Annotated in this window: 36 protein-coding genes; 12 read left to right on the top strand and 24 right to left on the bottom strand. The window is 62.4% G+C overall.

Annotated elements, in window-relative coordinates; translation table 11 throughout:
* Positions 1-427: NAD(P)-binding domain-containing protein (locus CIC12_RS05645; RefSeq protein ID WP_168662965.1), on the bottom strand; the 427-nt coding region annotated here is incomplete at its 3' end.
* A gap of 215 nt (positions 428-642) precedes the next feature.
* Between CIC12_RS05645 and CIC12_RS05650 the strand changes: the two genes are divergently transcribed.
* Entirely contained in the window at positions 643-849 is a 207-nt protein-coding gene (locus CIC12_RS05650) for a dodecin (RefSeq protein WP_168662968.1), read from the top strand.
* 225 nt (positions 850-1,074) lie between these two features.
* Here the strand turns inward: CIC12_RS05650 and CIC12_RS05655 are convergent, their stop codons facing one another.
* From CIC12_RS05655 to CIC12_RS05670, 4 genes are all read right to left on the bottom strand, one after another.
* Positions 1,075-2,169 (bottom strand): BMP family ABC transporter substrate-binding protein, encoded by a 1,095-nt coding sequence (locus CIC12_RS05655; protein ID WP_168662970.1) that lies wholly within the window; start codon positions 2,167-2,169, stop codon positions 1,075-1,077.
* Positions 2,170-2,227: 58 nt separating this feature from the next.
* Complete coding sequence (locus tag CIC12_RS05660; RefSeq protein ID WP_168662972.1) at positions 2,228-3,157, bottom strand: ABC transporter permease; 930 nt, start codon at positions 3,155-3,157, stop codon at positions 2,228-2,230.
* Between the two features lie 18 nt (positions 3,158-3,175).
* Positions 3,176-4,291, bottom strand: coding sequence for an ABC transporter permease (locus CIC12_RS05665; RefSeq protein ID WP_168662974.1), 1,116 nt, complete (start codon positions 4,289-4,291; stop codon positions 3,176-3,178).
* Positions 4,292-4,372: 81 nt separating this feature from the next.
* Positions 4,373-5,974 carry an ABC transporter ATP-binding protein gene (locus CIC12_RS05670; RefSeq protein WP_168662976.1) on the bottom strand — a complete coding sequence of 534 codons (1,602 nt, stop codon included), beginning with the start codon at positions 5,972-5,974 and terminating at the stop codon, positions 4,373-4,375.
* A 250-nt stretch (positions 5,975-6,224) separates the two neighbouring features.
* Between CIC12_RS05670 and CIC12_RS05675 the strand changes: the two genes are divergently transcribed.
* On the top strand, positions 6,225-7,157 hold the full coding sequence (locus CIC12_RS05675; RefSeq protein ID WP_006051768.1) for a LysR substrate-binding domain-containing protein: 933 nt from the start codon (positions 6,225-6,227) through the stop codon (positions 7,155-7,157).
* A gap of 83 nt (positions 7,158-7,240) precedes the next feature.
* Here the strand turns inward: CIC12_RS05675 and CIC12_RS05680 are convergent, their stop codons facing one another.
* On the bottom strand, positions 7,241-8,638 hold the full coding sequence (locus CIC12_RS05680) for an 8-oxoguanine deaminase (RefSeq protein WP_168662978.1): 1,398 nt from the start codon (positions 8,636-8,638) through the stop codon (positions 7,241-7,243).
* A 516-nt stretch (positions 8,639-9,154) separates the two neighbouring features.
* Here CIC12_RS05680 and uraH point away from each other — a divergent pair.
* The 4 genes from uraH (at position 9,155) to CIC12_RS05700 (ending at position 12,881) form a co-directional block, all read left to right on the top strand.
* Positions 9,155-9,508 (top strand): hydroxyisourate hydrolase, encoded by a 354-nt coding sequence (gene uraH, locus CIC12_RS05685; protein WP_121317819.1) that lies wholly within the window; start codon positions 9,155-9,157, stop codon positions 9,506-9,508.
* A 296-nt stretch (positions 9,509-9,804) separates the two neighbouring features.
* Complete coding sequence (locus CIC12_RS05690; protein WP_168662980.1) at positions 9,805-10,998, top strand: urate hydroxylase PuuD; 1,194 nt, start codon at positions 9,805-9,807, stop codon at positions 10,996-10,998.
* Positions 10,999-11,268: 270 nt separating this feature from the next.
* Positions 11,269-11,535 (top strand): helix-turn-helix transcriptional regulator, encoded by a 267-nt coding sequence (locus CIC12_RS05695; RefSeq protein ID WP_168662982.1) that lies wholly within the window; start codon positions 11,269-11,271, stop codon positions 11,533-11,535.
* Positions 11,532-12,881, top strand: coding sequence for a type II toxin-antitoxin system HipA family toxin (locus tag CIC12_RS05700; RefSeq protein ID WP_168662984.1), 1,350 nt, complete (start codon positions 11,532-11,534; stop codon positions 12,879-12,881). The genes CIC12_RS05695 and CIC12_RS05700 overlap by 4 nt, the downstream gene beginning before the upstream one ends.
* Positions 12,882-12,988: 107 nt before the next feature.
* Here CIC12_RS05700 and CIC12_RS05705 read toward each other — a convergent pair whose 3' ends face one another.
* From CIC12_RS05705 to CIC12_RS05760, 12 genes are all read right to left on the bottom strand, one after another.
* Positions 12,989-13,501, bottom strand: coding sequence for an ureidoglycolate lyase (locus CIC12_RS05705; RefSeq protein ID WP_168662986.1), 513 nt, complete (start codon positions 13,499-13,501; stop codon positions 12,989-12,991).
* Positions 13,498-14,511, bottom strand: a complete 1,014-nt coding sequence (alc, locus tag CIC12_RS05710) for an allantoicase (RefSeq protein ID WP_168662988.1) — start codon at positions 14,509-14,511, stop codon at positions 13,498-13,500. The genes CIC12_RS05705 and alc overlap by 4 nt, the downstream gene beginning before the upstream one ends.
* Positions 14,512-14,592: 81 nt before the next feature.
* Complete coding sequence (gene uraD, locus CIC12_RS05715) at positions 14,593-15,114, bottom strand: 2-oxo-4-hydroxy-4-carboxy-5-ureidoimidazoline decarboxylase (RefSeq protein WP_168662990.1); 522 nt, start codon at positions 15,112-15,114, stop codon at positions 14,593-14,595.
* On the bottom strand, positions 15,111-16,061 hold the full coding sequence (gene puuE, locus CIC12_RS05720; RefSeq protein ID WP_168662992.1) for an allantoinase PuuE: 951 nt from the start codon (positions 16,059-16,061) through the stop codon (positions 15,111-15,113). Before puuE ends, uraD begins: the two co-directional genes overlap by 4 nt.
* 227 nt (positions 16,062-16,288) lie before the next feature.
* Positions 16,289-17,119, bottom strand: a complete 831-nt coding sequence (locus CIC12_RS05725; protein WP_168662994.1) for an aspartate/glutamate racemase family protein — start codon at positions 17,117-17,119, stop codon at positions 16,289-16,291.
* A 52-nt stretch (positions 17,120-17,171) separates the two neighbouring features.
* Positions 17,172-18,653 (bottom strand): NCS1 family nucleobase:cation symporter-1, encoded by a 1,482-nt coding sequence (locus tag CIC12_RS05730; protein WP_168662996.1) that lies wholly within the window; start codon positions 18,651-18,653, stop codon positions 17,172-17,174.
* 378 nt (positions 18,654-19,031) lie between these two features.
* Positions 19,032-19,769 (bottom strand): GntR family transcriptional regulator, encoded by a 738-nt coding sequence (locus tag CIC12_RS05735; RefSeq protein ID WP_168662998.1) that lies wholly within the window; start codon positions 19,767-19,769, stop codon positions 19,032-19,034.
* A gap of 325 nt (positions 19,770-20,094) precedes the next feature.
* Complete coding sequence (gene ldcA, locus CIC12_RS05740; protein ID WP_168663000.1) at positions 20,095-21,021, bottom strand: muramoyltetrapeptide carboxypeptidase; 927 nt, start codon at positions 21,019-21,021, stop codon at positions 20,095-20,097.
* A 27-nt stretch (positions 21,022-21,048) separates the two neighbouring features.
* On the bottom strand, positions 21,049-21,600 hold the full coding sequence (tadA, locus tag CIC12_RS05745; RefSeq protein ID WP_168663030.1) for a tRNA adenosine(34) deaminase TadA: 552 nt from the start codon (positions 21,598-21,600) through the stop codon (positions 21,049-21,051).
* Positions 21,601-21,806: 206 nt separating this feature from the next.
* Positions 21,807-22,208, bottom strand: a complete 402-nt coding sequence (locus CIC12_RS05750) for a DnaJ family domain-containing protein (protein WP_168663002.1) — start codon at positions 22,206-22,208, stop codon at positions 21,807-21,809.
* 364 nt (positions 22,209-22,572) lie between these two features.
* Entirely contained in the window at positions 22,573-23,178 is a 606-nt protein-coding gene (locus tag CIC12_RS05755; RefSeq protein WP_168663004.1) for a 2'-5' RNA ligase family protein, read from the bottom strand.
* Positions 23,179-23,726: 548 nt separating this feature from the next.
* Positions 23,727-26,132 carry a glucose/quinate/shikimate family membrane-bound PQQ-dependent dehydrogenase gene (locus tag CIC12_RS05760; RefSeq protein ID WP_168663006.1) on the bottom strand — a complete coding sequence of 802 codons (2,406 nt, stop codon included), beginning with the start codon at positions 26,130-26,132 and terminating at the stop codon, positions 23,727-23,729.
* A 150-nt stretch (positions 26,133-26,282) separates the two neighbouring features.
* On the opposite strand from CIC12_RS05760, the gene CIC12_RS05765 reads away from it, so the two are divergent.
* Positions 26,283-26,438 carry a hypothetical protein gene (locus CIC12_RS05765; RefSeq protein WP_238812391.1) on the top strand — a complete coding sequence of 52 codons (156 nt, stop codon included), beginning with the start codon at positions 26,283-26,285 and terminating at the stop codon, positions 26,436-26,438.
* Positions 26,439-26,847: 409 nt separating this feature from the next.
* Here CIC12_RS05765 and CIC12_RS05770 read toward each other — a convergent pair whose 3' ends face one another.
* The 3 genes from CIC12_RS05770 to CIC12_RS05780 all read right to left on the bottom strand — a co-directional run bounded on the left by CIC12_RS05770 (position 26,848) and on the right by CIC12_RS05780 (position 32,476).
* On the bottom strand, positions 26,848-29,625 hold the full coding sequence (locus tag CIC12_RS05770; protein WP_168663010.1) for a LuxR C-terminal-related transcriptional regulator: 2,778 nt from the start codon (positions 29,623-29,625) through the stop codon (positions 26,848-26,850).
* A gap of 1,093 nt (positions 29,626-30,718) precedes the next feature.
* A complete protein-coding gene (locus CIC12_RS05775) occupies positions 30,719-31,162 on the bottom strand; it encodes a response regulator transcription factor (protein WP_168663012.1) in 444 nt (147 codons plus the stop codon).
* Between the two features lie 855 nt (positions 31,163-32,017).
* Positions 32,018-32,476, bottom strand: coding sequence for a hypothetical protein (locus tag CIC12_RS05780; protein ID WP_168663014.1), 459 nt, complete (start codon positions 32,474-32,476; stop codon positions 32,018-32,020).
* A gap of 270 nt (positions 32,477-32,746) precedes the next feature.
* Here CIC12_RS05780 and CIC12_RS05785 point away from each other — a divergent pair, with 270 nt between their 5' ends.
* Entirely contained in the window at positions 32,747-33,550 is an 804-nt protein-coding gene (locus CIC12_RS05785) for an EAL domain-containing protein (RefSeq protein ID WP_168663016.1), read from the top strand.
* A 462-nt stretch (positions 33,551-34,012) separates the two neighbouring features.
* On the opposite strand, the gene CIC12_RS05790 is transcribed toward CIC12_RS05785, so the two are convergent.
* From CIC12_RS05790 to CIC12_RS05800, 3 genes are read right to left on the bottom strand one after another with little or no spacing between them, the layout of a single operon-like run.
* Positions 34,013-34,573 (bottom strand): RBBP9/YdeN family alpha/beta hydrolase, encoded by a 561-nt coding sequence (locus CIC12_RS05790; RefSeq protein ID WP_446727988.1) that lies wholly within the window; start codon positions 34,571-34,573, stop codon positions 34,013-34,015.
* 18 nt (positions 34,574-34,591) lie between these two features.
* On the bottom strand, positions 34,592-35,440 hold the full coding sequence (locus CIC12_RS05795; RefSeq protein ID WP_168663018.1) for a TauD/TfdA dioxygenase family protein: 849 nt from the start codon (positions 35,438-35,440) through the stop codon (positions 34,592-34,594).
* 10 nt (positions 35,441-35,450) lie between these two features.
* Entirely contained in the window at positions 35,451-36,431 is a 981-nt protein-coding gene (locus tag CIC12_RS05800; protein ID WP_168663020.1) for a quinone oxidoreductase family protein, read from the bottom strand.
* A 1,214-nt stretch (positions 36,432-37,645) separates the two neighbouring features.
* Between CIC12_RS05800 and CIC12_RS05805 the strand changes: the two genes are divergently transcribed.
* The 4 genes from CIC12_RS05805 to CIC12_RS05820 all read left to right on the top strand — a co-directional run bounded on the left by CIC12_RS05805 (position 37,646) and on the right by CIC12_RS05820 (position 43,051).
* Positions 37,646-38,143: a MaoC family dehydratase gene (locus tag CIC12_RS05805; protein WP_168663022.1), complete on the top strand. Its 498-nt coding sequence runs from the start codon at positions 37,646-37,648 to the stop codon at positions 38,141-38,143.
* A 2-nt stretch (positions 38,144-38,145) separates the two neighbouring features.
* Entirely contained in the window at positions 38,146-39,882 is a 1,737-nt protein-coding gene (locus CIC12_RS05810; RefSeq protein WP_168663024.1) for a PHA/PHB synthase family protein, read from the top strand.
* A 128-nt stretch (positions 39,883-40,010) separates the two neighbouring features.
* Positions 40,011-41,012 carry an AraC family transcriptional regulator gene (locus CIC12_RS05815; RefSeq protein ID WP_168663026.1) on the top strand — a complete coding sequence of 334 codons (1,002 nt, stop codon included), beginning with the start codon at positions 40,011-40,013 and terminating at the stop codon, positions 41,010-41,012.
* Between the two features lie 236 nt (positions 41,013-41,248).
* The gene (locus tag CIC12_RS05820) at positions 41,249-43,051 is read left to right on the top strand and encodes an acyl-CoA dehydrogenase (protein WP_168663028.1); all 1,803 of its coding nucleotides are present in this window, start codon (positions 41,249-41,251) and stop codon (positions 43,049-43,051) included.
* The last annotated feature ends 89 nt before the right edge of the window (positions 43,052-43,140 follow it).

Here is a 43,140-nt window from a genome sequence, read left to right on the forward strand (position 1 = left end):
ACACAGGTGCATCGATCCAGCCGATGCGCGCCCCACCCACGCCCTCCTGCGCAGCTGCGGGCATCGATGCGAACGAAGCGGCCAGCGCCGCCGCGCGCTGCGCGAACGCGCGCGTCGCAGCCGGCGGAATGCTCGAATGATCGACGATCCAGCGCAGCCGGACCGCTTTGGCCGCGTCGCCGCTCAACAGTCCCGTGGCGCCGAACACCGTGTGCTCCACCGCCGCCGCGTCGGCGACGCACAGCAGCACCGCTTCGCAGCGCAGCGCCATCTCACGCGGCGTATCGGCGACGCGCGCGCCTTCCGCCATCAGCGCTTCGGCCTTTGCCCGGGTGCGATTCCACACATGCACGGTATGCCCCGCGCGCAGCAGATGCCGGATCATCGGCGCGCCCATCAGGCCGGGACCGCAAAAACCAATTTCCACTTTCGAACCTCGTCGGCTATCGGAATGAGTTGCGCGGACATGATAACGAACCCGCGCCGTCACCGGCTACCGGGCACACGACGTGCGGCACTCCCCGTCGATGGGCCGCTCACGTGCCGCGTTTGCCAGCGCGTTTGCCACCGCGTTTGCCGCATGTGCCGCGTTTCCCGTTGCCTATACTTTCTGGACACCAACGAAGACCAAGGAGGAATCTTATGTCAGACCACGTCTACAAACAGATCGAACTGACCGGCTCGTCGACGGTATCGAGCGACGACGCCGTCAAGACCGCGATTGCCAAAGCGTCGAAGACCTTGCGCAATCTGCACTGGTTCGAAGTCACGGAAACACGGGGCCAGATCGAAGACGACAAGGTCGCCTACTGGCAGGTGACGATCAAGGTGGGTTTGCGGATCGAATAAACGCGATGGCGGCAACCGGCGCTTTGCGTCGGCGCGCGGTGACAGGCAAGGGGCCCATGTGCGGCACGTGCACAAGACGCGAGGCGCCTCGCCAGTGGCCGATCCGCCAAAAAAAAGCTGCGTCCGTACTGGACGCAGCGCCTCAAGGCAGCGGTTGTGGTGACCGCCGCCCCGTCGATCGTAAAGCGGCTCATGCGTCGCCCAGCATCGGCTGAGCGTGACGAGTTACTTCGGCAGCGAACCGTCCACGCCTTCCACATACCAGTTCAGACGTTGCAGTTCCGGATCGGTCAGCGTCTTGCCCGCCGGCACCTTCACCGCACCCGACTGATCCTTGATCGGGCCGGTGAACACGTCCCACTTGCCGCCCGCCAGTTCATCGCGCTTCGCGGCGACCTGCTTCTGCGCCTCGGCCGGAATCGCCGAGGTGTTCAGATTCTCCAGGTTGACGGCCTTCTGCGGAATGCCCCACCACACCGGATCGTTCTTCCACTTGCCGTCCAGCACCTGCTGGATCGCCGAGTTGTAATACACGCCCCAGTGCGCGACCACCGAACCGAGATGCGCCTCGGGGCCGAACTTCTTCATGTCCGAATCCCAGCCGAACGCATGCACGTGTTTTTCCGACGCGGTGGCGAGCGTCGCGCTCGAATCCGTGTTCTGCAGCAGCACGTCGGCACCCTGGCCGATCAGCGTTTCAGCCGCCTGCTTTTCCTTGCCCGGATCGAACCAGCTGTTGATCCAGATGACCTTCGTGTGCACCTTCGGATTCACCGAGCGCGCGCCGAGCGTGTACGCATTGATGTTGCGCACCACTTCCGGAATCGGCACCGACGCGACGAAGCCGAGCGTGTTGGTCTTCGTCACGTAGCCCGCGGCGACACCCGCCAGGTACGCGCCCTGATACATGCGCACGTCATAGGTGCCGAAGTTCGGCGCCTTCTTGTAGCCGGTAGCGTGCAGGAACACGGCGTCCGGGAAATCCTTCGCGACCTTCAGCTGGAAGTCCTGAAAGCCGAAGCTCGTGCCGATGATGATCTTGTTGCCCTTGTTCGCCAGATCGCGGAACACTCGCTCCGAGTCCGCCGATTCCGGCACGTTTTCGACGCGCGTGATCTTGATCCTGTTGCCGAACTTCGCTTGCGCTTCGCGCGAGCCCTGGTCGTGCGCGAAGGTCCAGCCGGCATCGCCCGGATTGCCGATGTAGACGAACGCGACGCCCGGCGCATCGGCGGCCTGCGCGGTTTGCGCGAGCGGCGCAGCAAGCGCGAGCGAGGCCGCGCCCCACGCGAAAGCGGTCAGTAAATTTCTTCTCTTCATGTTGGGTCCTGTTGTCGTTGGTCGAATAATAGGAAACGTAGGGTCGCGGGCGGCCCGATCAGCCCGCCGAGAAAAACGGCTTGCCGAGCGATGCCGGCGCATTCAGACGGATCGTGTTCGGATTGCGCGAGATCAGCACCAGCACGACGACCGTCGCGACATACGGCAGCATCGCGAGGAATTGCGTCGGCACGGGCACGCCGATCGCCTGCGCGTAAAACTGCAAGCCGGTCACCGCGCCGAACAGCAGCGCACCGATCAGCAGACGCCCCGGGCGCCACGTCGCGAACACCACCAGTGCGAGCGCGATCCAGCCGCGGCCCGAGGTCAGGTTCTCCTGCCACAGGTGCAGATTCACGATCGAATAGTAGCCGCCCGCGAGCCCGGCCATGCCGCCGCCGAAGGCCACCGCGCCGTAGCGCACGCCAACCACCGGAAAGCCGACCGAGTGCGCGACCTGCGGCGATTCGCCGACCGAGCGCAGCACCAGACCGGCGCGCGTGCGGTACAGAAACCAGCCGATCACGGCGAACATCAGGAACGCGAGGTAATCGAGCGGCGTGAGGCTGAAGAGCGCGGGCCCGAGCACGGGAATCTTCGCGAGACCGGGAATGGTCCACGTGTCGATGGTCGCGCGCACCGCGGCCGACGTGTACGGCTTGCCGACATAGGCCGACAGGCCGATGCCGAAGATCGTCAGCGAGAGGCCGGTGGCGACCTGGTTGGCGAGCATGGTCAGCGTGAGAAACGCGAACAGGAGCGACATCGCGAGACCGGCGCCAATCGCGGCGAGCACGCCGAGCCACGGGTTGCCGGTAATGGTCGTGACCGCGTAGCCGGTCACGGCGCCCATCAGCATCATGCCTTCGACGCCCAGGTTGAGCACGCCCGACTTTTCGGTGACGAGTTCGCCCGCGCCCGCGAACATCAGCGGGATTGCGGCGGTGACGGCGCTCGAGGTGAGCGCGCTGGCTTGTTGAATATCCATGGAAGTCCGGCGAAAAGATCAGTGAGCCTGTTGGTGAACGGCGGCCAGCGAGCGGCGGCGCACCCGGTAGTTCACGAACAGGTCGGCACCCAGCAGGCAGAACAGCAGGAGCCCCTGGAACACGCCGGAAAGCGCCTGCGGCAATTGCATCGAGGTCTGCACCGCTTCGCCGCCGAGATACAGCAAGGCCATCAGGAGACTCGCGAGCACGATGCCGACCGGATGCAACCGCCCGACGAACACGACGATGATCGCCGTGAAGCCGTAGCCCGGCGACCACGTCGCCTGCAACTGGCCGATCGGGCCGGCGATCTCGCCCATTCCGGCGAGGCCCGCGAGGCCGCCGCTGATCAGGAGCGAGGTCCAGATGGTTCTCTTGTCGGAAAAGCCTGCATAGCGCGCGGCAAGCGGCGCGAGGCCGCCGACGTTCATCCGGTAGCCCGCGAAGCTCTTGCGCATGAAGAGCCACACGAGCGGGATCGCGATCAACGTGACGAACACCGACGCGTTCAGCCGCGTGCCGCGCAGCCATTTCCAGTGCCAGTCGCCGTAGAGCGTTGGATAGAGCGCGTCGCCGCTGAACATTTCCGACAGCGGAAAGTTCATGCCCTGCGGGTCGCGCCACGGACCACTCACCAGATAGATCAGCAGTTGCGTGGCCACGTACGTGAGCATCAGGCTCACGAGAATCTCGTTGGTGTTGAAGCGGCTCTTGAGGAGTGCGGGAATCGCCGCCCACGCCATGCCGCCGAGCACGCCGGCGATCATCATGGTCGGCAGGATCCACCAGCCGGTGGCCTGGTCGAAGTAGATCGCGACGCCGCTCGCGGCAATGCCGCCGAGCAGCATCTGCCCTTCCGCGCCGATATTCCAGACGTTGGCGCGATAGCCGATCGCGAGGCCGAGGCCGATCAGGCACAACGGCGACGCCTTCAGCAGCAGCTCGGACCAGCCGTTCACGCTCGACAGCGGTTCGATGAAAAACGCGTGCATCGCCTGCAAGGGATCGCGTCCCACGAGGCTGAAAATCAGAAAGCCGATCGCCAGCGTGAGCAACGCGGCGATCAGCGGCACGGCGAACTGCATCGTGCGCGAGGGCGTCGTGCGTGCTTCGAGTCGATAAGGAAGAATCATGGGTAGCGTGTGATTGATTGGTTCTGGTTGTGAGGCTCGTGAGGCTCGAACGACGCGGCTCGCCCCTTCTCGCCTCGCGCTTTATGCGTGCGCCGCCTGTTCCGCCGACGGCGCCGCGCCCTCGCGCGCGCCGAACAGACCCGCCATCCAGCGGCCGATTTCCTCGGCATTGGTCGCCCCCGTCGCGCGTACCGGCGAGAGCCGGCCGCCGGCGAGCACCGCGAGGCGATCGCAGATGTCGAACAGCTCTTCCAGTTCTTCAGAAATCACCAGAATCGCGACGCCGCGCGCCGCCAGATCGAGCAACTGCTGACGGATGAACGCCGCCGCGCCGACGTCGACGCCCCATGTGGGCTGCGCGACCACCAGCACTTTGGGCGCCTGCAGGATTTCGCGCCCCATGATGTATTTCTGCAGATTGCCGCCGGACAGACTTTGCGCGAGCGCTTCCGGGCCGCCGCAACGCACGTCGAAGGCGTCGATACAGCGCTTCGCGAACGCTCGCATCGCACCCGCCTTGATCCAGCCCGAGCTCACCATCTGCTGACGATGCGCGGTGAGCAGTGCGTTCTCCGACAGCGACATGGCCGGCACCGCGCCACGGCCAAGGCGCTCCTCCGGCACGAAGCCGAAACCGAGCGCGCGCCGGCCGCCCGCGCCGAGGCGCCCGGCCGTCTTACCGCAAATCGTGACCGCGTCGGCGCGCACGCCGCGTTTTTCGCCGGACAGCGCCGAGAGCAACTCCGCCTGGCCGTTGCCCGACACGCCCGCGATGCCGAAAATCTCGCCCGCATGCACGCCGAACGACACGTCGTGCAGCGACGTGCCGAACGGGTCGTCGCTCTCCACCGACAACTGCTTCACGTCGAGCAGCACGGCGCCCGGATTGTGCTCGCGCCGCGTGTAATCGGGCAGCGAATGGCCGACCATCAACTGCGCGAGCGACGCATGCGTCTCGCCCTTCGGCTTCACGTGACCCGTCACACGGCCCCCGCGCATCACGGTCGCGCTGTCGCACAGCTCCTGGATTTCGTCGAGCTTGTGGCTGATGTAGAGAATGCTGCAGCCTTCGGCCGCCAGCCGCCGCAACGTCGCGAAGAGCTTTCTCACCGCTTGCGGCGTCAGCACCGAAGTCGGCTCGTCCATGATCAGCAGGCGCGGGTTCTGCAGCAGGCAGCGCACGATCTCGACGCGCTGCCGCTCGCCCACCGTCAGGCTATGCACGTGACGCTGCGGGTCGATGTCGAGCCCGTAGTCGGCCGAGACTTCGCGGATGCGTTGGGAAAGCGTCTTCAGGTCGAACGGTTCGTCGAGTGCGAGCGCGATGTTTTCGCCGACCGTGAGCGTCTCGAACAGCGAAAAATGCTGGAACACCATGCCGATGCCGAGCTTGCGCGCCGCCGCCGGGTTCGCGATCTCGACCACCTCGCCTTCCCAGCGAATCTCGCCGGCGTCGGGCCGCACCGCGCCGTAGATGATCTTCATCAGTGTGCTTTTGCCGGCGCCGTTTTCGCCGAGCACCGCATGGATCTCGCCCGGGGCGACGATCAATGTGACGTCGTCGTTGGCGCGCACCGCCGGGTACTGTTTGGTGATGCCCTGGAGCATCAGCCTGGGCGCCGCCTGTTCCGGCCGCGTCGCCGGCTGCGCGGCGGCGCCGTCGCTATAAGAAGAGTCGCTCATGTGATTCCGTCGTGCGTCAGTGACTACCGGTTCCGGCGCGTCCGTCCACCTCGCCGGCGGACGATCCGTCACCACAACCGGGTGACAATACCTAATTCGACCCGCTCAGTCGAGCCGTCAAAATTCCCGCAAACCCGCGCCGCAGCGCGCTCTGCGGGTATGCCACCCTTGACGACGTTTTTCGTTCATATTAAAAAGCATATACCCCCACGCCCGTTCGATCAGCCTGAACATATATTTCGGAGAAGTCATGAGCCAGCAACGCGAGGCGATCGATACGTACCTACTGCGCGTCTTGCACACCTTGTTGATGGAGCGCAGCGTCACCCGCGCGGCCGTCAAACTGAACCAGTCGCAACCTGCGATCAGCGCGGCGCTGCGCCGCCTGCGCGACATCACCGGCGACCCGCTGCTGGTGCGCGGCAAATCCGGCATGGTGCCGACCGAGTACGGCCTGCGCCTGCTCGAACCGGTACAGAACGCGCTGCGCGAAATCGAACGCATCAAGTTCCAGCAGCACAACTTCGATCCGGCGACCTCGATCCGTTGCTACCGGATCGGCTGCCCCGACTACCTGAACGTGCTGTTCGTGCCGACGGTGGTCGAACGTTTTCGCCAGGCCGCGCCGAACGCGACGCTCGAATTTCACTCGCTCGGCCCCGCCTTCGACTACGAACTCGCGCTCGAGGACGGCAAGCTCGACATCGTGGTCGGCAACTGGCCGGAGCCGCCGGAGCAACTGCATCTGTCGAACCTGTTCGTCGATCAGATCGTCTGCCTGATGAGCAACACGCATCCGTTCGCCAAACGCGGCGGCCTCACGCTCGATCAGTACCTGAACGCTCCGCATCTCGCGCCGACGCCTTATTCGGTGGGCCAGCGCGGCGCGATCGACGTGCATCTCGCGCGCGAGCGCCTGAAGCGCCACGTGGTCGTCACGTTGCCGTACTTCAATCTGGCGCCGTACGTGCTGATCAAATCCGATCTGATCTTCACAACGACGCGCCTTTTTGCCGATTACTACGCGAAGTTCCTGCCGCTGACCGTGGTGCCCGCGCCGCTCGATTTCCCGCCCATGCAGTACTACCAGCTGTGGCACGAACGCGTGCATTACTCCGACGAAGTGCGCTGGCTGCGCAGTCTGGTCGCCGAAGCGACCAGGACGTTGATCGACAAACCTTGACGCCTCGTTGCGCGGGTGGCGGGCGTGCCGTTTTTGACGATGGCATCCCCGCTCTCTCTTCCCGCGCTCCCCACTTTCCTCTTCTACGCCGCCGCCTCGTAAAGCGTCTTCGCCAGCCGGTTGTGCCGCTCGATGACCGGCCCGAGGTCGAGCGTCGTCAACTGGCCGTCTTTCACCACCACCTTGCCGCCGATCACGCTGTAGCTCACCTGTGAAGGCGCGCAGAACACCAGCGCCGCGACCGGGTCGTGCAACGCGCCCGCAAACAGCGGCTGACGCAGGTCGAACGACACGAAGTCCGCCGCCATGCCCGGCGCAAGCGCGCCGATGTCGTCGCGATTGAGCACCTTCGCGCCGCCCAGCGTCGCGATCTCCAAGGCGTCGCGCGCGGTCATCGCGTCCGGCCCGAAACCGACCCGCTGCAGCAGCAACGCCTGGCGCACTTCGGCGACCATCTGCGCGCCGTCGTTCGAAGCCGAACCGTCGACGCCCAGCCCCACCGGCACCCCCGCGAGACGCATCCGCCTGACCGGCGCAATGCCCGAGGCAAGCCGCATGTTCGAACACGGACAGTGCGCAACCCCGGTGCCCGTGCGCGCGAACAGTTCGATGCCCGCGTCGTCGAGTTGCACACAGTGCGCATGCCACACATCGCGGCCGACCCAACCAAGGTCTTCCGCATACTCGGCAGGCGTCATGCCAAACTTCTCGCGGCTGTATGCGACGTCGTTGACGTTCTCCGCGAGGTGCGTATGCAGCGACACGCCATAGTGACGCGCCAGCACAGCCGACTCGCGCATCAACTCGCGGCTCACCGAAAACGGCGAGCACGGCGCGACCACCACGCGCAGCATCGCGTAGCGGCCTTCATCGTGATACGTCTCGATCAGCCGCTGTGTATCTTTCAGGATGTCCGCTTCACGCTCAACCACCGAATCCGGCGGCAAGCCGCCGTCCTTCTGCCCCACGCTCATGCTGCCGCGCGCCGCATGAAAACGCATGCCGATCCGCCGTGCCGCCGCAATGCTGTCGTCGAGCCGGCTGCCGTTCGGATAGATATACAGATGGTCGCTCGACGTCGTGCAGCCGGACAGCAGCAGTTCGGCCATCGCCGTCAGCGTCGAGATTTCGATCATCTCCGGCGTGAGATTGGCCCACACCTTGTACAGATTCGTGAGCCAGCCGAACAGCTCGGCGTTCTGCGCGGCGGGCAACGCGCGCGTGAGGCTCTGATACATGTGGTGATGCGTATTCACGAGACCCGGGATGACCAGGTGGCCACGCATGTCGAGCACTTCGTCGGCAGTGGGCGGCAACTGCGCCGCCGCTCCCACTGCGACGATGCGGTTGTCCTCGATATACAGACCGCCGTCGCGCAGTTCGCGCCTCGCGCCGTCCATCGTGACCAGCACGTCCGCGTGCTTGACCAGCATCGTTTTCTTCGGCTTTCCCGACTGCTGTGCCGCCTGTTCCATCGTCATTCGTTTTCTCCGCTTCAATACTTCCGTGCAAAGCTGCTCGAACGCGATGTGGCGACACGCCGACCGCGCCGCCGCGTCCCGTCGAACGCCGTTGGCCCGGTTACCCGGCGTGTTCCGCCGTCTTCGGGATGCGCCGCAGCCGGTTCGTCTCCGCCGCGGCGCACAGGTGTAACCTTCGACGGCCAAAATAAGCATGGCAACTCGCGCCAATGCGATACCCAACCTCACGCTATCGATATAGTGGGCCTTTTTTGGCGCCGCTACGATCGAAGCGACGCGCAGCAATCGAACCAGGCAACTCGCTACGGCTTTCGACGGGCTGTGCAACATGCGCCAGGTATTATCTTTCCTATCTCGCGCGCGCTGAGCGGAACAACCTTTTTACAATGGCTGCCACGGCGCTCGCTTCAATTCGCCGACGGGTATGTAGCCACTGACGTGGAGCCTCGATCCGCCGCAAACGTATCTGGATCGGGCTGCCGCCGAAACCTCGCAAACACACAAGGACAATGGCGAATGGGAAAGCTCACTACCCATGTGCTCGACACCGCGAACGGCCGTCCCGGCGCGGGCATCAAGGTCGAACTCTTCGCGCTGGCGGGCGACACGCGGCGCGCGCTCAAAACCACCACCACCAATGACGACGGCCGCTGCGACGCGCCGTTGCTGGAAGGCGACGCGCTCGTCGCGGGCGAATACGAGCTGGTGTTCGGCGCGGGCGACTACTTCGCGTCGATCGGCACGAAAGTGCCCGAGCCGCGCTTCGTCGATCGTGTGGTGCTGCGCTTCGGCGTGGCCGACGCCGCTGCGCATTATCACGTGCCGCTGCTGGTGTCGCCGTGGTCGTACAGCACGTATCGAGGCAGCTAGGCGGCCAGGCGGCCAGGCGGCGTTAACGCCGGCCATGTCTGATTGCGTTGCGCAGATGCTCGCCGGCCCTTTCCTGATGCCTCGCGAGCACCCGCGAAACGCATTCGAAACGCGCGTGGCCGCTGCCGACCCGACGGACCTGAGACCCATAAAAAATCGACGCCGTGCGAACCGAGCGCACCGCGTCTTCGACCCCGCAGTCAGCGCGGTGCCCGGACGGCCCGAGATCCGTCAGACGGTCCAGCGAGGTGCTGAACGTCATCGCGCATACAACGAATCAGAAGTGGAGGAGTGTCATGGAAGGCTTTATCACCGACTGGTTGAATCTGGCGATTCGCTGGTTCCACGTCATTGCCGCGATTGCCTGGATCGGCGAGTCGTTCTATTTCGTCGCGCTCGACAACAGCCTCAAACCGCCGCAGGATCCGAACCAGCGCCGGCGCGGCGTGTTCGGCGAACTGTGGCACGTGCACGGCGGCGGCTTCTACAACATGCAGAAGTACACCGTCGCGCCGCCGGAAATGCCCGACGATCTGCACTGGTCGAAGTGGCCGTCGTACACCACGTGGCTGTCGGGCTTCGGCCTCTTCACCGTGCTGTATCTGTTCTCGCCGACCACGTATCTGATCGACAAGAACGTGCTCGACATGGGGCCGGTGGTCGCGATCGCCTCGGCGATCGGCTTCCTCGCGGCGGGCTGGATCGTGTACGACTCGCTGTGCCGCATTCTCGGCAACCGCGACAAGGTGCTCGGCATCTGCGTCGGCGTGTACGTGGTGATCGCCACGTGGCTCGCCTGCCATATCTTCGCAGGCCGCGCAGCCTATCTGATCATGGGTGCGATGCTGGCGACGATCATGTCGGCCAACGTGTTCTTCGTGATCATCCCCGGCCAGCGCAAGATGGTCGACGCGATGCTCAAAGGCAACACGCCGAACCCGATCTACGGCAAACGCGGCAAGCAACGCTCGGTGCACAACACGTATTTCACCTTGCCGGTGGTGTTCGCGATGCTGTCGAACCACTACGCGATGACCTACACGCATCCGTACAACTGGGCCGTGCTGCTGGTCATCATGCTGGCGGGCGCGCTGATCCGCCAGTTCTTCGTGATGCGCCACCGCGGCCAGGTGCTGTGGTATCTGCCGCTCGTCGGCATCGCGCTGATGTTCTGCGCGCTCTTCTGGACCATGCCGAAGCCGCTCGTGCCGCAAGCGCAGGCCGCGAACGCGCCGGCGGTCAAGGTGGCCGACATCGCGCCGGTGCTGCAACAGCGCTGCGTGGCCTGCCACTCCGCGCATCCGACGATGATGGGCAGCGCGCCGGCCGGCGTGCTGCTCGATACGCCCGATGAAATCTCACAGAACGCGCAGCGGATCTATCAGCAGGCCGTGACATTGAAGGCGATGCCGCTCGGCAACGTGACGCACATGACCGATGACGAGCGGATGAAAATCGCGGCCTGGTTCGAAGGAGGCGCGGCGAAGTAAGCGCGGCGGCCGGACGTGAAGTCCGGCTTGCCCATCGACGCAGTGGCACGAAGCGGGCTTTTCGCGCGAGCGGCAAGCCCGCTTTTTTTCTTGAGGGCATGGTTGGGGGGCATGGGTGGGGACATCCCACCAATATGTAGCCCCTAGGCTACAAAATCCCGCGAAATTGGTACAGCGTAGCCCACAAGACACAAACTTACAAAAATGATTTGTAACCGATGGGCTACAATACGAATAACAATTGTCGAAATTGATGCCTTGGGGCTACATATGACCCATCTTGCCGACGTATCGGACATGCTGAAAGCGCTACGGCGCGAAAACAACCTGTCGCAAGAAGAACTGGCGCGCCGCGCCGGTGTGGCGCGCACCACCGTCGCGCGCATGGAAACGCTCGCCCGCAACGACATGAGCGTGTCGGTGCTGCTGCGTCTGCTCGAAGCGGCCGGCTACGACCTCAAGTTCGTCGCACATGGGCACGGGCGCACGCTGGACGACATCCTCGCTGAGCAACGCAGCCCGGAGCCAAAATCATGAGGCTCGACGTCCAGGTGCTAGGCAGGAACGTCGCCACGCTGTTTCGCGAGCGCGACGACTACGTCCTCAAATACAACGCCGACGCCCGCGCCGCCGACTTCGTCAGCCTGACCATGCCGGTGCGCGAAGAAGCCTGGCGCTGGCCGCGCGACCTGCATCCATTTTTCCGGCAGAACCTGCCTGAAGGTTACCTGCTGAATCTGATCCGCGAGCAGTTCGGTCCGTTGCTCGACGGAACCGACCTGTCGCTGCTCGCGGTGGTCGGCGCGATGGGCATCGGCCGCGTCACCGTGACGCCCGAAGGCGTCGCGCCGGGCACCGAACTCCAGGCGCTCGACGTTCAGGACATCCTGCACGGCGACAACACCGCCGATCATTTCGCGCAGCTCGTGCGCGAATACGCGCGCGCCGCCATCTCGGGCGCCGTGCCAAAGTTCATCGCGCCGCAGGAACAGGCGGCCGATGCCGCCGCGCCGATGGTGCTCGGCAAGCCGACCATCCGAACGAGCCGCCACATCGTCAAAGGCTCGGACGACAGCACGCCGTTCCTCGGCTTCAACGAGTTCTATTCGATGCGCGTGCTGGAACGGCTCGGCGTCGTGCCGGTGGCGCGCACGCAGATGTCGGACGATGGCCGGGCGCTGGTCGTCGAGCGCTTCGACGTCGATGCTCAAGGACTGCCCGCGTATGGCGTCGAAGACATGTGCGGCCTGCTGGGTTTGCCGCCGCACGAAAAATACAATTCGACCAGCGAGAAAATGCTCAATGCCGCGCGCGCCTATCTGCTCGATCGCAACAGCATGCGGCAGCAGCTCCAGCAGCTCGGCTGGCATCTGCTGACGAACTACGTGGTGCGTAACGCGGACTGCCACACGAAGAACATCGCGCTGTTCTACAGCTCGGTCGACGACGTCGCGTTCACGCCCGTCTACGACATCGTCACGACGCAGGCATATCCGCGTTTCGCGGCCAATCCGCCGGGCCTGCCGATCGACGGCCGCAAGACCTGGGCAGCCGGCAAGACGCTGGAGCGTTTTTTCAACACGCGCATGGGCATCGCGCCACGGCAGTACGCACAAATGGTCGAGGCGTTGTGCGATTCGGCGGTCGCCGTCGGTCATGAGGTGATTGAAGCGGCGCGCAATGAACCGCAGTGGCGCACGGTCGCAAAGCAGATGCTGCATGCGTGGGACGACGGCATGGCGTCGTTGCACTCGCCGAAAAAAAGCCTGCAGTTCAAGGGACTCAAACCGGCAATCGAAGCCGCCGGGTTTTCCGCGGCTGAGCCGGCCCAACGGGCGCGCGAAGTGATCGGGCGCTCGCCACTGCTCGGTAAGCGAGGCTAAGGATTCGGGCGTTGTGTCGCGTGGCGCCTGAAGATGCGTTCACGCTTCAGGCTCGCGCATGCAAAAAAACCACGGCGTGCGCCGTGGGATTCTCATCGCTCATCACCTCAAATCGCCACGGCACTCAACGCATCTTCAGTCAGCCATAGCGACTCGGCCAGATCCTGCTCATTCAGGTTGAGCCCCTCACCGCCACGATCGACGACGATAAAGTCGCTCACCTCCCCCAACGCGATCAGCGGATGGTGCCACACGCCCTTCGCATAGTTGACGCCCTGCCAGCCGCTCGTGACGAACGCGCGAATCTTCGCCGCGTCCAGCTCACCCGCGGGCGCCACCACGACCAGATACGGCCTGTCGTTCAACGGCACGAACGCCTGGCTGCCGAGCGGATGACGCTCGAGCATCTTCACTTCGAACGGCAGCGTGCGCGGCTGTCCGCGAAACAGATTCACGAGCGTGCGGCCGTTCTCGTCGGTGACATCTACTTTCGCGAGATCGTGATAGCGGATCGTCGTGCCGAGGTTGATCGGAATCTGTTTCGCGCCTTCGAGTTCGATCACGTCGCCGAACGCGGCGAATGCTTCCTTCGTCAGCGGTTCGATAGCGAGCGTTTTCATGATGCGAGCGTGCCCCACAGACGCAGACGCGATACGCCGCCGTCCGGAATGATATTGAAGCGAATATGCGTGACTGGCCCGAGCGCCGCGATCTCGCTTTCGAAGAAATGCTGCTTGTCCATCTGGAGCTTCTGTTCGCCGAGCAGGACCGGCCAGAACATCGCCTGCGTGATGAGCGAGCTGTCGGTACCGCCCTTCACATACGCGGCCTGGATCGAACAGCGGTCCGGATAATTGCCTTTGAAGTGCGCCGTGTCGACTTCGATCTTACCGATCACGCCCGGTTGCGCCAATGCGACGATTGCCCAGTCGTTACCCGGCTCGCGACGGCGCCGTGTTTCCCAGCCGTCACCCATGTTCACGCCGCGGCCCGGCATCAGCAGCGTCGACGCCGCGCCGAAGTGCTGATTGTTGGCCGCGACCAGGTATGCGCCGTTTTCCATCGCGGCCAGATCGAACTGCTCGGTGCGGCTTGCGCCGGCCCAATCGACCTGCGGCTGACCGTACACGCGCAGACGCGCGATCCCGCCGTCCGGATAGATGTTCACGCGCAGGTGCGTGTACGCGTTCGCGTCGCTCACGTCGAGATAGTGGTGGCTATTGCCCTGCAACGTGGTGGACGGCACGATCTCGGTCCATTGCGTGGACTGATTCGGCGCGCCGTCGATCACGCGCGCCGCCTCCACCGATGCCGCCGGCGGAAAGTTGCCCGTGAAGTGGCTGGTGTCGAGGTCGAGCCCTTTGATCACACCAGCGCGCGCCAGCTTCACGACGCACCAGTCATAGCCGGTCACGCGCTTGCGGCGGGTTTCCCAGCCGTCCATCCATTTGCCGTTGTCGTCGTACTTGCCGGGAATGAAGACGGCCGGCTCCGGATTCAGCATGCGCTCCTTTGGGGCGAAGAAATCGTCGCTCGACTCGAGCGCCTGCGCGCCCAGACGCGGGTCCGCCAGGTTCACATAGCGGCGCGTGAATTCCGGTGCGTTGGGGTCGAGAATCGGGAGTGCCATCGTTGTCGTCCTTGATGTGAAGGTGCTGGAAAAACGTTGCGGTTCGAGGGCCGCGACGCGTGCCTCCGGCGTACCTGAGGCCTACGCGTCGATCAGGTCGTCGAGCCGGAAACGCGCGATGCGGTAGATCTGATCGAGGCTCGCGCGCAATTCGTCGGCATGGCTGTTGTTCACGCGCGCCTCGAAGTTCGCGATGATGCCGTGACGGTCATAGCCGCGCACCGCGAGAATGAACGGGAAGCCGAACTTCTCGCGATATGCGCTATTGAGCGCGAGCAGTTTGTCGAACTCTTCCTGCGTGCATTGCGCGAGGCCCGCGCCGCTCTGCTCGCGCGTCGATTCGGCGGTCAGCTCGCCGCGCACCGCGGCCTTGCCGGCAAGCTCCGGGTGGGCGTTGATCAGCGCGAGCTGCTTCTCGTCACCGGCCGTTTCGACGATGCCCGACATCTTGCGATGCAGTTCGTCGATGCTCGCGAACGGCCGTTGCCGCGCGGCGATTTCCGCGACCCACGGCGAGTGCTCGAAAATGCCCGACAGCGCTGCGACGAACGCGTCGGCCGAAATGCTGTTGAGTTGGTCCAGAGTGTATTGCATCGCCTTCATGCGGCCGCCCCGCGGTTGTTGTGCTGGTAAGGATGATGTTCGCGCCAGTGCCGCGCGATATCGACACGCCGCGTCACCCACACGCGATCGTGCTGTTCGATATGGTCGAGAAAGCGCTGCAATGCGCGAAAGCGTCCAGGGCGTCCAAGCAGACGGCAGTGCATGCCGATCGACAGCATCTTCGGCGCTTCGTCGCCCTCTTCGTAAAGCACGTCGAAGGCGTCGCGCAGATAGGTGAAGAAGTGGTCCGCGGTGTTGAAACCTTGCGGGCTCGCGAAGCGCATGTCGTTGGTGTCGAGCGTGTACGGCACGATCAGTTGCGGCACCCGCGCGCCGCCCGTCACGGCGACGTCCATCCAGAACGGCAGGTCGTCGCCGTAGTAATCCGAGTCGTACAGGAAGCCGCCGTATTCGGCCACCAGCCGATGCGTGTTCGGGCTGTCGCGCCCGGTGTACCAGCCGAGCGGCCGCTCGCCGGTCACGCGTTCGAGCGCTTGCATGCCGAGGCGCATGTGCTCCGCCTCTTTCTCCGGCGATACATCCTGATAGTGAATCCAGCGATAGCCGTGGCACGCGATCTCATGGCCGAGTTCGACGAACGCGCGCGCCACGTCGGGATGCCGCTCGATCGCCATGCCGACGCCAAACACCGTGAGCGGCAGCTTGCGCTTTTCGAATTCGCGCAGGATGCGCCAGACGCCTGCGCGCGAGCCATATTCGTAGATCGACTCCATGCTCATGTGACGAGCCGGATACGCCGCCGCGCCGACGATCTCGGAGAGAAACTGCTCCGAGCCGGGGTCGCCATGCAGCACGCAGTTTTCACCGCCCTCTTCGTAGTTCAGGACGAATTGCACCGCGACACGCGCTCGCCCCGGCCAGTTGGCCTGCACCGGGTGGCGGCCGTAGCCGATCAGATCGCGTGGGTAGTTCGGGTCGAGTGGCATGGTTTGACGGATGCGTGGTGACGGTACGTAAAATTCGCGCGGGCGCTCACACTGCAGCCACGTGGCGACGCCCGTGCATGAGCTGCGGGCGGTGCATGAGTCGCTCGCCGCCACCGACCCAACCCTCTGAATCAGCGGCGAAAAAGCACTTCAGGCACCCGCGCCGAGTTGAGCCAGTGTAGCGAAAACACCCGGGTGCGCCCATACACCCGGCCAGATAGTGCGTGTCAGACGGAATGTATGTGCTGGCCCGGTGCGCTAACGTTTACCCGCAGCGGATCGGCGGTTTCGGCGCCGTGCAGCCGCTGCGGATCCGGATCAGCCGGCGCAGGGCTGAACGAGGCCAGCGCGCCGTCGTAGCGCTTGGCCAAGGGCCTCGCGTAGTCGCCGCGCTTGGCAGTCGACAGGCGCAGTGCGACCAGCGCCTCCGTCCATTTCACCGCGGCTGTCACGCCTTCGATCACCGGCGCGCCGAGCGCGTCCCCGAGCTCCGCGCATAGCCCGGCCATGCCCGCGCAACCGAGCACGATCGCGTCCGAGCCGTCCTCGTCAAGCGCACGCCGGCATTCGTCGAGAATGATGCGGCGCGCGGCCGGCCCCGGCTTGTCGAGATCGAGCACGGCGACGTCGGTCGCGCGGACGTTGCGGCAAAAGCGCTTCATGCCGTAGCGCTCAGCAAGGTGCCAGGCCATGCCGCAGGTGCGCGCGAGCGTCGTCACCACCGAGAAGCCTGGCGCCAGCACGCTCGCCGCGTGCATCGCCGCCTCCGCGATGCCGATCACCGGGCCGCGCGCCAGTTCACGCGCCGCGTATAAGCCGGGGTCGCCGAAGCAGGCGATCACGTAGCCGTCGCAACCCTCGCGCTCGCCCGCGGCGACTTCGGCCAGCAGGCCTGGCGTGGCGAGCGCCTCGTCGTAATAGCCTTCGATCGACGGCGGCCCCATGCCCGGATTCACCGCGATCACTTCGGTGCCGGGCGCGGCGACTTCACGGGCGCAGCGGCCCATGGCGTCGGTCATGCGCTGCGTCGTATTCGGGTTGATCAGTTTGATGCGCATAGGAACTCCTGTTGACGCGCTGCGAAGGAAGCCCGCCTGGGGACTGCGCGGTTCAGCGTGCGAGTACGCGATAGAACAACGCACCGAGAACCGCGCCGATGAACCACGAGAAATTCGCCATACCGTCGAGCCCCGGCGTCATCACGCAGATTACCGCGATCAGCGCGGCCGGCAGCAACGCGGCCACGGCCCGATAGTTGACGCCGTTGCGATACCAGTAAGAGCCGGTGGGCGCGACCGTGTACAGATCGTCGAGCACGATCTTCTGACGCTTCACGAGATAGTAGTCGACGATCAGGACGCCGTACAAAGGGCCGATGAAGCTGCCGAGCACGTCGAGCGTGTAGTGGATCACCGCCGGGTTGTTGAACAGATTCCACGGCGTGATGAAGATCGATGCCACCGCCGCGAGCATCCCGCCCGCACGCCAGCTGATGAGGCGCGGCGCGACGTTCGAAAAATCGAAGGCGGGCGAGACGAAGTTGGCCACGATGTTGATGCCGATCGTCGCGATCGTGAAGGTCAACGCGCCGAGGATCACCGCAGTCGGATAATCGATATGGCCGACCGTTTCGACCGGGTCCGTGATCAGCTCGCCGAATACCGGCAACGTCGCGGCGGTCGTGATCACCGTCACGAGCGAGAAGGCGAGGAAGTTGACCGGCAAGCCCCAGAAGTTGCCCCGCTTCACGCTGCGAAAACTTTTGCCGTAGCGCGAGAAGTCGCCGAAATTCAGCATCGGTCCGGAGAAGTACGAGACCACCAGCGAAGTCGCGGTGATCATGACCGGCACCACCTGCATCCCGTGATATTTGACGCCGCCCAGGTTGATGCCGATGTTGCGCCATCCCGCGCGATACACCATGTAGCCCGCGAGAATGAACATCACCACGTAGACGGCGGGCCCGGCGAAGTCGATGAATTTCTTGATGGTCTCCATGCCATGCCAGAACACCAGCGCCTGCAAGACCCACAGCAGCATGAAACCGGCCCAGCCGAGCGTCGACAGGCCCATGAAGCCATGATGATGAACGTCGGCATAAGGCAGCAACGACGGCACGAACTTGAGCACGACGATCACCAGCGCGCTCGACGCGAGATAGGTCTGAATGCCGTACCACGCGACTGCGATCAGGCCGCGAATCACTGCGGGAATATTCGCGCCAAGCACGCCGAAGGTGGCGCGGCACGCGACCGGGTAAGGCACGCCGTTCGCCTGGCTCGGTTTCGCGATCAGGTTGCACAGCAGGTTGACGATCGTGATGCCGACCAGCAGCGCGATCAGCACCTGCCAGCTTGTCAGGCCCAGCGCGAACAGACTGCCCGCGAACACGTAGCCGCCGACGCTGTGCACGTCCGACATCCAGAACGCGAAGATGTTGTACGCGCCCCAGGTTTGATTGCGCAGCGGCGCGAGATCTTCGTTGTAGAGCCGCTCGCTGTAGCCGGCCGGCGTCGACGGATCGGCTTGCGCGCCGTCGTCGGTATAAGCGGACATCGAGGGATTGCCGGGCGCTGCATTGAACTGAGCCATGATTCCTCCTTGAGATGGGGACCGTCGATAGCGCATCGAAGGACGTTGCACCGGCCGTCCCGCTCGCGCCCTCCTCGTCCATACGGGTTCGAGAAAGCAGACACCATCCGGGGGGCCGTGCCGCGGGCGTCTCCGTACTGAAGTACTTGTGGTTATCGCATCGCCAGCCGCCGCGAATTCCAGGCGATGCGTCGCTGCTCGAAGTCGGTCGCTCGGCGACGGACGTGCGTGCGCAAGCGGGCAGCGCTCACGCCGAGCCGCCTTGCAACGCCTGATTCGGTTCAGTTCAATTCAGTGCCGCGCGCGCCGCAGATGGACGCGTGCCTGTTCCTGCTGATTCGTGCTCGTGGGTGCTCGTCGATCCTCTTGCTACGTGTCTCAGTCTGGAGTCGATCCGGCTTTGGACGCCTCTTTCGATGCCGAGCCCAGCGCACCGAACACTTCATGCAAATCCGCCGCGCCACGTGCGGGGCGATCCAGCATTTTCAACTCGACGCTTTGCAGATGGCGCGACATCAACGCGGCCGCCTCTTTCGCATCGCCGGCGTCGAGCGCGGCGAGAATGGCTTCATGGTCTTCGAACGAACAAGGGCTGCGCCCAAGCGACTCGTACAGCGCGGAAATCAGCGTCGAGCGCGCGACCAGCCCATTCAGACAATCGCACAGCACGGCGTTGCCGGTGAGCCCCGCCAACTCGGTATGAAACTCGCCCGACAGGCGAATCCATGCGGGAAAATCACGTGTTTCGAACGCTCTGCGCTCACGGCCGATCATGCTGCCGATGCTCTTCAATCGCCGCATGCCGTGACCGCTGCAAATCTTTTCGACCACAGCGAGTTCGATGATGCGCCGCATTTCGAACACCTCGTGCACGTCCTGCAGCGACGGACTGGCGACGAACGCACCGCGATTCGGCTCTAGATCGACGAGGTGGTCGGTCGCCAGTTGCGCGAGCGCCTGGCGGATCGGACCGCGCTTCACACCAAATACTTCGCACAACTGTGCTTCGGTCAGCTTGGCGCCGGGTGCGAGCCGATGTTCGAGGATCGCCGCGCGGATGCGCTCTGCAATCGCTTCGGGCTTCGAACTGTTCGCGGCGGTGTCTGTGTCGGACATGATTTGCGTGTCGGTATGAAGGTGATCATAGGATGACCATAATGATTGTCAACAATTTTTGTCTCGAATTCTGACAATTTTCGGCGCGACGTCGAGCGGGCAGTCACGCCGCACACGGCGTTGTGAGGAGCGGCTTCGAGATGAGTTTAATTAGATGGCGTGACGGCTGTCTGTTGAGTGCGCATTTTGTCAACAAGATGCGGAGCCTCTCTGTGAGACTTACCCGCAAACAGACGCCCTGAATAAATGACGGTTAGTTGCGTTCATAACTCAAAAAGAAAGCGGGCCAGCGCCCGCTTCGCTCCAGTTCCGTCCAACCGTCAGTTCAGCCCAGACACGGATAGCCGGACAGGCTGAGCTCGAACCCACGCGCATCGGCGACGAGATGCGCGTCCGCGCCCACCGGCAACGTCAGCATGTTGCGGACATGCCCGAACCGCAGCCCCGTGACGACCGGAATGCCGATCAACGACCTCACCTGCTCGATCGTCGCGTTCAGGTCATAGCCATTGTCGTAGTCGTACGCTTTGCTGCCTGAGAAGTCGCCGAACACGAGCGCCTGCTGCTGCGCGAGGATGCCGGCCAGATGCAGTTGATAAATCATCCGTTCGACCCGGAACGGCTGCTCGTTGACGTCCTCGATGAACAGGATGCCGCCCTGCACCGGGGGCATATACGGTGTGCCGATCAGTGACGTCAACACCGCCAGATTGCCGCCCCACAGCATGCCTGATACGTCGACCGGCTGCGCCTGCGGCGTGTTGCCCGTCACCGTCATGGTCGGCTGCGACACGGCGGACCAGAAGTGCTGCATCGTGAATTCGCTGAGATCCTCCGCGCCGAAATCGCTCATCAGCATCGGGCCGCCGAACGTTTTCAAGCCGGCGCGCGCTAGCAGCGCGAGCTGGATCGCGGTGAAATCGCTATGCCCGACGAGCGCGACAGGCTGACCGGCGAGGCGCCGTTGCAGCCCTTCGTAGTCGAGCCCGTGCAGGATGCGCACCGCGCCGTAACCGCCGCGCACGGCCAGCACCACGTCGGGCAGCTTGCGCGACGGATCGGCGAGCCGGTTCAGATCGGCCGCGCGCTCGCCATCGGTACCCGCGAAGCGCTGATAGCGGCGCTTCGTCGCCTCTTCACCGTCGACCCGGTGGCCCTGAGCATGCAGACGACGCAACGCGCGATGCAGCACCTCGGGGTCGTGCGGATATCCGGACGGTGCGATCAGTTCGATAGTGCGATGGACGCTCATGAGCAAGACCTGCTGGAGGTGGTTGTTTCAGTGCGGCTCGGTGCGGGCCGGTTCGCCGTCCGCTTCGGGAGCCGCTTCGGCATCTGCTTCGCCGCGTGCCGCCGCGCGCGCTGCGCGGCTCGCGCGGCGCCGCTCGGCGAAGAACGACTTGAGCGCCGCGCCGCATTCGGCTTCGAGCACGCCGCCGCTGACCGTGGTGTGATGATTCAGTTGCGGATTCGCGAACGCATCGACGACGCTGCCGCATGCGCCCGTTTTAGGATCGCGCGCACCGAACACGACGCGGGCGATGCGCGCGTGCATGATCGCGCCGGCGCACATCAGGCACGGCTCGAGCGTGACGTAGAGTTCACAGCCCGGCAGCCGGTAGTTCTCGACAGCTTGCGCGGCGGCACGCAATGCGACCATTTCCGCGTGTGCCGACGGATCGTGCGCGCCGATCGGATGATTGAAACCGCTCGCGATGACTTCGTCGCCGCGCACGAGCACGGCGCCGACCGGCACTTCGCCGGCCGCACGCGCTTCTTCGGCGGCGGCCTGAGCGAGCGCCATGAAGCGGCGATCACGTTCGGAGAAAATGCCTGACGCGGGCGGATCGACGGGTGTGCCAGCGTCGGTCGCTACCGTGCCGCTATCAGCCGCCAACGTTATGGAAATGTCGGCCGCGTCAGGACATACCGATAGGGATGCGTTAGGCGCGACCGGCACGTCCGGCGTTTCATGGGATTCGCCGGATGCCGGCTGTGGCCGTGGCCCTGAGGCGGCGCGGTGGCCGAGCGCGTCGCTCACCGCGAACCCACGTCAGCCGTATTGAGGTTGCCGACGCGCTCCGACAGCCGCTCGGCGATTCGCCGGCAATAGTCGCGTGGCAAAACCAGCGGGCCGCCGCGCAGCGATTCGAGTGCCATGTCGAGCGCCAGCATGCGCGCCTGGAGACAGCAACGGGTAGCCTGGTCGCTCACGGCATTCAGCTCCGTTTGCAGGTCGCACAACGCGCGCAACTGCTCGACAGCGGGCGGCACGAAGCCCGCGTTCTTCAGGATCCGGTTGGCGACGCGCACCGCTTCCGGGACCAACGCATCGTCGTCCTGGGGCAGCGGCGCACCCGCGCCCGGCAAGTCGTCGAATTCGCCACGCGCGGCGGCGGCGGCAATACGCTGTTCGACAAGCGCATCAAGCAATTTCATCTGCAATCCACTACGTTGCGGCCCATGCATTCTATCAGGGAGCGCACGACCGTTCTGCCCGTCTGGCGGACAAAACGCGCCGGCTTTCAGATATTGCGTATTAGGGAGACACATGGAGGTCGGCAACCGTGGAAGATCCGACTGAATACGGCTTGTGCGTGGAGGCGACGGGGCGCCGTATGAGCCGCGTGTACGCACGACGCTGCTTGCGCTGCCTCCCGCCTGCTCCTGCCGTGCCCCGCTCGTTGTTTCAAGGTAACCGAAATCGTGCCATTCGTGGCAATCGAACAGCCTGTTCGCGACTCGCTTGCGGCGTACGCCGCCCGTTTGGGTGGCGCGCGTCCTCACGCCGTGCCGTCGCACATCAAGACTGAGGCGCCATCAGCGGCCAACGCGCCAGCGCAACATGGCGCGTGCGTCCAAGCAGACTGTGTATCAACGCAAACTCGCGCACGTTCCAGCACACGGATGCAACGGGACGCTCCGCCGCCCAAGGCATGCCATACGCCAATGTGACGTGCGGTACATAGGACGTGGCGACCGAACGCGCGCGCTCCCCAGAACCAGCATGCCCCAATGCCTGCCTCAGCGCGCCATGAAGCGCATGAAGACCGGCGACACCCCCGCCACCGGTCAACACAAGAGGACCCGGCCGGGGTTTCGACGCAAAGCTCGCGACCGCGTCAAATTCCACCGTGAATGGCGCCATGCGAATCGACGCGGCGGCCCGCATCGCCGCATCGACCGTATGTGGAGGCAAGCCGCCTGCGAAATTCCCGAGATGCAGCAATGTCACGTGCAGACGGTTAGCCGCAAGCGGCTTGCTGCGTACGCGCGTGCCCGCGCAGAGTTGCTGCGCGAACTTCGAAATAGTGGCCGCGGTATTGGCGTCGGGGAAGACCGCGAAAAACAGACCGTCCGTTGGCGTCGGCGGCGCCTCGAGTCCGGGCAACCATAGTTGTTCAGGCATTTCGTTCGTCACCGGGTAAAGCCGGCATGGAGAAATCTTCCTTCGTGTTGAAGTACGCGCGCGCCCGACCACGACGCATCAGTAACAGCCCAGGTTTCCCGGATGGGACCACATGAACTCACGTTCCGCCCCTTGAATGATACTGTACATTCATACAGTATTGAGGGCAATGTGGAACTTCGCAAAAGCTCGAAGTGTTGAATGGCGCCGCGAATTACGATGCGGCACGCGCAAGCAGTGGAATTCCGAAAACCGGCTCGGCTCGCGTGGCATCGTCGGGTTGAACGTGTGCATCGGGGCGGGCATTGCCCAGTTTTACGCCGCGAGGCCGCATGCTGTCGCGGGGAATACCGCGCGCGAGTGTCTGTCGATACGGTCGAGACAGAGGAATTGCAGAGTCAGTTGGGCAGTGCGGGACGTTCCGGCGTCAAACACGCCCCCTTGCACAATGCCTTTTCGCTACCTTGCGCGCTGCCCCCCCCCCGAATGCTTCACGGCCTCTGCGCCGATCGCCGGCACAGATACCGCAAGCCCCCCGCGCCTCGCAATCAAGGCAGCGCGTAAGCCATCACATAGTCACCCAGCTTCGTGCCAAACGAGCCATGCCCCCCCGCTGCAATCACGACATACTGTTTGCCATTCGCTTCATAGGTCATCGGCGTTGCCTGGCCGCCTGCGGGCAAGCGAGCCTGCCACAACATGTCGCCGGTGTCCGTATCGAATGCGCGGATGTAGTTGTCGGCGGTGGCGCCGATGAAGAACACGTGGCCCGCCGTCGTCATCGGGCCGCCCAGCATCGGCATCCCCATCTTGAACGGCAGCGGCAGCGGCGCACTGTCGCGCACGGTGCCGATACGCCTCTTCCAGACGATCTGGTTCGTCTTCAGATCGATGGCCGACACATAACCCCACGGCGGTTGCTTGCACGGCAAACCGGTCGGCGCGAAGAACGGATTCAACTCGACGCCGAACGGAATGCCGTACTGAGGCTGAATGCCGGTTTCGGTGCCGCTGCCGCCTTTGGCGTTCTTGTCCGGTTCGATCGGGTTGCCCGGGCCGCGCGGAATCAGCTTCGACACGAACGGCAGTGCGATCGGATTCGCAATCGCGATCTGCCGATCCGTATCCACGGCAAGGCCCCCCCACTCAAACATGCCGAGGTTGCCAGGAAACACCAGCGTGCCCCGTTCCGATGGCGGTGTGAACGTGCCGTCATAGTCCAGATGCTGGAACATCACGCGACACACCAGTTGATCGAACATCGTGGCGCCCCACATATCGGCGCCCGTCAATTTCCGGCTCGGCCGGAATGTCAGTTCGGAGAACGGCTGCGTCGGCGAAACATGATCGCCTGCCGCGGCGCCCTGCGGGACAGGCCTTTCCGGCGCCGGTACGACGGGCTTGCCGGTGCGTCGGTCGAGCACGAAGATGTTGCCGGTCTTGGCCGGCGCGTAGACGACCGGCACGACATTGCCCGACTGATCGGTGATGTCGGCGAGCGTCGGCTGGGCCGGCAGGTCCATGTCCCAGAGATCATGATGGACGGTCTGATAGAACCACGCCAGTTTGCCGGTAGTCGCATTGAGCGCGAGCAGACCGCTTGCGAAACGTTCCTGCTCCGGTGTGCGATTGCCGCCCCAGATGTCCGGCGTGGTCACGCCCATCGGCAGGTAGACCAGATCGAGCTTCGCGTCGTAGACGGACGGCGCCCACGAATTCGGTGAATTGATCGAATAACGCTGACCTTCGCCGAGCACCGCGTTCGGCTCTTTCGCGCCCGGATCGAATGCCCACAGCAGCTTGCCCGTGGTCACGTCGAAACCGCGAATCACGCCGGAGGGCTCGCGCGTCGAGTAATTGTCTTCGACAGCGCCTGCGATCACGATCACCTTGTCGGTAATGACCGGTGGCGAGGTCGGCTCGTATTGACCCGCTGTCGTCACCGGCTGGCCGGCTTGCAGATCGAGGTCGCCGTTGGTCGCGAAGTCTTTGCACAACTGGCCGCTCAGCGCATCGAGCGCGTACAGATGACCGTTGTTCACCGGCAGATATATCCGGCGCGCACACATCGCGGGCGCCGCCGACGGGGCAGCCGCCTGGCCGTTATCGCCCGCCCCGGCGGCCGTCAGGTCGTGATACGACACCCCGCGACACGTCACGTGCTGGAAGCTCGGATCGGTCTTCAGCTTCGGATCGAAACGCCACTTTTCCTGCCCGGTCGCGGCGTCCAGCGCGAACAGGATCTGGTGCGGCGAGCATAGATACAGCAGGTTACCTATTTTGATCGGCGTGACTTCATCGGTGATTTCGCCCGGGTCGGTCGAACGCTTCATGTCGCCGGTACGGAAGGTCCACGCCTCCTGCAGATTCTTGACGTTCTCCGCGTTGATCTGCTTGAGCGGCGAGTAGCGCGTGCCGTGCTGCGTGCGACCATATGCGGGCCAGTCGGCGTCCGGGGTGGAGGCGGTTGTGGCCGTGGCCGCCGCGGATGCGGACGCGGACGCGCTGCTCAGCGTGCCGTTGAGCTCCTGCGGATCGTTGAAGACCGCATAAACCAGCACGACGACGCTGACGATCAACGTGGCGCCGAGAGCCATGGCCGGCGTCCTGGCAGGCGCGTCGAAGCGGCGATAGACGAATGGCAACAGCAGCCAGATACCGAAGATGACCAGCACGCCCAGACGCGGCGTCAGCGCCCAGAAGTCGGTGCCGACTTCCCACAGCGACCATCCGATGGTGCCCAACAGCAGCAATGCATAGAGACCCAGCGCAAACGGTTTGCGGCGCTGGACGAGAACGGCCGTGACCAGCATGACGATGCTTGCGACGACGTAGTACGGCGAGCCACCGCTCACCACCAGCCAGACGCCACCGACGAGCAGATACAGCCCGGACAAGGCGGCGAAGACGACAGTCAGCACGCGTGCTATCGAAGAAGATTCGGATCTTTGCATCCTGATTACCTCTGCAGTTGGGAATGCCGCGTCGGTCGGAGACGAAACGCCCGGCGAGCGGGATGGCCTGAACTCTCTGGAGACGGGACTGACATGCACCTGCCGCGTAGCACGATTTGTACCTCGAAGGATCGCAAGCCGGACTGTGCCATGCCGCTCGCATCGCTGATGCGGCATCAGTTTAGCGGCAGCGTGCCCATCGACAGGAGGAACCGCCCTGACGCATTCTCCTTTCATTCCATGTCGCGCACGTTGCTTCTCTTCCTGCTGTGCGCCAGCGCCATGGGTCGTGAACCCGCCCATTGACGATGATAGTCGAGCGATCGCGAGTCATCGAGGAATGGGTGAGCGAAAGCGCGTCCCGATGAAGCGGGCGGCGGCGGTGCGGACATCCTGCCGCTGTCGGCGGCGACCCCGCAGATTCATACGCCACGCGTTTGAGAGAGTTCATCCGACAGCACGGTCTCGCCGCTGATGGCTTCAATGTCCGACACCCGCGGGCGCGCAGCAGTTCGACGGGGCTGGCGCCGCGCTGCTGGATCAGCGCGCTCGCCAGTCTTTCACGCGCGTTTCAATCCGCTATCGATGTACTGATCGAGGTTCCACCGAGGCTCCGCCTCAGCGGGCTCATGCACTTCGGTTCAAGCGGTAAGAGCGGCCTGATGCGGACAAGCATCTGCAGCAGTTTCAGGCCCCGGGCGGCGTGCCCCACTCGCTATACGGCGGTTCTGTCCCTCTCCAACCCGAGCCCTAGAACGCTCTGTACGGCTTCGATTCGGGAATTCACATTGAGCTTTTCGAAAATGTTTTTCAGATGCCACTTGACGGTCTCGGGCGCCAGTTGCAACGATCGTCCGATTTCCTTATTCGACAGGCCACGTGCAACGAAGTTGAGTACTTCGAGTTCTCTCGCACTCAGCGTATGCGGCGCAGCGGTCACGGCGTTGACGGGCATAGGCGAAGCAATTCGATTATGGACATCGTCGAAAGCTCCCAGCAATCTGTCGGCATAAAGCGCTTCCTCCGGGGAGACGTCTCCCGAGAGCTGGCGAAACCGCCGCAGCAACGCATGCATGGGTTGCCCTTCATCAACGAAGCTATTGATCATGCCGTTGGTCATTCCGACGCGTAGCGCACGGCGGAATGTAGTCAGCGCCTTGTCGAAGGCTCGGCAATTTTCGAGTGCAATGGAAAGCAGCACGGAAATGAGCACCTCGTGATAACGCAAGCCCATCGCGGCCACGGTATCAAGTGAACGCTCGAGAAAAACGACCGCCTTATCCGCGGCGTTCTCAGCCATCAAAACCCGCGCCTGCAGAATGCAGTAGCTTGTCCAGGCCTCGATCGCGGAACCCTGCCGCCCTTCGTACATCGGCGGCACGCTCGCGCTCAGTTCATCGGCGATCTGTCTTGCCCGCATCACATTGCCGTCGGCAAGGAACAATCTTACTGTCTCGGCATCGCACGCCAGCTTCAGACGTTGCCATCGCCGGGTCAGCGCGACCTGTCGACCGTCTTCGAGAATGGCCAGCGCCGAACCCGTTTCGCCGTCACGCCACAACAGGCGCGACGCAGAAAACGTGTGGCGCACCAGCGCACCCAGTGGCGACGCATCCAATGCAATCGTCGTGCGGCCGGCGAGTATCTTCCGGGCGCGAGACAGCTCGTTGCATTCGTAGTAGATCGAAGCAAGGCAACCGGCCACGCCAGTCGCAATCGCTGACGAGTAGCCCACTGTGCTTTCGGCGCGCTCGAGTGTCGCCTCGAAAATTCGCCGTGCTTCGACAAGTTCGCCATGGACAAATGCCGCATGGCCGTACATCGCGTCCCGAAGCATATCCGAGTAGTTCGGCTTCTGCCCTGGCTCCATCCGGTCCTTGGCGAAGGACCATATGCGACGTATCTGGTCAAACTGTCCCCTATACGTCAAGCCAAAAAATTGCGCGGTCTGCGCGTAACGCTTTACCCATGGCGCCGCGGACGCCACGGAAGTCTGCGCGACGCTGCCAAATTCGAGCGCACGTTCGCTGTCGTCGTTAACACTGGCGATCAACGCGATGAGTGCGTTGATCTCGGCTAATGCCGCTTCTTCAATAGCGCTGCTGCCATCGCGATGCACACGATTGAATTCGTCGACAACAGCGCGGACTTCCCCTGACGCGGGCGCCGTTTGAAATGAGAACGCGAGCGCCCACGCTTTCGCGAGGCGCAAACGCAGACGCCCCTTGACGATATCCGCCGGAAGTTTGGCGATCCAGCCGAGCGGCGTGTAGGGATCACCGCGTTCGAGCATCTCCATTGCACAATTCTCGGTCCACTGTGCGGCCTGCTCGAGTTCGCCCGCGGCCAACGCATGTCTGACTGCTTCGGGCCAGAGGCGCGCACCTGCAAACCATTGACACGCCCGACGATGCAGGGCAGGCACTTCGTGCGGCGTCTGACGGACGAGACGCCGTCGCAACGCATCGGACAACAGTGCGTGATAGCGATACCAGTCTTGCGTCACATCCAGCGGCCGGATGAATACATTGTGGCGTTCGAGCCAATCAAGCTTGCACCCGCTTCCACTTCCTCCGCCCATGACGGCATCGCATACCGCTGGGGTCAGCCGCTCAAGGATCGAGGTGCACAGCAAAAACTTCAGGATAGGCGGCGGTAAATGCGCAAGCACCGTGTCGTTGAGGTAGCGATCGATTCCGGACCTCGCCCCGGCAAGATTATCGGCGAGCCTCGCCGCATCGCCCACCTGACTTAGCGCGAGAGAAGCCAACTGCAAACCCGCCACCCACCCCTCCGTCGCGTCGTTCAAGAGCTCGACGCTGGCCCGGTCGAGCGGCACGGCACTTGTCCGGTTGAAAAAAGCTTGCGCATCGTCGATCGAGAAGCGCAGATCGTCCACGTGAATACGCATCAGTTTTTCCGGCGCCTTGAGCTGGCCGAGGGTCAGCGCAGGTTCACCGCGCGCCCCGAGCAGAATATGCATATTCTCGGGTGCATAGCGCAGCAGACGGGACACGATCGCCAGAACGGGCTTCGCAGTCAGACGGTCGACGTCGTCCAGCACGAGGAACACGCTGCGGCCACAAGTTGCGATCCCGTTCAGAAGTACCGATATGACCGTTTTGATCGGGGTCATCGCATCGTGATTCAAAAGTTGTTGCGCTTGCCACGCGATGTCCTCCCCTACGCGCGCAAGCGCCGCCACCAGATAGGCACCGATCTGCTGCGGATCATCGTCTTCCCCGTCGAGACTGAGCCATGCAACGGAATGCTTCTGCTTCGAGAGCGCTTCACTCCATCCGGCAAGCAACGTCGTCTTGCCGAAACCCGCGGGTGCGGTCACAACGGTCACGCTGTGCGTGCATCGCTCATTGAGCCGATCGAGCAACGCAAGCCGATGTACGCAACCCGGGGGAAGACGCGGCGGAATCATTTTGGTCTGGATCAGCGACACGCTCCATTGACTGCCGGTACTAACTGAAGATGCTTGCATGAGTATTCTCTCAACCCCCAACGACCGCCCGTAAAGACCCTATAGCCTACGGGCGCATTTTTTGCCTACATTAAACATTTGCTGAACAGTGACCGTACTCACCTGGAGAAAGCCGTAATGGACAGAACGATTTTCACCGCGCCGGATGCCTTCACTGTGGCAGCCTCGGCGAAAATCGCATTTGATCGCTCACCATCTTAATCTCCTGGGATTGCCGTGAGTGCCGGTCGTTCATCGAACCTGCAAAGAATCGTTCGTGACACGGCCTCGCACTGAGTGAGCGCGAATAGATGGAGTGGTCGAATGCGGCGGTGAGGCAAGCTTCGTCCCGGTAACTTTCTACATGTTTGCATGCGCGTCTCGTTCGTGAACCTGCTCAGGTGTGCTGGGCAGGCTTTTTGGCTCCCGAAAGCTATTCGGATCGAGCATCACCGGCAGAAGAAGTCCGTTTCAAAGGGGCTTCAATGCGGCATCTGGCCTGCGTCGGCCCGAGTGCCCGCGGCATCGAGCGGAACGCCTCGCGAATCCGGTTACGGTCTGCCTTTTGAATTTTTTCGCCACAAGGATCTGCTACACCTCCACTGGACTTCCTAAGGACGCTTCCTGCAAATCAGCGTTTTCAATCTGATATTTCCCGGTGACCTTCCATAGGTTGTTCCGTCGAAAGCTCACAGTGCACATGACTCCGACTGCCGAGATCCGATCGGTTTATTCATCAAGCGAAATCGCATTATTTCATCCAGACACCCACTTCGTCAGTTCAGCTGAATTTATTGACCCATCAATGGCCGCACGCTCTCCAGCGCGACAGGCCACACCTACGCCAATTAGGAATCCAGATCAGGATACGCGGCCAGCGCCCACGATATCGACTGCCCACGTGTTTCAGGGAGAAGGCGCGGGTGTTGCCACCGATGCCCTGTAACCTTGCCCTCGTGTGTCAGACGGAACTTCATCCGGAACGACTCCACGTCGCCGGCGTTAGTTGGGGCTCTGCAGAACGCGATCTTCCTGCGCAAGATGGACTAACGTTTCATGTTCGAGTTCGCAACCGTCGGCTCGTCCAGCCTGTATCCGTGGGTACGGATGCTACTCAGGCGCCCGCCGTTCTCCGCACACAGGGATAGCTTTCGCCGAAGGCGATAGATAGGGGTATCAAGCGCACGGAAGGTGCCGTCACGTTCGCGACGCGAGGCAAGTTTCCCAGAAGGTCACGGTAGATCACACGCCTGACATTTGCAAAGATGTTCGCTGCGACGTCAGACTCTCGCGTCGCCAACTCTATCGTTTTGCTGTGAAGTGAGACGCTGGGCCGTGCCGTGTCAACAACGTAAGGCCCAATAGCAGTGAGATTTTCGATCTTCTGATTGCGACTCGTGCGACGCAATAATGCGCGAACGCTAGCGCGCAGCGCGAGATAACGTACTGCACTATCTCCGCGGTCGATCTTGCTGATTAGTTTTCGCCGGGATTTCTGCATGGCGCTTTCGACAGCAACAGCTTGTGCTGGATTATCTTCCACCAGCATACTATTCATATATCTCACCTCTTCTTTCGAACCACCAGATCGGCGAATCCAGCCCCCGACAGCTGCACCCACCCGCAGGGATGCGATATTGGCGCGGACTACGACGATAAATAGCTAAATCACACAGACGCGAAAAAGAAACTTGGAGAATTCTTATCCTCAAAGGATCGGGTTCCCCCCCGCCACTCTCGTCCGCATCTTTTTTAAGATAATTGTTGTCGTACAGGAAGATAACCCCCTTGATGGGTGGAGACCGATTGTTCAAGGGTGGCTCAATCGCTATGAAAGTCCTCGACGCCTGGTACGTCGCATTTGAAGGGCAGGAGCGGACCGCCCCACAGTTCGACGGATCGCATCGACATGTCAGTGATTGACGTCCGATGTGCGCACTTGGATTCGGGGGGTACGGGGGGGGGGGGTGATGTCGCACGCCGCCACAGACGGTAGCGAACAGATGCGAAAAAATGCACGCCGGCACGCTTCGTCAGCGAATGGGCAGTGCCACCAGTTCATCGAGTAGCGCGGCGTACGCGGCGACCAGTTGCCGCCGAATATCGATCGATCAGCGCATGCTGTCGCCGCCGATACCACGATGCCTGCGCATCGTGTGTTTCGATTATCCCGTTGACACGTCGCGCGCCTTCTATATAAATTCAAAATCCAGACTGACGTGGCCATTCGATTCGCCGTCGAACCTTACCGGCCGATCCTATTTTCCAGCAATTCAAATATGGACCAGGGATAATGGCCTCATAGAACCCACACTACCAAGCTAGTCCCGACGCGCCAAAAAACGGTCGCGCAACGACGATCCCCATTGACATTGCAAATGGTCCGCCAATCTATCTCCTTCATCAACTAACTTTAGCCACTAAAAAGCAAGCCGTTAATGGTTGCACCAACCCAGACGCCGCTCAGGATGCCGACGACGCGCCCCCGCAGCATTGCTCGCACATCTTCATCCTGGATAAACACGCTGCGCCGCGACCGCAAGACTGTTTTCAGCAACAACGGGCGAGGCAGCACCAAACAGGCCGATACGACAGCTTCTATCACCAGTCGTAAGCCGCGCCCCTGCCCGACGGGAGAAGACAATACCCAATGATCCATCGCGACGGAAGCGAACCACGCGATAAATGCACCGAATAGAAGTCCCGCAACAAATCTGTCGACCGAATACCTTGAACCCATGATCGTTTCGACCTTCGGCGACTCGTTCGCGAGTTCGCTGCTCCTGGCATATGCCTCATCGAGTTGATGATAAAGGGCACGGCAAAAGCAAGGCGTCACAAAAAGTGAATTGAACGGCTTCGGTAAGCTCACCCGACATCGAGAGGTGCCACGTTTCAATCATTCACAAATCACCTCGCCATGTCCTATACGATTCACATATCGAACTCTCACATGGAGAGCGGCGCAAGTAGCCGATCAAACGTCTGCATTACTGACCCTGACGGAATATTTCTCGATTCCAACGAAACTGGCGTCATGAAGAGCACCTCTTCCGAAGTCGACGCCTGCCCATCACTGACCTGCAACGCGTAGGTCGGCCTGATCGATGAGACGCACCCCACACGCGCATGAGAGATCTTCATGGAACACATTGCTGCGGATGTTCGTCAGCCCTGCACAATCGACGAAGCGGAACTCGGGCTGGCCAGACGAGAGTTCTTCTTCGTCTATCAGCCCAAGCTACGGATGCAGGAAAACCGCTTGTCCGGTTTCGAATCGCTGCTGCGATGGCGGCATCCGTCACGCGGTGTTCTTATGCCGGAATCGTTTATCGGCCTCGTGGAGAATTCCCCTCTAACTGGGAGCTTCACGGACTTCGTCGTCGAGGAAGCGGCACAGACGCTGGCTGACTGGACGGTTCGCGGATACGACACGCTGTCGTTGGCCGTCAATCTTCCCGCGAGAGAAATTGGCCGGCCCGGACTGGCGAACAAAGTCTCTGCCCTGCTCGGAGCGCGTTCGGTTGCGGCCTCACGACTGCAAATCGAGCTGACCGAAACCACCGATCCGGGCTCAATTGACACACTCGTCTCAGCCGTGGAATCCATCAGGAAATCCGGGGTCAGCGTTGCAATCGACGATTTCGGTGCAGGGTGCTGGTCGCTTACGATACTGTCGCGCCTTGGGGTGGACACGCTGAAGTTAGACCGCAAGTTCATGTCCGGCATTCTGGAGAATGCCATGTCAAAGGTCGTCGTCGAGGCGATCGTTCAGCTCGGACAAAGACTTGGAAAGCAAGTCGTCATCGAAGGCATCGAAACCGAAGCACAGTTCGCTTGGGTCAGCACAATTGAGCATATAGATTGTCAGGGCTATTACATCTCTGCGCCGATCAAGGCCGAACAGATAGACGGGCTCATCGCGAGACATGGTCTTCTTCATTAGCAGCGCCACGCGAAGATACGCGCGACAGGATTGTTCCAAAGAGAATGCGGGCCTAAAGACCCAGGATAGGGCTACCTCGAATTTCGTTGGACATGCGACGACACAGTCACTATTCGCCACGAGAAAACGCAAAGCTCCGGCTGTCGAGGTCAAGGAACTATCGGTCGCCAGTTTCGCCATAGTCGAGCAGGACGGGCACTCACAAAATAGCCCCGCCTCGACTAGCGCACCAATCCGACGGTAAGGAAGTTCCACTTTAAAAACTATCGAGCAATGAATTCGAATTCCGTCACAAGGGTGCCCCCTCGCTGCGGGTCAGCTTTGCGCTGGACTGCTGCGAACGGACCGCATCGAAATTGCACCAGCCATTCAGACACGCTGGGCAGAGAAGATCAGAGCGGACACCGGCCGGACCAACGTCTCGACATCATGTGGCTCGCCCTGCTCCGCGTCCCGTCGAGATCAGAAAAACTCGCGGATGAGGCTATCCGCCTGCGGCCACTCGCCATAACCGGCCGCGGGGTTCAGATGCCCCACTTTGCCAAGGTCGACGAAGCGGCTATCCCAATCCACGGCCATCGTGGCAACGCGATCGAACGGCGCAAGCGGATCGTCGCGGCTGGCTCCAACAATGCTCGGGAACGGCAGCGGTTTGCGCGGGATCGGCAACCACCCGTGATCTTCGAGCACGTCCAGCGTCGGATAGCCAGCGGGCATCGGCGTTTCCAGGTCCGCGGGTGTAGCCAGCAGCGCGCCCTGGATTGGGCGGCTGTGGATCTGCGCCCAGTGCACCGCAATCATTACGCCGGCGCTGTGAGCGACCAGTATGATCGGACCATCGATCTTCGCGATGGCCTCGTCCAGTGCCGCGACGCGCGCCGCGCAACTGAGCTTGTCGTATTCGAGCGGCGGCACTGAAGCCGCTTTGGGAAGGCGCGTCTGCAACAGTGTTTGCCAGTGTTCGGCCACATGATCACGCAGGCCGGGCACAGTCAGTATCGTTGGTGCCGTATCAGGAGTCACGACGTCGATTCCGTAAGGTTAATACGGCCGGTCGCCAACAATCCCGGCTCGCTCCATCTTGCGATGGCACGGCGCGTAGTCCATCACCGCATAGTGCTGCGTACTGCGGTTGTCCCAGATCGCGATGCTGTTCGGCTTCCAGCGCCAGCGCACCTGATACTCGGGGATGTAGGCCTGGCTGATGAGATAGCGCAGCAGATCGCCCGCCCCCGGATTGGCGTCTTGCCCGAAGCGCACGCGTGCCGGCGTATGGTAGTTCGTGATGTGCGTTGTGAACGCATTGACGAACAGCACTTTTTCACGCGTCTCAGGGTGCGTGCGTACAACCGGATGTTCCGCATCGGGGAATTGTGCTTTCAAGGCGTGCCGCTTCTCGATCGGCATCACAGCACCAAAGCTCGCCTCGATGCTGTGGCGTGCGCGCAGATCGGCGATCTGTTCCTTGACGTGCGCGGGGAGGTGCTCATATGCGAGCACCATGTTCGCCCACATCGTATCGCCGCCAACGGGCGGACATTCCACGCATCGCAGCACGGCGCCGAACTGAGGGGCCTCGCGCCAGGTGGCGTCGGAATGCCAGGCGTTTTCGTAGCGATCGTTAGGCTGGTCCGGCGACTTGTAAATTCGCACGAGGCCCGGATGCTCGGGATCACTGCCCGCCACCGGGTGATCTTCCAGTTCGCCGAAGCGGCGCGCGAACGCGACATGCTGAGCGCCGCTGATATCCTGATCGCGGAGGAACAGGACGCGATGCTTGAGCAGGTTCGCGCGAATCTCGGCGAACAGGCCATCGTCGTGGATCGCGTCGGCAAGCCTAACGCCCACCAGTTCGGCGCCGATGGCGTTGTTGAGTTGTTCGACGATCATGTCGCTCTCCTTAAATGACGAACACGGATGAGCCCGTTGTCTTGCGCGATTCGACATCGCGGTGCGCCTGCGCAGCATCCTCGAGTGCATAGCGCTGATTGATCTCGATGCTGATGCGCCCGGCCGCGACGTGGCCGAACATTTCCGCGGCCAGATCCGCTTTTTCAGCCGGGTCGGCGATATAGTCCGCAAGCGCGGGACGGGTCAGATACGGCGATCCTTTCATAGCCAGGATCTGCGGATTGAATGCCGGAATCGGTCCCGATGCCGTGCCGACGCAAACGATCAGGCCGCGGCGTTTGACCGAATTCAGCGTGGCGTCGAATGTATCCTTGCCGACGCTGTCAAAAACCACATTGACGCCGACGCCGTCAGTCAACTCGCGCACGCGCGCGGCGACGTCTTCGTGGCTGTAGTTGATGGTGTGCGCGCAGCCGTGCGCGCGGGCGACCTCCGCCTTCGCTTCGCTCGACACAGTGCCGATCACCGTGAGCCCCAACAGCTTCGCCCATTGCGAGACGATCAGCCCGACGCCGCCCGCGGCGGCGTGCAGCAGAATGGTGTCGCCCCGTTGGAAGTCATAGATGCGCCGCATCAGATACGCCGAGGTCAAGCCGCGCATGGTCATGGCTGCCGCGGTCGCGCAGCTGATGCCTTCGGGGAGCTTGATCAGCGGCGCGGCCGGACAAAGGCGCTCCGTGCTGTAAGCGCCCAGCGTGTTGATAAAACCCGTGTAGGTGACACGATCACCTACCGCGACGTTCGTCACGCCCTTGCCCACCGCTTCGACTACGCCTGCTGCTTCCACGCCCATGCCGGCCGGCAACGGAACCGGATAGAGTCCGGAGCGGAAATAGGTGTCCGCGAAATTCAGGCCGACCGCCTCATGGCGCAGGCGAACCTCACCGGGGCCCGGCTCACCGACTTCAACGTCTTCGTAACGCAAGACTTCAGGGCCACCGGTCTCATGAAAGCGGACTGCTTTCGCCATGATTCGTTCTCCAGTTTGTTTCTCGATTGACTTAAGGGAAATGCGGCGGCTGAAAGACCGCGGCGCCCACGGCGCAGAGGTCGATTACCGCACGGTCTCCAGGGGTTGCTTTGACTACGCTACGCCGCGCCGCTCGTAAGACGGTTGGCTAGTCTCCATCTTCAACCACCGTCGGCAGGAAATCTCCATTTGTCACGCTGGTCGAGTTTCGCCAGCGCATCGGGCACATGTCGACGCAACGGAAGAGGGATCAGTCGAACGAAGATACGGCAATCCGGGGTGACGGATTTCGCTTTTGATGACATCCTTTTGTGATTTGACGACACTGCTCGTTAACACTAATCCACGCCAATGGCTGAGGATCGTCGCCGTGACATGCCACATGATGCAGGTTCAGCGGACAGACGCTGGCTAAACGCCGCGCGCCCATGTCCGCAACGCTAAGCAAGGTCAGTGACGAGGTGATGCGAATCCATCCAGTCGTAGCTCGAACTGCCGCTTGCCCACGCCCAGTTGGTTCGAGCATCGTTTGCCCTGCTTGCCGGACGATCGACTGTCGCCAGGTTCGCTTCCGTCCTGCGGTCCTCTGCCGGAGGTGCGAGGTATTGCGTCTGCGTTCGGTTTTTTCCGTCGTTAGTCATGGCTGAATTTCCCCTTGAAAGAACTGGCTGCAGCACTGCGCTGACAACCCGGCCAGCTACCTTGCAAGGAGTGGGCCACTCAGCGCGGGAAATCCAGACCATTGATTTAACGAAACAATGCTCTTTGCACGCTGCGACGCCAGGTGCAAAAGTGAAATTTGAATTTCACTTTTGGGCATGCCGGAGCGATACGCCGATATCAATCGGATTCCTACCTTTCTCGACAAAAGCCGCAATCGCGGCTGTCGTCAGTGTCCTCTTAATGCATCCCAGAGCCGACCGGCTGCTCCATACAAGGGTTTATCCCCTCCGCCTCGAAGAGGGTGGCCGACTTTGTCAATAGATGGGCTGATTTAGGTAGTCGATTTACGTTGCGTCTGGACTACGATCGGCTCAACAGTTTTGCCTGCCGGAGCCTTCAGCACTCCCCGCGACGCGAACGCTGTCGATAGCGCCTCCCATCAGTGAGACGACACGATTGCGATCGGTTGGCCACGTTAGATGCGGCGCGGCGGCAGCATTTTCGGAAACAGACAGGGCCAGTCCATTCATTAACGATTAGCAGAGAAAGAGATGAACGAAATCGGTGGTTACGACATTGAAGACCTGGAAGCCGGCATGAGCGCGACCTATGCGAAAACCATCACGGAGACGGACATCCAATCCTTCGCGGCAGCATCGGGCGACAACAACGCCGTTCACATCGACGAGGCATTCGCGCGGACCACCCCGTTTAAAGGGTGCATCGCGCATGGGATGCTGACCGCAGGTGTGATTTCCGCGGCTCTCGCCGGACATCTTCCGGGCCCGGGCACCTTGTACCTCGGCCAGAATCTGCGTTTCAAGGCACCGGTTCGGCCTGGTGACACAGTGCATGCGACGGTGTCGGTGAAAGAACTGCAGTTGGAGCAGCGCCGGGTCGTGATGTCGACCGTGTGCACTGTCGGAGGAAAAGTGGTGATCGAGGGCGAAGCGGTCGTCATGGTCACCTGTCGCTCGCGGCGCCTTGCCGAATGCACGACCCGCGCTGAACCGTCTGCCAATGGCGTTCAATCAGACGAGGCGGTGTAATCATGTCGTTAAACGCCCCTACTGAATATCTGCAGGGATTCCTCGATTCCGGACCGCTGTTCTGGCGCGCCATGGCAAGCATGAAACCGAATGGCGACCATCGCGATCAGAATGCCACGCACGTCAAACCGGCGCCACTCGGAACACGACTCGCTCCGATGGCCCTGCTCGATGCGGTCTCGTCATACTGGCCACAGATCACGTCGGTCTGGACCCGCTCACTGGTCAGCACACTGGGCGCGCAAACCGAGCCCGTGATCGCCCCTAAGCGCAGCGACCGCCGCTTTCTTGCCGAAGACTGGCGCAACAATGCGTGGTACAGCCTGCTCAAGCAGACCTACCTGCTCAATGCGCGGCTTCTTGAAGAAGTGGTCGACGCTGCTGTACTAAGCGACAAGGACAAACAGAAGCTCGTGTTCTTCTCGCGGCAGTTGATCGACTCGCTCAGCCCCGCCAATTTCGTCGCGACCAATCCCGAGGCGCTCAAGCTCGCGTTCGAATCCAACGGCGACAGCTTGCGCCACGGTTTCACCAAACTGCTCGACGATATGCAGCGCGGCAACATCTCGATCACAGACGAGACCGCTTACGAGGTCGGGCACAATGTGGCGGTGTCGCAAGGCGCAGTCGTGTTCGAGAACGATCTGTTCCAGCTGATTCAGTACGCGCCCCTCACGGACCGGGTCGCCAAACGTCCCGTGGTGATCGTTCCGCCCTGTATCAACAAGTACTACATTCTCGATCTGCAGCCTGAGAATTCCTTCGTGCGCTTTGCCTGCGAACAGGGGATGACGGTGTTCATGGTGTCGTGGCGCAACCCTGATGCCGCCATGGCGCAGACGACATGGGACGACTATGTCGAACAAGGTGCGTTGACGGCCATCGACGTGGCGCGCACGATCACCCGCGCCGATCAGGTCAACGCCGTGGGGTGGTGTGTGGGCGGCACCATTCTGTCGTCGGCTGCGGCAATCTCGCGCGCTCGCGGCGAGGACAAGCTGGCCAGCATCACTTTGCTCACGACCATGCTGGATTTCGAAGAGCCCGGCGAGCTGGGCGTATTCATCGACGAAGCCGGCGTCGCTCAGCGTGAAAGCGCGATCGGCCGGGGCGGCATCTACTCGGGCAAGGAACTCGGGTTCACATTCCAGACTTTGCGGGCAAACGATCTGATCTGGCCTTACGTGATCGACAACTACCTGAAGGGCAAGTCGCCGATGGCATTCGACCTGCTGTACTGGAACGCCGACAGCACGAACCTGCCCGGCCCCATGTACACCTGGTATTTGCGCAACATGTATCTGGAGAACAACCTGTGCAAACCAGGGCGTTTGACGGTGTGCGGCACGCCAGTCGATCTCGGACACATCGATGCCCCGACCTACGTGCTGGCCACCGAGGAAGACCACATCGTGCCGTGGCAATCGGCCTATCGATCCACGCGACTCGTCGGCGGGCCGACCCAGTTCGTTCTCGGCGCGAGCGGCCACATCGCCGGGGTCGTCAATCCTGCATCGAAGAACAAACGAAGCTTCAAGGCCGGTGGTGATTCGAGCGGCGATCCGCAGGCGTGGCTCACATCAGCCGAAACACAGCCGGGCAGCTGGTGGACGCACTGGATCGAGTGGCTCAAGCCGCACGCTGGAGAATCGGTGAAGGCGCGCACGAAACCGGGCAGCGCCCTTCATAAGCCGCTCGAAGCGGCGCCGGGGCGCTATGCAAAGGTTCGTACGGCCTAGCGCCGCATCGGGGCGAGCGCGCCCGCCCTGTCGATACCCGTGAGCTTGCCGATAGGGCCAAACGGCGCCGAACGCTGCCGTACAATGGCGAACGTGGTGCACCGACATCAACGAGCCTCGTCAACGCCATGCATTCGCCCAGCGCCACCGTCCCGATCTCCCTCGTCAACGGCTTCCTTGCCGCGGCGGGGGCACGGCCAGGCCTGGTCGGCAGGTATCTGGACGAGGCGAGCATCTCCCCAGCGCTGCTGACCGAGCGTGGCGCGCGAGTCACGGAGGAACAGTTTTCAACGCTATACCGTGCGCTCGCCATCGAATTCGACGATGAAATGCCCGGCATCTTTGCGCGTCCGATGCGCAGCGGCACGCTGAAGTTTCTCTGCCTGAGCCTGCTCGACGCACCCAATCTGGAAACTGCCATGCATCGGTTCGGGCAGTTCTTTCACATCGTCCTCGACGATTTCAGGTTCGAATCGCGCAGGGACGGCCTGATCGCGAGCGTCGCCCTTCATCCCGATCCGTCATCGAACGTCAGCATGCTCGGGCAGCAGCTCATGTTAAAGCTCGCGCACGGCATAGCATCGTGGCTGATCGGTCAGAAGATTCCGCTGCTGCAAGTCGAGTTTGCGTTTTCCTGCCCGCCGCACATGGTGGATCATCTGTATCTGTTCCCCGGCCCGGTCCATTTCGACCGCGGGCAAACGCTGATGCGCTTTAGCGTTGGGTATTTCGACATGCCCATCCGCCAGCGCAAAACCAATCTGCGCAACTTTCTCGCGCGCGCGCCGGAAGACTGGATTTTCGTTTCCTTCAGCGAGCAGCTCACGAGCCACCGCGTCAGACAGTACCTCGCCGCCTGTTTGCCCGATGTGCCGACCATCGAAGAGGCCGCGCGCAGTCTGCACTGCTCGGTGCGCACGTTGTGCCGGCGCCTCGCCGCAGAGGACACTGCATTCCAGACGCTGAAGGACGAACTGCGGCGCGACATCGCGATCCAGCGACTCACCGGTACGCATGACGCCATCGCCGCGATTGCGGGGGATGTGGGCTTTGACGACCCTACCGCGTTTCATCGGGCTTTCCGGCACTGGACCGGCAGCACGCCAGGCGAATACCGCCGCCATCCCTGAGCGCCTGCTGCCGCCAATCGCACGGCAGCGCCGACACGTTGCCTCGCGCTACGAAGTAAGCGCATAGGCGAGCCGGCCGCTTCGCGAGTCTTGGCCGACTTTGTCAATACATGGGCCGATTTAGGTAATCGATTTACGTGCAAACGGGACTACGATCGGCTCACTGTTACCGCGCCGGCACGTCGACTCCGCCTCTGCCCGCGCTCCTTCTTCGATTGCATTTCTGGAAATCCATCATGAACTACACGGCACCCGTCAAAGACATGCTGTTTGTCATCAATGAACTCGCCCATCTCGATCGCGTATCGACGCTTGCTGGCTTCGAGGACGCTACCGCCGACACCGCGCAAGCGGTGCTCGACGAAGCGGCGAAGTTCAGCGCGGACGTGATTGCGCCGTTGAATGTCGAAGGCGACAGAAATCCGAGTATCTTGCGCGACGGCGAAGTGTTCGCCACGCCGGGCTTCAAGGAAGCCTTCCAACAGTTTGCCGAAGGCGGCTGGCAAGGCGTCATGCATCCCGTCGAATACGGCGGCCAGGGCCTGCCTAAACTGCTCGCGACACCTTGCATCGAGATGCTCAACGCTGCCAACCTGTCGCTCGCCCTGTGCCCGCTGTTGACTGACGGCGCGATCGAGGCGCTCCTGACAGCGGGCACCGACGCGCAAAAGGAAGCCTACTTGCCTAAGCTGATCTCTGGTGAGTGGACCGGCACGATGAATCTGACCGAGCCCCAGGCCGGCTCGGACCTGGCCCTGGTCCGCACGCGCGCCGAGCCCCAGGGCGACGGCACGTATCGCGTGTTCGGCACGAAGATCTTTATCACGTGGGGCGAGCACGACATGGCGAAAAACATCGTCCATCTCGTGCTGGCTCGCACACCGGCTGCGCCCGAGGGCGTCAAGGGCATCTCGCTCTTTGCCGTACCGAAGTTTCTCGTGAACGAAGACGGCTCGTTGGGCGAACGCAACGACGTGCATTGCGTGTCGATCGAACACAAACTCGGCATCAAGGCGAGCCCGACCGCGGTACTGCAGTTCGGCGATCACGGTGGCGCAATCGGTCAACTGATCGGCGAGGAGAATCGCGGCCTCGAATACATGTTCATCATGATGAATTCGGCCCGCTTCGGTGTGGGCGTGCAGGGTATCGCCGTCGCTGAGCGCGCGTATCAGAAGGCCGTTGAGTATGCGAAGGACCGCGTGCAAAGCCGGCCGGTGGATGGCTCCGCGAAGCAGTCCGTCGCGATCATCCAGCACCCGGATGTTCGGCGCACGTTGACGACCATGCGCGCGCTGACCGAGGGCTCGCGCGCCCTCGCCTACGTCGCCGCCGCGCACAGCGATATCGCGCACCGCCACGCGGACCCGGCCGTGCAGGCGGAACATCAGGCCATCTACGAATATCTCGTGCCGATAGTGAAAGGCTGGAGCACGGAAATCTCCGTCGAGGTGGCCTGCATGGGCGTGCAGGTTCACGGCGGCATGGGCTTCATCGAAGAGACGGGCGCAGCACAGTACTACCGCGACGCCCGCATCCTGACGATCTACGAAGGCACCACGGCAATTCAGGCGAACGATCTGATCGGGCGAAAAACCTTGCGCGACGACGGGGCGGTGGCGAAGGCCCTCCTCGCCCAGATCGATCGCACGCTGGGAGAATTGCGCGAGTGCGGGTCGTTCGCCTCCCACCCTGCATTCCGGTCGCTGCACAAGCGGCTGACGACAGGCCGCGAGGCGCTCGCGAACGTGGTGGAGTTCATGCTCGCCAATGCCAAAAGCGATCAGAATGCGGTATTCGCGGGCGGCGTGGCCTACCTGAAGCTGGCCGGCATCGTCCTTGCGGGCTGGCAATTCGCCCGTGCGCTGCTAGTCACCGCCCGCAAGCACGATGAGGATCAGTCGTTCTACGACGCGAAGATCGCCACCGCTCACTTCTTTGCCGATCACATCCTGACTCAGGCCGTCGCGCTCGAGGCATCCATTGTCAGCGCGAAGAACAACGAAGGCATGCTGGCGCTGAGTGAAGACCAGTTCTAAAGAAAAGGCATCACATCGTGTCAGACACAAGTCTCATTGAGCAGTACGGCCCACGCGAGTCGATGGAATACGACGTCGTGATCGTCGGC

It is taken from the genome of Paraburkholderia sp. SG-MS1, assembly GCF_012275575.1.
In the GTDB taxonomy this organism is placed as follows: Bacteria; Pseudomonadota; Gammaproteobacteria; order Burkholderiales; family Burkholderiaceae; genus Paraburkholderia.

Bases quoted from the DNA above. Each gene is read 5' to 3' on its own strand.
- CIC12_RS05650 (WP_168662968.1), top strand. From the start codon at position 643: ATGTCAGACCACGTCTACAAACAGATCGAACTGACCGGCTCGTCGACG.
- CIC12_RS05655 (WP_168662970.1), bottom strand. From the start codon at position 2,169: ATGAAGAGAAGAAATTTACTGACCGCTTTCGCGTGGGGCGCGGCCTCG.
- CIC12_RS05660 (WP_168662972.1), bottom strand. From the start codon at position 3,157: ATGGATATTCAACAAGCCAGCGCGCTCACCTCGAGCGCCGTCACCGCC.
- CIC12_RS05665 (WP_168662974.1), bottom strand. From the start codon at position 4,291: ATGATTCTTCCTTATCGACTCGAAGCACGCACGACGCCCTCGCGCACG.
- CIC12_RS05670 (WP_168662976.1), bottom strand. From the start codon at position 5,974: ATGAGCGACTCTTCTTATAGCGACGGCGCCGCCGCGCAGCCGGCGACG.
- CIC12_RS05675 (WP_006051768.1), top strand. From the start codon at position 6,225: ATGAGCCAGCAACGCGAGGCGATCGATACGTACCTACTGCGCGTCTTG.
- CIC12_RS05680 (WP_168662978.1), bottom strand. From the start codon at position 8,638: ATGACGATGGAACAGGCGGCACAGCAGTCGGGAAAGCCGAAGAAAACG.
- uraH (WP_121317819.1), top strand. From the start codon at position 9,155: ATGGGAAAGCTCACTACCCATGTGCTCGACACCGCGAACGGCCGTCCC.
- CIC12_RS05690 (WP_168662980.1), top strand. From the start codon at position 9,805: ATGGAAGGCTTTATCACCGACTGGTTGAATCTGGCGATTCGCTGGTTC.
- CIC12_RS05695 (WP_168662982.1), top strand. From the start codon at position 11,269: ATGACCCATCTTGCCGACGTATCGGACATGCTGAAAGCGCTACGGCGC.
- CIC12_RS05700 (WP_168662984.1), top strand. From the start codon at position 11,532: ATGAGGCTCGACGTCCAGGTGCTAGGCAGGAACGTCGCCACGCTGTTT.
- CIC12_RS05705 (WP_168662986.1), bottom strand. From the start codon at position 13,501: ATGAAAACGCTCGCTATCGAACCGCTGACGAAGGAAGCATTCGCCGCG.
- alc (WP_168662988.1), bottom strand. From the start codon at position 14,511: ATGGCACTCCCGATTCTCGACCCCAACGCACCGGAATTCACGCGCCGC.
- uraD (WP_168662990.1), bottom strand. From the start codon at position 15,114: ATGAAGGCGATGCAATACACTCTGGACCAACTCAACAGCATTTCGGCC.
- puuE (WP_168662992.1), bottom strand. From the start codon at position 16,061: ATGCCACTCGACCCGAACTACCCACGCGATCTGATCGGCTACGGCCGC.
- CIC12_RS05725 (WP_168662994.1), bottom strand. From the start codon at position 17,119: ATGCGCATCAAACTGATCAACCCGAATACGACGCAGCGCATGACCGAC.
- CIC12_RS05730 (WP_168662996.1), bottom strand. From the start codon at position 18,653: ATGGCTCAGTTCAATGCAGCGCCCGGCAATCCCTCGATGTCCGCTTAT.
- CIC12_RS05735 (WP_168662998.1), bottom strand. From the start codon at position 19,769: ATGTCCGACACAGACACCGCCGCGAACAGTTCGAAGCCCGAAGCGATT.
- ldcA (WP_168663000.1), bottom strand. From the start codon at position 21,021: ATGAGCGTCCATCGCACTATCGAACTGATCGCACCGTCCGGATATCCG.
- CIC12_RS05750 (WP_168663002.1), bottom strand. From the start codon at position 22,208: ATGAAATTGCTTGATGCGCTTGTCGAACAGCGTATTGCCGCCGCCGCC.
- CIC12_RS05755 (WP_168663004.1), bottom strand. From the start codon at position 23,178: ATGCCTGAACAACTATGGTTGCCCGGACTCGAGGCGCCGCCGACGCCA.
- CIC12_RS05760 (WP_168663006.1), bottom strand. From the start codon at position 26,132: ATGCAAAGATCCGAATCTTCTTCGATAGCACGCGTGCTGACTGTCGTC.
- CIC12_RS05765 (WP_238812391.1), top strand. From the start codon at position 26,283: ATGCCGCTCGCATCGCTGATGCGGCATCAGTTTAGCGGCAGCGTGCCC.
- CIC12_RS05770 (WP_168663010.1), bottom strand. From the start codon at position 29,625: ATGCAAGCATCTTCAGTTAGTACCGGCAGTCAATGGAGCGTGTCGCTG.
- CIC12_RS05775 (WP_168663012.1), bottom strand. From the start codon at position 31,162: ATGAATAGTATGCTGGTGGAAGATAATCCAGCACAAGCTGTTGCTGTC.
- CIC12_RS05785 (WP_168663016.1), top strand. From the start codon at position 32,747: ATGGAACACATTGCTGCGGATGTTCGTCAGCCCTGCACAATCGACGAA.
- CIC12_RS05795 (WP_168663018.1), bottom strand. From the start codon at position 35,440: ATGATCGTCGAACAACTCAACAACGCCATCGGCGCCGAACTGGTGGGC.
- CIC12_RS05800 (WP_168663020.1), bottom strand. From the start codon at position 36,431: ATGGCGAAAGCAGTCCGCTTTCATGAGACCGGTGGCCCTGAAGTCTTG.
- CIC12_RS05805 (WP_168663022.1), top strand. From the start codon at position 37,646: ATGAACGAAATCGGTGGTTACGACATTGAAGACCTGGAAGCCGGCATG.
- CIC12_RS05810 (WP_168663024.1), top strand. From the start codon at position 38,146: ATGTCGTTAAACGCCCCTACTGAATATCTGCAGGGATTCCTCGATTCC.
- CIC12_RS05815 (WP_168663026.1), top strand. From the start codon at position 40,011: ATGCATTCGCCCAGCGCCACCGTCCCGATCTCCCTCGTCAACGGCTTC.
- CIC12_RS05820 (WP_168663028.1), top strand. From the start codon at position 41,249: ATGAACTACACGGCACCCGTCAAAGACATGCTGTTTGTCATCAATGAA.